This window comes from Candidatus Omnitrophota bacterium (genome assembly GCA_028693815.1).
In the GTDB taxonomy this organism is placed as follows: domain Bacteria; phylum Omnitrophota; class Gorgyraeia; order Zapsychrales; family Aceulaceae; genus Aceula.
Genome location: JAQUUP010000013.1, coordinates 1 through 50,365, shown reverse-complemented (window position 1 = coordinate 50,365; position 50,365 = coordinate 1). Strand labels below are relative to the sequence as shown.

Genomic DNA, 50,365 nt, shown 5'->3' with positions numbered 1-50,365 from the left:
ATTGTCCCCGTACAAAACAGTTGAAGCGCCTTTTAGAATTTCAATGCGCTCAATCGAATCAAGACTAATCTGCCCCCAATCAGCGCCAGAAAGATCAACCTGGTTTGTCCTTCGCCCGTCAATCAAAACCAGCACATTGGTTTTGCTTGTTTCGCCAAACCCACGAATATCCATATTGACACCCTTCGGATTACCTAAATAATTAGCAACAAAAATACCGCTCTGAGTCCCAATAATTTCAGGCACAGATGTTGCCGTTGATTGTTCAATATCCTCTCTTGTAACAACAGAAACACCTTGTGTCACGTCTAAAATGTTTAAACTATTTCGGCTCGCTAAAATATTAATTTCTCCTAAATCAAAATCATCAATTGCAAAACAAATGCTTGGAATTAAAAAAACCGTGATCAATAAAAAACCTATTCTTTGTTTCATTTTCTGTCTTTCTTTTAAATACTTCTGCTTTTACGGTGGAAGTGTTTACCCAGAAAGTATCCTTCGCGTTACCAGAGAAATCCTTTAGAAACTTCCAAAAAAACTCTACGTCGCCTGATTAAAATCAGGCTCCTTAAGAGTCTTCTTTTCGTCTTCCTTAAAAACATAAAGAGTGAAAATATCCTCGTCGCTTACAGCTCCTCAGGATGTTCTGTCCGCCTTCTCTTTAAAACAATAGCAGTCGGCAAACAACAAAAAAAAGACTCCCAACCGAAAAATTCAGCTGGGAGTGCATCCTCGAAACTCTAGTCCTCAACATTTATTCCTGCACTGTTTTCTCGCAGCACAAAAATACGTAGTCTTTAGGAAGGCATTCTGGCTCCTAGAAAAATTTCTAGTTACAGCAGCGGGACTGCATCTGGTTTTCACAGATTTTCCCTTTTAAGTCCTTTAATTTCTTTAAGGACGCCTAAAGCAAACCCCTTTAGAGAAAAAATTCTCTAACAAAAAAGGGGTAAAAAAGTTTTAAAGAACGTGCGCAAAGCGAGTCTGCTTTATTCGCTTTGCTAAAATTTCATAAACTCCAAAAAATACAATACTATATCCAATTGTGCTTAAAAGAGTCATTCTAAAAAATGGAATCGCAAGCATAAAACAAGTCGACAACCCTTTAAGCGTTAAAGGATAATATCCTGACAACCAAACACCAAAATTTGTGATCACAAAAAAAACAAATGCAGACACAAGGCTAGAAGCAATAACATTTTTCGCACTCTTTTTATTGCGAAGCCAAAGTCCAATCGCAGATATCAACAATAAACTACCCCACGTAAAAATCATCACAGAATGCGCTCCTAAAATAATGTCTGTTGCCATCATTAAAAAAACAGGAAAAATCATCGCATATTTCTTATCAAGATAAACACCGCCAAAAAGCACAAGGGCAAGAACTGGCGTAAAATTTGCCGGATGAACAAACAGCCTCATCGCAACACCAAAAATTAATAATCCAAATGCCAACATAATAAACTCCTTTTTTAAATTTAATTCATTGTAATATTGATTCAAAACAAAATCAATTTAAAATATCTGAAATTCCATTAGACTGGAATGAGCCATTCTACTTCTCGTAAAAGCTCTTCAACCTTAAAAGGCTTTGTCATATACTTTTGTGCCCCCACCACCTTGCCAATAAGACGATCCGCATCATCTTGAAGCGCCGTTAACATAATAATGGGAATCGACTCATCTTTACTTTCTCGACGAATCTTTCGACACACCTCAAATCCATTTAATTTAGGCATTTTTAAATCAAGCAAAATTAAATCTGGCGCCTCTGTTAAATACTTCTGATACCCTTGCTCTCCATCAAAGGCTTCAATAACTTCATACCCTGCCTTCTTAAAATGAACTTTTAAAAGAGTCACCAAATCTTTTTCATCATCAACAATCAAAATTTTCTTTTTTCGATCAGACAAAGCAGTCATTTGTTGATAAAAAAATTCAAAAAACTTTTTTTCATCCTCGCTATCAGTCTTAACAATTTTAACACCCACCCGATACAAATCAAAATCATCCAATTTTAATGCCCATGCCGCTGCGGCCCTCAACAAAATCTCCTGACCCTCTTTGACTTGAATAAATAAATCAATTTCTTGTCCTTTTTCTATCTTTAATTCAGAACGAAAACAAATACCCTCCGCACTTAAATTGATTGTTGTAATCTCAAAGGATTCTTCTGAATTATCCGAAAATTTAAAGCGACCAGGAAAATTAACATCTACTCTTTTATAAGCTCTTTTTTCTGTCATTTTAGATTATCTCCTTGTATTATAATCATCCATTCACAAGATGACTTGACTCCCCACAAAAAAAATCAACAATTTTCTTAAACATCTTTTCAAAAAATAACAACTATCCAACACTCGAAACAGGAATTGTAACAAAAAATTTAGACCCTTTGCCAACTTCGCTCTCAACAGTTATTTTAGCGCCATGCCTTTCAAGTATCATATAGGCTGTGCTTAATCCCAATCCAGTTCCCTTGCCCGGATCTTTTGTTGTATAAAACGGTTCGAAGATTTTGTCCTTAACCTCTTTTGGCATTCCACTACCCGTATCTGAAACCTCTACAATCACTTCCTTTTTATCTTCCTGCACATCCTCTGTAATATATGTCTTGATGCTGATCTCTCCTTTGTCTTCAATCGCATCAAACGCATTGCCAAATAAATTAAAAAAGACCTGTTCCAATAAAATCTTATCAGCCTTAACAACAATTTCTTTATCCGTAAACTCCGTGTTAAAAACAACATCCTTATTTTTAAATGTTCCCCTAGAAAGAGAAACAACATTATCCAGCGCTTGATGCAAAGAAATATCAGATAATTCCATCTGGGAGTATCTTGAAAAATTAAGAAGCTCTACGACAACCTTGTTCGCACGTTCAGCCGCATCAACGATCATTTTCAAATGCTGCTGACCTTCTTCCCCTAAATCGCGTATTGTTTCCTCTAACATCCCAACGCTTAGCAAAATAATCGATAAAGGATTTTTAACTTCATGTGCAACGCCAGCAGAAAGCTGACCAATCGCTGCCATCTTTTCTGATTGCAAAAGTTGCTGCTGCGCCTGCTTTAACTGCTTATGAACTTTCTGAAGATCTAAAAACATCGCCTCAAGCTTTTGCTCTGCTTCTTTGCGTTCTGTAATCTCTGTGCCAATACATAAAATTTCTTTTGTACCAGAATCTGTAAAAATAACCTTGTTTGTCCAAGCAACCCACATTCGATATCCATCCTTGCGCATGTTTTGGTTTTCATTAAACGCATACTTCTCAGGATAAACGCAAATTTCTTCAATCATTCGCTTTAGATCTTGCCCCGAATCATCTGTCTCGGGAACAATAGTGCCAACAACACTCTTGCCCAAAATTTCCTCTTGTTTATACCTAAAGAATTTCTGAGCAAACTCATTTAAAAAAGAAACCCTTCCTTCTTGATCCATACGCAAAATAATACTATTAGCGCTTTCAACTAGCTCCCGATATTTTTCTTCACTTTTTTTAATCGCCATCTCATCTTCTTTACGCTTTGTTATATCGCTCATCGTGCCAATCATTCGATTGGCAACACCATGTTCATCTGTCAAAAAAACGCCATGCTCCTCAAGATAAATATAATGACCATCTTTTTGACAAAATCGATACTCAACATCAAAAGGCTGCAAATTCTTCATTTTCTCATTAAACCTAGATACCACCTCAGTCCTGTCATCTGGATGAATATGCGAAACCCATTCATCTGAATCAACATGTAAATATTCTTCCGGAGTATATCCTGTGACCTTTTCAATCGCCCCTGACCAATAAACTCTTTGCGAAACAAGATCGTGGTCATAAATAAGCTGTCCGGTCTGTTCTGCCATAACACGATAACGATCTTCACTTGCCATCAAATCTTCTTCTGTTCGAATGCGCGCAATAACACCGCCTAAGCGCGCCGCAATAATCTCAATAGCATTTCGCGTTAAAAGAGAAATATCTTTATAAAAATGAGATGAAAGAAAAATAATCGCCACCACTTCTCCTCGATCTTCAACCGGAGTAATCGCAACGCCACGCAGACCTTCATTTCGGCGGACTCCATCTAGTTGAGCAGCAACTTCTGAATAAAGACCATAAACCGCACGCCCTTCTAAGACACACTGCACTTTCTCCTGACTAACATCTAAATTCTCACAAATAGCTGCAAACTCTTCAGTAAATCCTTTTTGAATAATTAACCTTGGCTTCTTTGTTTCTTTTTCGATTAAATAAATCGCTCCAGAATCAAACTCCTCAATCTGCAACATAATTTGCAAAAGATCTTCAGAGGCATTCTTTAGATTATGCCTAGCAGATAACATAATCCCTAAGTCTCTTTGCAAAGAAATGATCTTTTCACTTTTTCGTCGCTCCGTAACATCCTCTCCTGAGCTTAGGATACCGATGCATTGACCATCTTCTCCTTTAAGCGATGAATTGCTCCAAAGAATGTTTCTTTCTTCCCCCCGCTTTGTTAAAATTGAATTTTCATAATAGCGCAAAAGTTCAGTCTCACCTGCCATCAAGCGAGCATGAACTTCTTTTATGCGTTTCGCATTCTTTTGAGGCAAAAACAAATCAAACCAATTCTGTCCTAGAATTTCTTCTTTGCGATAGCCTAAAATCTCGCATCCTCGTTCATTAATTAAAATAATATTTCCTTCTATATCTAGCGCTACCATCATAACGCCAGCAATATCCAAATATTGTCTCGCAAGATCCTTCTCTCGCCTAAGGGCATCCTCAATTCTTTCTCGCCTTAAGATTTCACGATCAAGATCATTCTTGCTAGCCGTAACATCTTTAAGATTGATCGTCATCTGATTAAACGCTTCGGCCAATTCACCAAGTTCATCCTGAGTATCCGCCTGAATCACAATATCCAAATTTCCCTTTCCAACTTCAGATGTTGCATTTCTAAGTTTAATTAACCGACTCGAAATCGAATCAGAAATGATAAATCCAATTAAAATTGAAAGACCCATCGCAATCAAAGAAACAATGAGGATAATACTTTTTATTCGATTAATATCAGAAAAAACTTCGTCCCCTTTAAAAGACAAAACTAAAACCCATCCCAAGCCTTTATAATCACCAAACCCTCTTGATTGCGAATACGCAACAAGTTTTGTTTCCTGATCTTTTTCTTTTATAACAAAATAACGAGGGTAATCACTCAGAAATCTTTCAAAAGATGAAAAAGAACTCTGCCCCTGGACTGTTTTCAAAAAATGTGTTTTGAAAGGATAGATTAACTCTCCATTTCTTGTAAAAAGCTGAAAATCTGGAATAGCAATTTGTAAATCTAAAAATCCTATCGTTGGCTCAATTTCAGCTTGCTTTACAGAATCAATAATATCAAAAACTCCGTCAAGATTAAAAACAACTTTTAAAACACCTAAAAAATCTCCATTAACATCATTAATTCTTAAGCAGAAGTTAATTGCATTCATATTAGAGCTCGCATCAAAATTAACATCCTCCACAAACAGCCCTTTTTCTTTTGCCTGAATCCACCAGTTTTCGTCAGCCTGATAATAATCCGTTGTCATTGAAGTTTGTGCAATGTTAACCCCATATCGATTCGTAATAAAAGCCTCTCCAAAAACAGGATATCCGTATTCACCAGAATAAAATAACAATCGATTTCTAAGAAGCTGTGCCAAAGGATTTTCTAAAGAATCAGAAATGAACAAAGGCATTTCCCCTTGTCCAATTTTATCCCAAAGTTTTTCATGCTCCTTAACATAGGATGGGAAATCTTCAATCTTAGAAAATTCTTTATTAGAGTCTCGAAGACTTTTCTGGAAATTTGGATCAAAAAAGATTTCGCGAAAGGCTTGAATTTTATTAAAGATATCTCTATCGATCTTACCCAATGTTGTTCGAGCCAAAACAGCAGAACTTTTTCCAATATTTTTTTCAAGCGCTCGACGACTTATGTTCGTCGCCACATAACCGACAACCGCTAGAAGAAAAACAACAATTAAAAAACCTAAAATTAATTTGATACCTATTTTCATAATCAGACGCTAAAATACGCTCCCAATAAAAAAACACCAACAACAATTAAAAAAGAAAGCAAGCTTACAGCGAATGCTTTCATTCCCTGCCTAGAAAATACACTTTTAAAACTCGCGCTTAACCCAATCGCCGCCATCGCAACGCTCCAAAATAATGTCAAAATAATTTTTAACACTGGACGAAGAGGCTCAACAATAGGAAAAAATGTAAAGATCAGGCCTCCTAACAAAAACCCCCACAGATACCAAGGAACATAAAGTCTCCCTTTAGAAAAACTTGCAAATAACGGAATTAAAAATAATAATCCTGAATATCGAATCGCCTTAACCGAAATAGCTAACAATTTTATATAGTCTGGAAAATCTCGAACAGCAACTTTAACAAAGCCAGTAAATTGTAAAACACTGCCAGAAAGAACACCATAATCGACATCTGACATTTTAAGCCATAAAGAAACTAGCGGCAAAATAACAAACAAACCAATCATTCCAGAAATAAAAATCGGAACCAAACTAACAGAAACTTCATCCGGATCAGCATCGATAGCTTTCGAGGCAATGACAACCGCAGAAGCGCCACAAATAGCAGAGCCAGCCGTCAAGAGATACCCCACTTTTTCCTTAAGCCTTAAAATGGAAGATAAAAAAGTACAGAAATAATGTAAATTATAAAAACAAATAGAATCAAAAAAATAAAGTCAAACTTAATAAATGCAAATGTTTTAAAATTTAGATTAACGCACCCGTACAGAACAACTCCAATCGGAATAAATAAAGTCGGGGCACGATCAATGCCGGAAAAGCATTGCTTAGGAATGCGAAAAAAGGAATTGATAAAAATGCCAAATAAAAGAGCAACAAAAAGAGGATCCAATAGAGGGTTCAAAGTAATTTCTTGAAGAAAAAAAGCCGCAAGTCCAACAACAAGGGCAAGAAAAATACCACATTTATTTTCTGATATTTTCATTTGATTTTCCATCGACTGCCCTTCTCTTTTTCAAGTTTTGAGATCAACTCTAAGGTGCAAACACATTATACCGCAAAAAACTATAAACAAAAAAGGCTTTTAAAAATCTTATCTTTACAACTTTTCAAAGAAAACAAGCTTCGCTGAGCCACAAGATTGGGCACAATCCGCACATAATGTTGTTTTGCATTCAATGACTTTCTTTTGGATAAATCCTTTCTCAACTAAAATATCCAGCATTTTCTCCATAGCCGTTGGCTCAACTTGAAAATATGTCGAAAGCTCTTCCAAGGATAAAATCTTTTGCTTCTCAAATAATTCTTTTATTTTAATAAGCATATTCTTAATATTATAAATATTTCTTAAAGTAATCTTTTATAAAAATAAAGCACGAGAAAAGCATCATACCAATAAAAAGAATCCAACCCAATGATTCTATCGGATGCATATAAAAACGAGCTGTCTGATAAAACAAGACTGCGACAGACCAGCCCAGCAAAGAAGAATAAAGAATGCTAAAAATCATCCATTTTAAATTCAGCTCAGCATTAATTGCCGCAATTGTTGCAATACAAGGCATATAAAGAAGAACCATCAAAAGATATGCAAAAGCCCCTACTTTTCCATCAAAATTTTGAATCAAAGAAAACCGAAAACTTCCCGATATCTCATTATTATTAACACGGTCTTCTTTAGAAGAAAATGGAAGGTTTAATTTTTCTATATTTTCTGGAACAGATAAAAATGCCTGTTTTATCCTCAAGCCAAAATTAAAATTTTCATCAAGACCTTCTCTATTCTCAGTTCTTCTATACAATGAATCTAGCGTGCCAACAACGGATTCTTTAGCAAAAACTCCTGTAAAAATTCCAATAACAGCTGGCCAATTCTCCTGCCTTATTCCCATTGGTTTAAAGACCGGAAGCACAAATTGTCCTCCTTGCTTTAAAACAGACCCGCTCCCCTGCTCTCTTAAATTCGATCCTCCCGAAAAAGCATATAAAAGATTTAAAAGCACAACAACAAAAAGGATCGCTTTTCCAGCTTTAAAAATAAATCCCTTAAGCCTTTCCCATGTATGCACCAAGATGCCTTTCAGAGTGGGCTTATGATAGGGAGGAAGTTCCATAATAAAAGCGGAAGGGTCTCCCTTTAAAACAGTATTTTTAAGCAAAAAAGCTGTCATAATAGCACAAAGAATTCCAATCACATACAGAGCAAAAATAACCAACCCTCCGTTAGAAGGGAAAAAAGCAGCCGCAAAAACTGCATACACAGGCAATCTTGCACCACAAGATATAAAAGGATTAATAACAACCGCTAAAGTACGATCACGAACACTTTCCAATGTTCTCGTCGACATAATAGCAGGAACATTACATCCAAAACCCATTAGCATCGAAACAAAGGCTTTTCCTGGGAGCCCAATAGCACGCATCAGCCCATCCATAACAAAAGCAGCCCGCGCCATATATCCTGAATCTTCCAAAATTGCTAAACAAAAGAACATAAAAAATATTGTCGGAACAAATGTCGCAACCGTTTGAATTCCTCCCCCCAGCCCATCGGCTAAAAATACTTTAAGAATTTCTGGAGCATTAATAAGTGTCAAAATATTTCGAAAACCATCTACAAAAATCGCACCAAATGAAAGATCAAAAAAATCAACAAAACATCCTCCAAAACTAATCGTTATCCAAAATGTTAAATACATTGCTAAAAGAAAAATCGGAATACCCAAATATCGATTCAGCGCAAATTTATCAATCAAATCGGAAATATCTCGTCTCACCACCCTATTTTTAATAACAACTTTTTTACACAAAGAATTGATAAATCCATAGCGACTATCGGCAATAATAATATCGGCTTGTTCCCCTAAGATTTCCTTAGATCTTTGCTGAACATCATTAAGAATATCAAACAAAGGATTTTTAACGCGCGTCTCTTTAAGAAAATCTTTTTCTTCCAAGAGCTTAGTCGCTATCCACCGGGAATTCCCTTCAAAATCTTTTTTATCCTCTGGGTTATTTTTAAGAAATAACGAGATCTCTTTTATGCCTTGCTCAATCTCCTTCGGAAAATAAATGTTTGACTTAGATACTAATTTTTTATTTAAAGCATCTTCAATCAAATCCTTTGCATCGTCAATACCTTGATCTTTGCTAGCAACCGTACAAGAAATCGGCACATTTAAATTTCTTGAAAGCTCTTCAAGCTTAATGCGAATTCCCAAAGATTTCGCAATATCCATTTTATTTAAAATAACAACACAAGGAACACGCATTTCAATAAGCTGTATTGTTAAATATAAATTACGCTCAAGATTTGACGCATCAACAATATTGACCACCAAATCTGGTTTTTGATGAAGGATATATTCTCGAGCAATCTTCTCATCTAAAGAAGACGCTGACAAAGAATAAATACCTGGAAGATCAACAACCAAAACAAACCTTCCTCTGTACGTATAGCTTCCTTCTTCGCGCGAAACTGTGACACCTGGCCAATTGCCTACTTTTCGCCTAGATTTTGTTAGAATATTAAATAATGAAGTTTTGCCGCAATTTGGGTTTCCAACCACAGCAATAATTGATTTTTTCTTCATATTCTTTAAGGTTTATAAACCAAGATTTGTTTTGCTTCGCCTCGACCGATCGCAATACGCGCGTCTTTAAGCTCTAAAACAATTGGTCCAAAATGTGAATTTTTGATAATTTTAAAATCTCCATTAGGAACAAGCCCCAAATCCATCAAACGCTTACGAAGAGCCGCGCCTCCTTGCATCTTTGCCAGGCGAACAGTTTGGTTTTCAGAGACAAGAGTAATAGGAACAATTTCATTAGTTGTCTTTTGGCATTGATCACAAACACCATAAACTTCTAGCTTATGAAATAACGGTCGGCATCCTTTCTGAAAAATTAAAGAATTCTGAAGCGATTCAAGCTGATCACTTGTAAACTCCATAACTTTATTACATTTTACGCAAACAAAATGATCATGGTGATTTTCAGAATGCAACTGCTCATACCGTTTAAAATTTTCTCCTTCAAACTGAAGTTCAGAAGCAAATCCTATCTCAGAAAATAATTTTAATGATTTCTCAACATCTGATTTATCAATATCAACTCCCTTATTTTGAAGAATTTTATAAAAATCTTCAACAGACACATGATCTTCACATGAAGAAAATTCCCGAATAATATCAGGACAAATATTTTTATCAATACGCCCCTTATTATGCAAAAGATCGCAAAGATGATCCTGTACCTCTCTAGAAATAATATGAAAATCTCCGTATAACATAGCTATCCTTTTGTTTTTCTTTTAAAACTTTGATTGTCGTTACAATATTGACGAAAATCAGAGAGCCATTTGACATGATGACCCTCATCCATAAATTCTAAGAACTTTGATAATCTTTCAAACGTATCAACGCTGATCGCATGTTCAATTTTACAAGCATCTTGAGCCGCGATCTTTTTGTTGACCCCTAAAATTTCATCAATAAAACGAATAAGCGTCTTATGCCTGCGATAAATAAGCTTTGCCAACTTTTCGCCTTGTTCTGTAAGCTGCACACAGCCATAACGCTCATGAATCACATACCCGGTTTTTGAAAGAAAATTTAAAGCACTTGCTGTGCTCGATGTCTTAACATTCATCAACTGAGTTAAATCACACACGCGAACAACATTTTTTGTTTCTTTAAGAACAAAAATGCACTCAAGATAATCTTCCATACTTGAGCTTAATACGTTTTCTTGTCTTTTTTTAGTTTCTATCATAATGAATGCTGATCTTTCCTTAAATGTTAGACAAGTCTAACATTTAAGATATAAGCTGTCAAGTCTAATCAAACACCAAAGCTAAAATGACAATTTCCTAAATAAACAAATAAATCTTAGATTTTGCTATTGTGTTATAAAAAAAATATGATACAATTTCATTTAAATAAAGAATTTTAAAGAAAGGATTCTGTTATGGCTCATAAAATTACAGATAAATGTATCGCATGCGGAACCTGTGTTCCAGAGTGCCCAGTAGATGCAATCAGCCAAGGCGACCCTATTTACAAAATTGATGCTGAAAAATGCATTGATTGTGGTGCTTGTGTCGGTGTATGCCCTACTGAAGCAATTGTTGCCGAATAAGAACTTTTAAAAATCTTTTTTAAAGGTTACTGAAAAGAGCCCGTGGATAACCACGGGCTCTTTTCTTTTACTGTTCTCTTAAAATTCTACTTATAGCTCATTAACCGCCAAAGAAGCCAATTCTGATCGTTCACTTTTAGCCAAAAATGCATGGCCAAAAATTTTATGCTTCTTTAATCGTTCGACCGCATACGAAAGTCCATTTGAATTCGCATCCAAATAAGGATTATCAATCTGATCCGGGTCCCCCGTTAAAATAATTTTTGTCCCTTCGCCTGCACGCGAAACAATTGTTTTAATTTCATGCGGGGTTAAATTCTGCGCCTCATCAACAATCAAAAACTGATTTGGAATACTACGCCCACGAATATACGTAAGCGCTTCGACTTGAATTAATCCTGATTTCATCAGAGAATCTGCTGTGAGCTCACTCGTGGCCACTCCTTCAGCTTTTGCAACAACAGAGCGCTTTAAAATAAATTCTAAATTATCATAAATCGGCTGCATCCAATAAGCCAGCTTCTTTTCCATAGTTCCAGGCAAATATCCAATGTCTTTTCCCAAAGGCATAATCGGTCTCGCCACCAAAAGCCTTTCATATGTAGCGGTTTTTTCAGTAATCATAGAAAGTCCACACGCAATCGCCATCAAAGTCTTTCCTGTTCCAGCTTGTCCAACTAATGTAACCAGCTTAACTTTATCATTTAGAAGAAGATCAAAAGCAAAACGCTGCTCCATATTAAGCGGACGAATTCCCATCGCAGAAAATTCTTTTTTAATGGGAGTAAGCATATTTTCAGAACTATCATACCGACAAATAGCTGAAGAAGCGGGATCATCTTTAGCCTTTGCAAAAACATGCTCATTTTCAAACAAAGTATACCCCTTGACCTCAAGTTTATCTTGCGCATAAAGCTGATTAAGCTCATCTTTTGAGATTTCAATCTCGCGCCAACCTTTATATAGATGAGAATATTCAACTTTTTGTTTTTCATAATCCGAAGATTTAATCCCCAAAGCCTCTGCCTTAATACGCGCATTAATATCTTTAGATATAAAAAAAACATCTTGCTTCTTATTTTGCAAATCCCATGCAACGGCTAAAATTTTATTATCACTAAGTCGCGCATCAATATCTGGAAGCTCGACATCTTTTGGGCCAAATGAAAGAATCAGCGTCCCTCCGTTTGACATTTTAGCCCCTTTTTTAAGAGCTCCTTTCTTAATCAAGCCGTCAATTTCTCTTAAAACCTCACGAGCATGCATCCCGTTTTTATCTGGACTCGTCTTGAACTCATCAAGCTCTTCGATCACAACAACAGGAATAATAACATTATTATCAGCAAAAGAATAAATCGAATGCGGATTGTGAATCAAGACATTGGTGTCTAAAACAAAATTCTTTTTCATTTAGCCTCTTGCTCCTTTTGGTTTTTATTGTGGATTCTTTAAAACAGCTCCTGTGTCAGCGCTTGTAACAAACGCCGCATATCTTTTAAGCCAGCCACCTTGCACCTTGGTCTTAAAAGGCTTCAGCTTGGCTAAACGTCTTTTAATTTCAGCGCCAGACAACTTAACATGCAATTTACTTTTATGCGCATCAATTTCTATAATATCCCCATCTTTAAGAATCGCAATTTCTCCGCCAGCCGCTGCTTCCGGGGAAATATGGCCAATGCAAAGTCCTCGTGTCCCACCAGAAAACCGTCCATCTGTAATCAATGCCGCGCGAATGCCTGCACCCTTAAGAGCCGATGTTGGTGAAAGCATCTCTTGCATGCCAGGACCGCCCTTTGGCCCCTCATACCGAATCACAACCACTTCTCCATTTTTTACCTGCCCTTTTAAAATACCTTCCAAAGCATCTTCTTGAGACTCATAAATGCGTGCTGGACCGGAAAACTCAAACATGTCTTCATCAACACCACTTATTTTTACAACAGATCCTTTGCGTGCGATATTGCCAAATAAAATAGTCAATCCCCCCTCTTTTGAGAAAGCATTCTTAACAGATCGCAATATCTTTCCATCTGGTGCAGGAGATTTTTTAACATAACTACGAAGCGTACCATAGACAGTCTTAGCGTCTAAATTTAACGGTGTTTTGTTGCCCTGATCTATTGATTTTAAAATCGCGCCCATACCTCCGATGTTGTGCACATCTTGGATGTGTACATCCATTCTTGATGGAGAAATCTTAATAACATTTGCCGTTACCTTTGAAAGCTGATTAATACGTTTTAAATCATATTTAATACCAGCCTCATGAGCTAAAGCCAAAACATGTAACACAGTATTCGTCGATCCCCCCATAGCCATATCAAGAATAAAAGCATTATCAATAGAATGTTTTTTTAAGATGTCCAGAGGACGTATTTTATTTTTTAATAAAACCAAAAGCTGACGCGAGGCTTTTTTTACAAGATCGATTCTTTTTGGATTTAATTTGTATTGATGCTTTTTGCCCTTCACAGGAACCGTTGCCGTAATAGTTCCGTTTCCGGGAAGTGCAAATCCTAAAACTTCGCCCAAGCAATTCATAGAATTTGCCGTAAACATACCCGAACAACTTCCGAAACTCGGGCAAGCACAAGACGTCAATTTTTCCAATGCCTTTGCGCTCATATTTCCTGCGCTATGTTTGCCAACACCCTCAAAAATCGAAACAAGATCTGTGCAACGCGAACCTGCGAGCATAGGGCCTCCACTGACATAAATGGCGGGAATATTGATCCGAACCATGGCGTTATACATCGCTGGAACAATTTTGTCACAATTACCAATGCCAATCCAAGCATCGCATGGATGAGCCCCAATAATAGTTTCGATTTGATCTGTGATAAGCTCACGAGAAGCCAGAGAATATTTCATGCCAAAATGTCCCATTGCAATTCCGTCACAGATGGCGCCCCCGACATTAGCATACCAAACATTGACACCTTGTTTTTCTAATTCCTTTTTAACAATTGCACCCAACTGATCCAAATGAGCATGACCTGGAATCTGCGTTGTGTAAGAATTAATAATCGTAACAAATGGCTTCTTTAAATCCTTAATAGATTTCAAAACACCTTCTGCCATCATCAAAGATACACTTGGAAGCATGTGAGCGCCTTCACGAAAAACACCACTTCCTTTTTTTCGAACATTTTCAATTCCTTGATTAACCGCGCTATTTGACATAATGCACCTCTAAGTAGTTGATTTATAAGTTAGATTTTATTTTACCTTAATTCTATCTTCAAACAAGACAAAACACTTTGTTTTACCAAGATAAGAATTTTAAGAAAACTTTTTATCGATTAGAACTTTATATATAACAACAGAAAATCCAAGAAAAGTAAGATTATAAATAAAATCCTCTATCGGAATAGAAAAAATTCGCATACCCCATATTGCTTTAGGATTGTACATCACAACCGGGATACTTGTTAAAATCCCATTAAATATCAAAAACGGAATATAACATATAGCTAAATAAAGAAAGAAATTTTTTCTAAAAACAATCTTCCTGAACGAACTAACAGATAAAAACAAAAATCCAGCTAAAAATACTAAACTAATCGATGTGTAATCTTGATTCTCATAAAATAAGGATAATCCCATCAGAATAAAAACAAAGGCATAAATAATATTTTTATTAAAATAAATTTCTCGATCTTTTGAGAAATATTGCACCACTTCATAAATAAAAATACAACTAAATGGCACAACAACAAAGAACAAGACCTCAGGAATCGGCAAATTAAAAATTCGAGCAGTCCCAACATACTGAGGATTAAAAGACCAATGCGCAAGATCTGTCGCTAAAATATCCCAAGCAATATAAACAGGCCCTACGATCAAAACAGACCCTAATACATATGGCCATTTCTTAAAATAAAAAATTTTTTTCTCAAAAGATAATAACAGCGGGATACTAACAATAATAATATCAATCCACAAATAAAAACTCATCTCATCTCCCTTTTATGAATGATCGTTGTTTTATGTTTAAAATAAGTTCCCTGCAAGAGCAATTTTTCATTTGGAAACATTTCATTTTTCAGATAGAATAAAACAATGGTTAATAAAAATAACAAATTAATTTCTCAAGGCTTTAAGCAAGCAGAAAAAATCACCAAAAAGAATTCAAAAACATTTTATCTCTGTTCCTTTTTTCTACCAAAACAAAAACGCCTTGCCGCTTATAGCGTTTATTCGATCTGCCGATTAAGCGATGACGCGGCTGACATATCGACAAACCGAAAAAAAGATCTTGCCAAGATTCAAGACAATATCCAAAAATGCTACAACAATCAAGAACTATTCGATCCTATTCTTTGCGCTTTTAGAAAAACAATCCAAAATTATGATATCCCAAAGAAATATTTTGACGAACTCCTTGAAGGAATGTCGATGGACTTAGAAAAAACAAGATATACTAATTTCGACGAACTTTATACTTATTGCTATAGAGTTGCCGGGGTCATCGGGCTTATTATGCTCAAAATTTTCAACTACACAAATCCTCTAGCAGAGCTTCATGCCGTTGAACTCGGAATTGCTTTTCAGCTAACAAATATTGCACGAGACATCAAAGAAGATTTTGAGCTTGGTCGTATTTATATCCCCAAGCAAAATCTAATGAAACACAAAATAACAGAATCTGATATTAAAACACATAATACAAAAGAAAATTTTAAAAACTTAATGATTGATCATATTAAATTAACTCGTCTGTATTATTCAAAAGCTAGCCGAGGCATCCAATTCATTGCAGACACTCGCTGTCGTTTCGTAACATTCTTAATGATGACTTTATACTCAGAAATATTAAATGAAATTGAAAGAAATAACTATAATATCTTTTCTAAAAAAGTATTTATCTCATTAAAAACAAAAATAATAAAAACTCTCTACTGTATTGTTCAATTCTTCAAAAATGACTTTCTTGTTTCTCCTCCGAGATAATATCAGAAACAATCTTTGAACTGGCCATCACAACTGGCAAGCCCCCTCCAGGCTGAGTGCTTGCTCCAACATAAAAAATATTCTTATTTTTACTGTCGATATTAGGAGGCCTAAAGAATGCACTCTGAAACAAATTATGGGCAAGACCAAATGTCGCCCCATTTTTAATATTATAACGAGCAATAAAATCATTCGGGTAAAACTTATGTTCAACTTCAATTAAACTCTCAATGTTCTGACCAGTCACTTGATTTATTTTCTCAAAAACAATTTCCTTCATTCTTGATTCAAACTCACCCATATCATCTTTTTTCATTTCTAAATTCGGAACAGGAATGAGGATATAAGCAATCTCTTTACCTTTGGGCGCAAGCGTCAAGTCAGTAACAGTTGGAACGTGGACATAAAAAGATGGATCCAGCGAAACAGAGCTTGTCTTAAAAATATCATTTAGATTTTTTCGCAAATCATCTGCAAAAAACAAATTATGATGATCAAGATTCTTTAATTTCTCTTTTAAGCCCAAGTAGAGCAAAAATACAGAGCAAGAATATTGATAATCTGGAATCTTCCTCTTTAAAAGTTTTTCTTGCACATATGCATAATCTGCATTAATAATGACCTTATCAAACATCTGCGATTCACCTTTGACTTGCATGCAAATCTGACCACTTCGAGGATAAATCATTTTAACTTCAGAATTATAATGAAATTTCGCCCCATTTTTAATGGCAATCTTTTCTAGCGCCTTTGGAATCTCATACATACCGCCCATCGGATGAGCTATTTTTTGAATATGGTCAGCATAAGAAATAATACTATAAAATGCGGGCGCCTCAAAAGGCGAAACCCCCATGAACATCGCTTCAAACGTAAACGCATAGCAAAGCTTCTCATTTTTAAAAAATTTTCTAGCCAAATTCCAATAAGTTGAGAAAGGTTCCAATTGAAAAAGCAGCTTCCAATACCGAGGATTAAGCAAAGCTTTCTTTGTAAAGCATTTAAAAAGAAGCGGACGAACCGCTTTATAAAAATTCTCTGTCTTTTTGATAAATTCATCAAAACCAATCGAGCCACCTTGCTCAAATCGCTCAATCTCTGCTTTTGTCTTTTCTAAATCTTTAAAAACACTAAAGACATCTCCATCCGAATAAAAAATTTTATAATTTGTTTCCAAAACTTTCAAATCTAAATAATCACTCATTTTTTCTGAGCAATCTAAAAAAACTTCTTCGAAAAAATCAGGCATCAAAACAAACGATGGTCCCGTGTCAAACTTAAAACCCTTATCTTCAATCAAATTATTTCTTCCTCCGCATCGATCGAGCTTCTCAAAAACATCAACATCAAAACCTCGAAAAGACAATCGCGCAGCGGCTGAAAGCCCACCAACGCCAGCTCCAATAATAGCAATTCTCTGATTTTCTTTCATATATTCCTCTATTGTGTTAAACAAATAAAATAACAGTTTCTTGTTTTTACATCTATCGCAATTTCATTCTTTGAATCCAACAATAATGCTTTATTAATATATTGATCATATTTCTCTTGATCCCCATTTTTTAAATAAATTTGAGCTAAACGTACGTATGGATCCGGAAAAAGGGGATCCGCTTCAATCGCTTTCTCTAGATATTCCTTTGCCTTCTCTAAGTCTTGACCAAAAGCAACCGGAATAAGCATATAATAACTTCCAAGCCCAAAATTAACAACAGGATCATTTGGACTCATTTCTTTTATAATGGACAAATGCTTTAAAACACCAGCTCCATTAATCGCTTTAGAGACTGGACCTCCATAATGAGCAATCATCCCCTTAGCCGCCGCATACAATCCATGAGCACGTAAATAATTCTTATCATCAGCCTGACCTCTTTTTCCCTGATTAATTACTTTTCCAGTTAATCGTATTGACCCATCGAAATCTTTTTGGATATATTTAATATATGCAAGAGAAATATAGGCTGGCGAAAACTCTGGATCAGCTTTAATAACCTCTTCTAAAATAGGGATTGCCTTTTCATAATCATGCTCTCGGCGCAAACATTCAGCTTTACCCCATTTTGCTGCAATATTGTTAGGATCTAATTTTAGAATATTTCGAAACAATTCGGCAGCTTGATCTACTTGATAATTGTTAAGCGCTACTAATCCCGATAAATACATCGCAGAAATCTGATCTAAATTCGAAAAAGGATCATCAACCAAATTTTGGTCTAACAGCTGATCTGCCCTGTTGTGCAGCGAAATCCAATCAACAGAACCTGCAAAACAAGCAGACAAAAAAAGAAAAATAATTAAATACTTTAGAAATCGCATAATATTTTGTAAATCAATGAAATATCCACCTTCCAAGCACCTTTATCTTTTTACCAGAAGTAGGTAATTTAAGCAAATAAACAATATGCCATAAAATCCAAGCTAAAATTCCCGTAACATCGAAACCCAAAACTGTTGCTATTCCTCTTCTTCCGCCAATATTAGCAATTTGCCCTAAAGTATCAAAATAAAATATTTTTTTTGGCTTTTCTTTAATGGTTGCTATCAAATTTTGAGCCATTGCCTTCGCCTCTCGAACGGCATGCTGTGCCGTTGGAGGATGTGATCCACCACGTTTTTTATCAGGAACAAATGCGCAATCCCCAATCGCCCAAACACTCGGAAATCCCTTAACTTGAAAATATTCATCCACAATGATTCGGCCCTTTTCTTTTGGTAAATCCAAAGATTCAACAACAGGACTTGCCTTATTGCCTGCTGCCCAAACCATTGTCTCGGCAAAAATTATTTCTCCGTCATTTAAACAAACTCCTTGTTCTGAGAAATCAACAACACTCGCCTGAAGCTTTATTTTAATATTTCGTTTTTCAAAATTTTTCTTAGCATACAAACCCATTTTAGAGCTCATCTCTGGCACAATCTCGCTACCAGGATGAATCAAGCAAATTTTTATTAAATCGGAAGAAATGCTAGAATACACTTTTAGCATTCTTTGAGCAAAATCACTAATCGCTCCAATGGTTTCTACCCCAGTAAATCCTCCACCCGCAACAACAAAAGTAAGCAGCTTCTTCTGAGTGTCTTCGTCAGACTCAACGCTTGCTTTCTTAAAACATGCCTCAATCTGAGCACGAATCTTAACAGCATCCCCTGCTTTCTTCATAGGCAATGCTTTTTGAGCAACATGATCCATCTCAAAAAAATTAGGAACAGCTCCCAAAGCTAAAATCACATAATCATAAAACAATTCGCCATTGTTTATTTTTAGAAATTGTTTCACCAAATCAACAGATAAAACATCTGCATGAACAAAGCGAATATTCTTTAAGATTTTTCTAATAGGAATTGTGATGTTGTCATCCCTTAAATCCCCAGAGACAACTTCATGTAACATCGGAGTAAAAAGAAAATGATCTTGGCTTGATACTAATATTACTTCTGCATCAAAACCATGAGCAAGCACTTTTTCAAATTCAAGAGCGGTGTAGATTCCGGCGAATCCACCACCAAGAATTAAAATACGCGGAGTTTTGTTTTGCACAAAATTTCCTTTTAAAATTATTTATTTCTTGTCAAAAGCCAATCTAAAGAAAATTTTCCCGCCCCAAGATGAAGAATAACCAACGAACTCATCAAAACAGTCGCAGGATAAAAATAATCATTTGGATGAACTTTAACAATAGCAACCACCATAACAATTATAAAACTAACAGCTGTCACGCGCGTCAAAAGCCCAAAAGCAAAAAGAATGCCGCCAATAAATTCAGTCCATCCGACAAAATAAGCCATCGGCGATAAAAATCCTAAACTACCCATAAATGTAATAAAATTCTCAATTCCAGGTCCATCAAACCATCCGAAAAGCTTTCCTGCTCCAGACTTAATAAAAATCCAAGCAATAAAAAGACGCAGCAAATTAACACTCCATCCAGCGCTTGTTTTACCTATTTTTTTACAGATTTCGCAGCACATCATCTCTCCTTAGTTATTGTGTTAACAACTACACTTTACTCGCTCATCATCTTTAACAAACAAAAGCGGAAAAACAATATCGCTCACACAACAAGGAACCCAAACAGCTAAAAATAAGAACAAAAATATGCCAATGTAAGCACCAACACCTAAAGGATTTCCCATAGCCATAATAACATGAAACAACGAAGCCCACGTGCTAATTAAAACATGCGCCCCGTGAGGAAATTTTGTCGTTGGCTTAAAATAAGCAATAGCAATACCCGCAATCGCAAGAGGATTAATAAGCCACCACTTTTCAATAAAACCAACATGCATTTCCCGATGCGGCATGTTTAAAAGTGTCTCACCTAAATACGGGATCACAGAATCACTCAACGTTGCGATACCAACAGATCCAATATATCCAATCAGAAGCAACATCCAAATATTGCATTTTTTCTTTAACTTCTCACATTTATGGCGGTGATACATCGAAGCGGTAGTAAGTGCACTTAAAAAAACATGCAAAGGATGCAAAACATAAAATGTGTTATACGCAATATTCTCTGGAATCCTTTGAAAAGCTGCCATCAAAACAACGCCAAACAAGGCTCCAAAAATAGTAAACGAAGAATGACTTTTAAGTTCATGAATAATAATTTTTAACATATCTTATTTTATCCAAAGTCCATGTTTATTGCAAAACTCGATAGCCTTAACATCCTGTGCCTCTGTCATAAAAATAGCTTCCGGCGCAACGCCAGGCTTTAGATATTTACGATGAACTTCATCACATGTTTTAAGCTCAATAAATTCAATATAATGATCTTCTTCCATTGGATGAGGAACTTCGCCGACTTTAACCCTGTACCCACCTTCTATTTTCTCAACCACTGGAACATGTTTTTCTTTTCCTTGATCAGCCGTCTTTGGCTCAGCTTTCTTAAGCGGATTTCCGCAACAAGAAATCTCACAATTTTCCGCACACCCCCTAACCGCTTCTACCAAACAATCACAATTATCATCATTGGAACATGTATAAATTTCAGATCGATTACAAGACATTTTTCCTCCTTGAATAATGTATGTTAATAAATTTTATTCTTAAACATATTAACACAAACAAAGTTTTAAGAAAAGGACCTCTTTAAAAAATAGAAATTCATCTATCGACAAGCTAATGCCCCTAAAATGCCGGCTCCAAAAATAATTAAAGCAGGATGAATCTTTGTAAACATAAAAAGGCTGAATGCAACAATGACCAAAAGAACATTTTTCCAGCTCATCAAATTCATAACACCAACCGTCTGAAAGCCAACCGCTATAATCATCGCAAAAATAACAATCTGAATTGTACTAAAAGCACCTTTGACTGATGGAATATCTTTATATTGATTATAAAAATACGTCGCAACCAAAACAAGAATAACAGGTGATAAGAGATTGGCAATGTTGGCAACAATAGCTCCAGGAATCCCAGCAACCTTATTCCCTGTATAGGTTGCAAACTTAACTGAAATCGCACCCGGGAAAATTTTAACAATACCCAAAACCTCTAGGAATTCTTCTTTTGCCAACCAATGGTATCGCTCAACAACATCTTTTTCAATTAAAGGCAAAAAAGAATATGCACCACCAACGGCAAACAAACCAATCCGAAAAAAAACCAAAAAAAGATCAAGCAAAGCCACCGCCGCTCTCCTTAATGTAATATTACTTCAATTTATGCTTTTTATGTCTCATACCAAAAGAAAATATCAAGAATCACACTTGAACTTCCACCAATCATGCCGGGAGGAAGATTTCTAGATAAATCAGGAGCCTGGTAAATCGATGGAACATTAGTTCCCATATCAAAATAATTTGAAACAATCGTACCAATCACATCAGTTTGCTTCGTAATCGTAATTGTGTCTTCTGCATAAAACGCGCCCATAACAGCTGTCTGCGCTTCATAAAATCCAATTGTATGCGGAGTCATGATCCCAAACGAATTCGCTGGAAAAGAATTGTTGCCTGACGTTATCAAATTTGTGTTAACTTCCGCGCTGCCGGTGACAAAGACTGTTCCTTTTCCACTATAAGTTATTGTTGTGCCGGTATTATTTTTATTAAAATTTAGATTATTATCACCATCAATATAAATTTTTCCTGTAATGGATAAATTTCCACTGCCATCCATGCTGATACTATTAATACCGTCTGTGTAAGAAAAAGAACTATTAGGCTTAAGATTACTAAGCTCATTCGTCAAAATAAGTGCTTCTGATCGAAATTTTTGCTGAACAGTCAAGCTTGGATTATCTGGATCAGGGTCAGATAAGCTTGGAAACACAACAGAATCCCCTAAGTCATAAGCCCTTGTTGTCCCATTGTCTGAAAAAACATTATTAGCTCCTTTGTTACCTCCCCATCCATCCGTCACATAAACAGCGTCAACAGTTTCCTTAACAGAATTACCAGCCACATCAGGGCTACCAATGCCCGCGCTTCCACTTAATGCAACAACACCATTTTTGACTCTAAGCTCAGCGTTCAGAGTCGAAACAGTTTCTCCATTAAAAATCGTTGTTGGAAGAGGCGAGATCTTTGCTTGCAAAGCCGCATCCAAGCCTGAATAATTATTTTGAACAAAATCTGCTGTTCCACCTAAATTGACAGCTAAATCTGTTGGATCAAGCCCGGTTCCTAAAATAAGGACAGATCCCGCAATATCAACTGTCCCATTGATCATTGCCCCGGCTTGTCCTGCCCCAGCAAAAATAACGTAATCCCAAGGAGATGTATTTTTTGCCGAAACATAAGCCACAATAGTTGAAGTTGCGCCTTGAATAGTCCCTGTCGAAATGATTTTTATCTCGCTAGAAGAAGCTACGTTCCTTAAACTAACCAAATATTGTCCTCCATTTAAAGAAGTATCGACATAAGGAACAACATACGGACTACTTGTATCTGGCCCAATATTAAAAGGTCCAATGTCTCCATCATTCCAGCTTCCTGTTGAAGCATAATCTAATTTTAAATCATATACCATTCTCTGCAATCCAGACTCTGCAATATAAAAAGCTACAGTTTCAAGTCTCTGCCTTTCTGAAATACGCGCTTCATTCGTTGCATACAACATAAAAGCAGCGCTCAAGCCAATCAAAACAACAATCGCAAGATAAGAAATCAATAACAAGCTTCCTCTTCTGTTTTTTAATTTTCTAAACATAGTTCTTATTTGCTCGTTATCCATATCAATTCCTCAATTCTATTTTAAAATTTAGCTGATATGTCAAAGGATCACCTTTTAATGTTGCATCCTCTCCAACAAGCGCAACTTCTACAACATCCGGAGTTTCTGACTGCCTTCTAAACTGCACAGATTGAATGTTATGCGCCACAATGTCTACCGTTGGTCCCACAGAATTAATCTGATGAAGTTCTGTTAAATCAGCTCCTCCTAAAATATACTGAATCATATTTGCTTGCCAAACAATAGATGAGTTCGCTGAAAGCCCAGCAGGCCTACGAATTCTAATCGACGGATACCAATTGCCATTTGCGGGAACATCATTAATAGCAATTGATCCGGTCTCAAATATCTCTTTTTTCATTTGCTCCATGGCTTTGCGCAATTCTCTCTGAAGACCAATCTGAGCGCTATTAACAGCCCATGCAGTTTGACTCACATTCATAGACATATACAAAGCACCCATCAAAATGGAAAAAATTAACATCGTCACCATAACTTCAACTAGCGTTGAACCTTTTAATGACTGTTTTTTTCTTTTAACTTTTTGCATTTCCATTTTTCCCTACTTTTTAGCAAATAACATAACTAAACTCACGATCGAATCAAGCTCATTGTTTCCATTCAAATCTTCATCGACTTCTAAATTTCCATTCAAATTAATATCCTCACCAATAATTCGATTATATTTATCTTCCCAACAAACAACTATTTTAATTTCAAGTAAATCAGGATTAGTTGAATCAATATAAATAGTGCCTATGCCATTTGGCTGATTTAATAAAAACGTATTTCCTGGTACTCCTCCGGACGCATAGTCAACTGCAATCAAATCATAATCATAGTTACGTATTTCTTCCATTTTTGATTGTGCCGCAGCAACAGCAACCGTCTTATTCCCCGCTAAAGCGGCGGCCACAGATGTATAAATAAACAAATTAATCATCCCAACAATAACAACGGCCAAAATCCCAACAACAATCAAAAGTTCGGCTATTGTAAAAGCTTGTAATTTCTTCTTGGATAAGAAATGGAAAAACGAGAATTGGTTTGCAAAAATACCCTTAGCCTTCTGGGGACAGCAGCGGCAATTTATTTCTTTTGAGGATTTGCGGCCTCCTACTTTGCAACACATCGGCTACACCTCCCTCTTACTATAAGTATAAACCATTTTTTTCTAATATTCTAAGATATCTCAAATCTAGCTTTATTGAGAATTTAAGAAATTTTCTTCTATCAAATCACCGTCTTGATCAAAATAACTAACAGCAACCAATCGACCGTTGCGATCATAAGATTTCGTATACCCACCCTGACTCTGATTTGTCAAGTGCCATTCATACATCAGGCTACCATCACGAAAATAGACTTTGCCTGAACCTGTTTCTTGATTTTTATTCTCAGGAATCCATAAAGCATCCTCAAAGTCCTCTTGTTTACTCATAATTCCATCAGAAAAATACTCCTTATTTTTCTTCATGGTTCCTAAAAAATACTCAGATTCTTTTCTCAGCTGTCCGCTTGAATAATACTCTTGATACAATTGATCTTTTTTGCCATCTCGATAATATTCTTTTCCAGAAGTCTTTTTTGTTTCATCAATAAATTCAACAAACCCATCTGGAATTTTATCCGTGCAATCATACACCTTGTGATCTATGCTTTTGCATTCCGCAAAAGGCTCTCCATCTTCAAAAAAAGTTGTATCATAATAAGTTCTATTTGGATTAAGCCGAGAAACTCTTGTGATCTTTCCGAGAATTTTCTTTTTAGCCTTTTTAGGAACAACCTCTGCTAGGATTGGCACATCTTTAGGAATATTGACAACTGCTTTTTCAGTTGAATCAATCGAATTATTTATAACCGCTGATAAAATAAAAAATAACGCAACAATCACACCAAAAAATAAAATATTTTTATTCTGCTTTATAAAGCTTTTCATTTAGAGCTACCCTTTAAGAGATTTTTGTTTTATTTTAACACCTCTTATTTAAAATATCTATCGGATATACTCTTATTTTTAATATGAGAGTGCTAGGCAATCCTGCGCCTTTGATACCTGATAAAAAAGGGAGAGCTTCTAAAGAAGCTCTCCCATTCAAATTGCTATAAATAAAAATAAAATCTTTTATTTTACGTCAACAACTTTAACATCAAACAAAAGATTCTGCCCTGCCAAAGGATGATTAAAATTAAACACAACAGATTCTTCTTTAACTTCTTCAACAATAGCAGGAATTGGTTGTCCATCATTATTCTGCAATGGAACCATCATGCCTTTTTTCAATTCAAGATCTGGTGGAAAAACTGACTTTGAAACTTCTTGAAGCAATTCCGGATTAATCTCGCCATATGCCTCTTTGGCGTCAACAGTCAACTTTCTAGAATCCCCTGCCTTTAATCCAACCATTTGTTTCTCAAGCCCAGGAATAATATTGCCAGAACCTTGAACGTACTCTAGAGGCTCTTTTCCTTCAGATGTATCCACAACCTGTCCTTCAACCGTTAGCGTATAATCAAATTTTACAGTTTTTCCGTTTTCAATCATCATATCCTTCCCTTCTGCAATTGTTCCGTTAACCATCACCAGCAAGGATAATGACAACAGGATTGTTAAAAATTTCATACTTTCTCCTTTCAGATTATTAAATAAAAAACCGCAAAACGAGACACCCTCACCTTGCGGTAAAAATTCCAAATCGTTTTTGCGCTCCTTTTGACTAAAACGCAAAAAACATTATGCTTTATCAACGAAATATAGTCAACAATTTTTTATTAGACCGTCGCTTGAAAACCTAGGGACGGTTTTGTGCCCATCTCTTGTTAAGCCATCCACCCCACTGCAAAGGATACTTCTTAACAAAAAATTCAATCGTCTGGCTTAACGAAGAAATATTTCTTATCGTATTTTCTTCTGAACTAAAATTATTTTCTACAGCTAATTCTTTCTCAATAAAAATATCAAAATGCCCATTGTGATCTTTAACAACAAACATAGGAACAATCGCCGACCCTAATCGTTCGTAAAACAAAACTGGGCCAACCGATCGCGTTACTTTACAATTTAGAAAATCAACATCAACACCTGATTCCTTGGGAACAACTTCATCAAGCAAAATAAACAAAAGCTCATTTCTCTGCAAGCAGGCTAATGTTTTTTTGATAAACTGTTTTTTAGGCGCTGTCTGAATCATATTGATCCCCCACTGAGAACAAAGCCCAAACATAAATTCGCTAAAATCCTTATCCCGCATCGGGCGAATAATCACATTAACTTTATATCCTTTTTGCACAAGACCCATGAACATGAGCGGAAAATTTCCAAGATGCGCAGTGACGCAAACAACACCTTTAGCCTTCTTCTGCGCTTTCTTTAAACACTCCTCACCATGGATACTAAAAACCTCTGAAAATTCTTGCGGCCGATTAACATAATAGAGCATGTCAATCATAGAGTCTCCAAGAGTTCTAAAACACTCTTTCATCATTATTTCATACTGCTCTGGTGTTTTATCTTGACCATAAACAACCAACAAATTCTTTTTACAAATCTTTTTCAAACCCTTGATCCACAAATACGCTAAAGAAAAAACGACGCCAACAAGGCCCTGAACGCACCATCGTGGCAAAATCCGCATTAAGCCTAAAAATAGCTTAAGGCTCATAATCGAAAGTTGATTTAAGAATTTCTTTAAATAATAAGGCGGAATAATTCGCATAGCATTAATTATAGCGTTGTTGTTTAAAAAATAACACTTTATTTTAAATTGATTTTACTCAAAGAAGAAGGCACAAGAATAGCTTGGTTTATTTATTTAACAAAATTAGTTTATTTGATATACTTAAATCAACAAGGAGAAATACAATGGCTTATGTCTTGATAGGCATCTTCGTCATTTTAGTAATTGCGGCATTCAATACTCAAGTTCTTACTAATAATTCCAAAGCAACAAAACAAAGTATCTCTAACAGTCAAAAGATCATTCAGAATGTTAACAAAGATTTGGAAAAAGTGAATAATCGTATTAAAGAAGCAAACAACAATCCCTGAAATAGCTCCAAAAGCTCTTCAAGATGTTAAGGAGAAGTTAATTTAGGAGAAAAATGGAACATATGGCTCTGATAATAGCAGGAATTATTTTTCTAACTGTATCAATTTTTCATCTACTAAGGCTAATCTTTAAAACGGAAGTTATCATCAGCAAGAAAATTCTTCCAATGTGGATTAGCGTAATCGGACTTATCGCTACATTAGTCCTATCGACATGGATGCTTCGCCTAAGTAAAATAGCTGCGAACTAAAACTAAGCTGAAGAATTTTGATTTAAATCAATTCTTTCTTCTTTCAAGAATGTTGTTAAAAGAACTCCTGAAAATAAAACGCCTAATACAAAACTAATTATAACTAGCAATGAAACGGTTTTTTTTAGAAAACCCGTAATTAAATAGATAGACTCTCTTTCACTTTTCCGTTTCGCTTCTTTCAAGCTAACAATAAGGTTTTGAATTTCTTGCTTAGTAACTATTTCTTTTTTTTCTAATTTCTCAACAGATTCTATTAAAACATCCCCTGTTTTCAAATATCTATATCCTTCAAGAATCTTTCCTGCTGCATCCACCGGCATATAGCACCAAAGAAGAGCAAAAAAACAAGGAATTATTAGAAGTCCCGACACAATTTGCAAAATTTCAATAATTTTACCTTTACTCATAATGCCCTCCGTTTTTTGATATTTTGACACACCAATGAAGCAAATTCTAAAAGTTATTATAATTTAATAAATAGGCTGATTTTAGACACCAACGCCAAGAATTTTTACCTGCTTCGGCGGACTGCCTTCGCATCTTCATGGCTTGCCAGCCGTAGCTTTAGCGAAGGCTGGTGGAGGTGCGGGGAATCGATTAGCCCCGACGACATAACTCCTTTATTTTCAATAACTTTACTCAAATAGCGTCGAGGAACGCTCTTAAAAAGTTGTGCGAACAGTTACATTTAGATACGCTAAAGTGCGAGCGTTTTGATGTAAGATGGGCACCATTTAGGCACCAATTAATCAACCTGATGAGCTGTTAAAAATATAGCCTTCTCTAGGGCAGTAAAAAAATCCTGATATGTTTCTGGATCCTCAACTGTTTTTAACCCGTATTGTGCGTTTAAACGAACGAGAAGCTGAGTTTCTCCTCTAGGTCTAACAGTTACAGTAGATTTTAAAACACTATTATAAACATATTTTGTAGCAGTTATTGTTCCAAGCATTTCATCTGCGCTATCAATAACAAAATTTAAATCTTGAAGCGTTCCGATAATCGTTCTCAACATCATGTTTCTATCGGTAGTATCGAAAACTCTAGTCTGCATCGACCTTAACATTACCTGGCTCTCTTGGGTCGTCATAACCTGTTGAGTTGTTGTGGCACATCCCGACATAATTAACACTAAGAATAAAATAATGAAGATTCTAATCTTTTTCATATTTGTTGCTCCTCTAAGAAAATCGATTTAGACAATTTATCAAAAAAAGTTTGATACATCTCTTCATCCCTTATTGTTTCAAAACGAGAAACTAATCCTGCTTGATTCCAAACAATTCTTTGAAATGTAATCCTAACAACCATTTTGCTTTTATCATTGCTAGGTTTAACTATAATCGAAGCTCGAACCTTTTGTTCTTTATCACAATTCTTAGTAGCCGAAGCGCTTGCATTTCCTCCTAAAGCGGCAAGCATATCAATAAAAAAAGCACCTGCAATTTGTCCTGCGTTAGTAGCATCAGCACTTTTTGAAGTAGCAATAAACCCGAGTTCCGTCTCGGTGTCATCAATAATGAATCCCAAATCTTGCAAAACAGTAGCTGAGGAGACGAGGATTTTCTCTTCATCCGTAGTTTCATACTGACGCATTTGCTGCTCTCTGTTTTTTAAGCTCTCGTCTGACAACTTAAGCATGTCTTTCGGTAAAGTAGCTGCACAACCACAAAAGAATAATAAGACTACAGCACCATAAAAAAATTTTTTCATATTTAAAACCTCGATGTATGATAAGCAAAATCTCTAACTTTACCTTCTGAATCAAATTTAATAACAACTGTTAATGTTCTCTGGGTCTTCGTTGCCCCTCCAGAGCTTCCCGATGTCATAAACTTTAGTCCTGCTCCGCTTTCAGAATAATAAACTTCAGTAGAAATCTTATCGTAAACCCAAACCTCACGCCTTTGTTCATCAGTTGTAACTACATTCGGAGACCCTAAGATTTCTGCTACCTGTGCCGATGACATTCCAACCTTTATTTCTTTCTGAACCGTTCCGACCGTTAAACGATCTCCAGAATCATCCCTTAGCTGATCACGATGATACGGCGCAGAGGCACATCCTGAAAAACATACAGTCATGCACACTAAAAATAACAGAACTCTCATATGCTCTCCTCTTTTTTAAAAAATGATTAAAACAATTAACTTATTTTATACCTATTCTTAAGAATAGACAAGCTCAAAAACCAATTACACCAGTTTAGCGCCGATTAAAAACTACCTCTTCAGCTGAACGCTGTGAAAACTAACCAAAGCCTTGCCTTCATGATTCTCAATAATTTTTATAGCAGAAGTACTAGAAAAAGTATGCATAAATGCATGATGAACGGTTAATAATAAATCTTGCAACTTTGAATCAGCTTCTAAATCTACGATATTTAAACCAACACTCTTGCAGTCAACAGATGGTATTTGACGATTGTGAGCCTTTGTCTCTTTATGGCTAGAAAAACGCTCCACTACTTTCTTTGCATCCTCTGTGCAAGTTGGTTTGTCGCTAAACATATTTGTCTCAAGCCATTTTTGAACTATCTCTTTAGACCACTCGATAGCTTTCTCACAATCACCAATAAAAGTAGGATGATATTTCTTAATTATTTCTTTCCAAATAAGTATTCGGCTTGGGTCTTCCTTGGTTTCCTTCATCGCCCTCTCAAACTCTTCTTTAACTGCCTCAGCTGAAATCCTATTAAACTGCGGATCTATCGGACCTAAAAAAGAATGCTTACCCATAATTATTTCACGACACGACAAAGCCCACATAGTACCAGCAGAATATGCTATCTGAGGAACAAACGCACGAATATCTCTTCCAAATATTTTTCTCAAGTAATCAACGATCGATTCAATAGTAGCTAGATTTCCTCCTGGCGTATGCAAAATTAAATCCAAACCCTTTTTTTTATCTAACTGATGAACTGCAGCCATCAATCCATTCATATCATTATCATTTATTCCTGCACTATCCACGCCTGGTTTTTGTATCCATCCAGAATAATAAGCAATTACATTTCTTTTTAAGTAAATAGATAGTGAGGATAGATATTTACGCCTAACTCTATCAAGAGGACTAGTGCTTGCTTCACGATTTAATTCTTCAAGAACTTGATTCCAGTTAGGCATTGTATGAAGTGTACTGTGGCAATATTGTAGAGTTTGAATAGCAGATATTATATTCGTCTTTGGGTAAATCTTCCCTAAGCTTTAAAGCAAAGCTATAAGGATCAGAATAATCTGCATCTTTTTCTATTAAGATATCCAGCTTTTTAAATTGTTCTTTAATTTCTTCTTCAGTCATGTTTTGATTTAATCCCTTTAAATAATTATACATTAATATTAAAAAATAAAAAGTTAAAAATATACTTCGACTACCATTATTCCAATGTCTCTCTATATTCATTTCTACCTCTTTTTTTCTTCTTTTTTACCCAACTATCTATTTCCAATTCTTTAAACCTCACGTTATTTCGGAACTTATAATGTGGAATATACTCCGCATGCGTCCAATCATAAATTGTTCGCTTACTCACCTGCAACAACTCCGCGACTTGTTCAACTTTTAGCAACTTTTCCATGGGGTTCGATTACTTTAATCTCCACCAGTTAAGGTTAACTTGTTTAATCATAATTACTTATGCAATTCCTTCTATATTTGGTGCCCATACGATGCCCAAATACCCTGTATTTACACACTTTTAACCCTCTTATATCCATTTTCACGCAATACTTTATTAAACTCATCCGAGCCCTCATGTAACATATCCATTAATTTGCCGCCCCTTCTTCTAAAAACAAAGAGGTCAAAGAATCTTTTTCCTTCATGCTCCCATTCACCTTTTTTGCCTTTGACTACACTAAAAGTAATAAAAACAAAATCTTCCTTTTCGTTCGTACAAAACTTATCTTCTAATCGCTTTATTCTTGAATTAATTCTCATTCTTTTTCCCAGCCTCTTGCTCTAAAGACTCTAATCTTTGAATAATATCTTCATCCTCTTTAACCCTTATGGCTTGATGCAACATTTCTTTCGCTGCCCATAAACGAATTGACGGCTTATCCGAGTCCATCAAATCAAATAAAACATCGACTGCCTTTGTCATTCCTACTTGAAGCCTGTTTATAGAAGCAAAAACAATCTCGTCTCTTTGACGCTTAAGTTCATCCTTAAAATCTTTATTCTTTAGCCATTCATAAAAGGTTCCTCTACTAATACCAGCCTCCTTACAAGCCGACTCGATAGAAGATGCTGCTAAAGAATATCCTATAACTAAAAATTGTTTATCGGTTAACTCGACTTTATTTTCCATCATAATCCCCATAATTTTGTTCAATATCGTTCAATTCTGCTCATTACTGTGACACTGTGACGATTGTGACAACATACATAAGAGACCCTTACTCCTTTAATCATTATGTGACAAACTCCTACTCTTCCCATGAGTTCGTCACAGCCGTCACATCGTCACAATCAATATAGCCCACGCTCTCATTATCAATACAATCTGCAGTAATAATGCCATACTTTATATACAACTTATTCATCTGCTCGGAATTGCAAATAATACTTCTTCCGTCACGATCTTTAGGTTGCAATTCTATAGCTAGCTCAGGCTTTCGAATATAATAACTAATCCTTTGCGGACTCATTTTCTCTTTCTCGTTATAAGCCTCTTTATTATAGGAATCAGCTATCTCTTTGATGTAGATCTTTTCACCCTTAGCAATTCTTTCCTCCTCAATATTCTTTATTACTTGAAGTATCTTGGCTTCATACCTAGAAGATCTATCCTCTATGCGCTCCTTATTCATTTGTTTAGCTATATTATTAATTTCTTCCAATACCTGCTCATCACTAGTTAAATTAGCAAGTGGCAAAAGTATTTGAGATATTCTAGGCTCTACAGGATATTTTAACTTTTTCACATCTATTTCTTTCTCTCCATAATTCCTAAACCTATATAGCAATAACTTATTTCTTAACTGTAAAGCTTGTCTATCAAACTCATGTCCAAGATAAATTGGAATATCATCTTCTTCTGGATCTGCCCCAACCGCCTGTATTCTTTCAGAGGTATTAGACATATGCGTTAAACACCGACTTTCAAGAGCTAAATCCTTCCACTTCTCACGACTAGAGATAATCTTAGGTCCAAAAACTTGACATTGAATAATTTTCTCATAATCTTTAGAATCGCATCGTACAACAGGAGTTCTTTTCTCATATCCAGCATTTAATATTTGCATAATTGCGGCATTAACATCATTATGCTTAAAATTGGCCTCATCAAGAACGAGAGTCCCTTTGTATCTTTGTATCATGCGGAAAATTGGGGCTTCTCCCACAGCAGCAACAATAGTCATTGGCTTGTAACAAATAGAGCCTATTGTTGATAAAAACCTAGACTTTCCAGTTCCGAAATCTCCAAGAACCCTTATGTATGGCAACACAGTAAAACAATCATATAACCATGAAAACATCACATATATGGTGGCTAATTTCTCAAAACACTCATTTAATCCAACATGCTTATGAATAAAACACTTTATCTCGTCAAACAATTCTTTATCTAAATTATATTCTTCTGTTTTGCTTGGCAACAATACTACTGGCGTCTCAGTAGGGTTCACGGGATTAATTAAGAAATCATTCTGGTATGGAATAACTGTTTTGCCATTATAAAGCACCGAATCGGTCAAGCGCGACTCTCCCGTTTCCTTATCGTAAACAGCAAACTGCACTTTTTGATCAGCCCTATCACACACCATCTCAGCAATCTGTCCATCCTCTAAAACAATAAAACTCGTCTCCAAAAATTTATTTTTCTTAATTTTTTTCTTATCCTTTTTCTCATCGTCATACTTAAAAGCCTGCTTAATCCATCGCTCAATATCTTTACAAGTGAATGGATCATCCTTGTCTTGCTCACATCTTTCCTCTATTGATATTTTTAACGCACCTCTTACCATATCAGGATCATATCCTTGAGCTTTCAAGCTACAAGCAAATCTAAAAAAAGTATCATCTTGTTGACCCTTTGGAACATTATCAGGAAGACTGAATTTCTCTTTCTCGGATTCCTTCTTTTCTTTAAATAATTCATATACCCAATCTGGCATTCTTATTGGCTTCATATCAAAGGGAGATTGATCTTCCACCCATTCATATATTTGCTGCTTATCTTTCCCTAGTATTTGCGAGTGTGCATATTCAGGAGTCATAAGCGATGGCTCAACAATAATATAACCACCTTGATTTCTTATGTCTATCCCAACATGACCATAAATGTCTGAATCTTGATGTATTTTTCTTTTTTCATCAAGCTCAAAAAGCAAATGTCTTCCAGCTGTCGGAGTAATAGACTCTACCGTTATAATATCCTCATGCTTTATAGCCTCCCACGTTCTTGAGCCAAAACGTCCATCTTTATCATCAATGTCAATCACAACAAATCCCGACTTACCACAAGCAACTCCAATCATGGCATCTGGATTGCGAGTCCACCATCGTCGTATAACCTGCTCATCTATCGTGGCGTCTTTAAAACCATTCTTAGTCATTGGATGCTTATTATTTCGTCTGCACGGAAAAACATACCATCCAATTTTGCTATACTTTAATGCGTATTCTAATAATTTGTTTTCCATTTCTCTCCTCATCCTCCTATTTATTTAATTTAAATCTTCTGCCCTCATTGAAAATAATTTTAAACGGCAACATTTCCCTTATTTGCTTCAAAAATAAAATTCTTAATATTCTTGAACGCTTCGCTAAATGCTCTTGCGTCAACCCTCCCTCCGTTGTAAAACTTTAAACTCTCATCTATTAACTTCTGGCTTGCCTTAAACTCAAGAACAATTTTTGCTCCATTTCTTTGTTTTCCTGCAAGCTGAAAGCCTACTGTTAATAAATATGCAGCTTCATAAATATTCGCAGTACAATAATTTGTTTTATTCATCGCATCCTACCTCTCTCCTCTTTATGATTGACACTTCTAACGTCTACGGATATAATTCTAAAAAGCGACATTAAGAGGATGAGATGAAGATAATTAGTGAAAAAAAATTTGGAAGAGGGAGTTTACGCAGGAGGTTGAATCAAATTGCGAGAAATATGATTCAGCTATCAAAGCCAAATGCCACTCTAAGAGGACACATCTTTACCTCTAAAAATGGTGATATTGAAGGCTTTGCCCTTATAGACCTATCAGGAAAGGAGTCTGTTAAGTTAAAGCCTGCGTTTTCTGATAATGGAAAAAGATTGGACTTTCAGATACAGCATGAAATATTTCATAGCTGGAAAGACTGGGTTGATTACATTCGGATGCGTAATTACGCTACGAAAAAAGATTTAAAGGGTATTCAATTAGGAGACAAATTCTCTCGCCTACCAAGAGGCTTCATTCCTTCTATCTTTTTAGATAATACTAATATTAATGATTCCAACTGGGTGGAAGAATTAGCAGATTCTATTACGCTAGAATTGGGAATATATCTCGCTCAAAGAGAAATAGTATCAGCATGCGAATTCAACCAACTATTCATCCAGTTTGCTAATAAATACTTTAATAAAACATACACAAAAATAAAGTACTCTGAAATATTATTAAATAATTTGCCCAAAGTCATTGGATATTGGTGCCAATCTAAACATTCCCTTGGCTTGAAATATCACGTTGGCATTTACCTGCAAAATATTCTAAGAAAAGAAAAAAAGAAAAAGTATTTCTCTGATGAAGATTTTATAAATGAACCCATCAAGAAATACCTGTATTACAGCAATCGTAGAGGCACCATAAGATTATCTAAAAAAGAAGGTCGCTATGTGTTTACTGCTAAGCAAATGGCTTTAGCAAGGCATAGAAAAAGTGAGAAGGATGTTAAAAAAGCATTGGCGGAAAGATATGCAGAAAGAAAAAGTATTAGCTATAAAACTGCTCAAAGATGGATGCAAAGACAAACAAAGAACGGTAAAAGTCTAAAAGACATCTATACTTCATCGAGCTCTACTCTTTAGCATCTATATAATCTTTCTTGGAATAAACATTTTAATACTTCTCTAATATCTCTTTCTTTTCTTTGTTAAATTCTTCTTCAGTTATAGCACCGTCGTCTTTGAGTTCTTTTAATTTCTTTAACTTATCATACCCATCTTCTTCTATTTCAACTTCAAGCTTTTGCTTTGGGACTTCTGATTCATCCACATATTTAATAACAAGACCTCTGATTATCTTTTTGACTATCGGAGTTGAATAAGTGGGGTAAGTAGTTGTCGTTCCGCTATATGTTGCCGTGTTGCCATAGCCATAAACAGTTCCGCTTGTATAAGAGGAGCCGCCAGAATTGTAGAAACCTGCGACATCTTTGCTATGGTTTACAATAATCGCATCCCCACCCATTTTAGAAGCTTCCTCCTTCAATCTTTTGTAAAGACTTTCTCTTTGAGCTGCTGGTGCTGCTTGAGACCCAACTTCACCAATAGCTACAAATGGTTCTTGCGGAGGAAATTCAAATATAGCAATATCTTCAGGATTAGTTGCTGGATATTTCTTTGCATTAGGATACATCTGCGAAGAAAATGTTGCACAGCCAGCCAAGAAGCAAAAGACAAAAACGAATACTATTTTTTTCATAGCCACATCCTTAACTGTTAAACAGCGTTTCATTTATTCTTTATTCAATTACCATAAATAAAAGACTCGGAACCATCAGGATGTTCTATCCTATCGCCTTGAATAAAAGATTCTGAGCCATCAGGATTCTCTATTCTATTACCATAAATAAAAGATTCTGAGCCATCAGGGTATTCTATCCTATCGCCATAAATACGAGCTTCCCCGTATTGTGGCGCAGAATAAGAAGACTGATTTGCTGCTCTTGTTGAATTCTCTGCCCCTGCCGAAAGAATGGCAACCCAAGAATCCATAGCATTTCTTCTGTCAGTTTCAAACTGGGAGCATCTTTTATGTGCATAAGCAACAACTTTTGACACAATATCCTTGAAATAACCTTTTTTCCTTCTATGTTCATTCTCAATAAAATTAGCAAGAGAATAATAAGTGCGCACCTTATTAAAATCTTTTTCAAGATCTTTGCAGCTGTCAACCTCATCTCGATATTGTTTCCAGGTTATTATTTCACTGTCCAATCCTTTTTTAAGAATTTCATAAGTATTAATTACTAATTCTGGATTTTCTTTTTGCATTTCTAGCATTAATTTATAGCTTTGAACTACTATATTCTTTTCTTCAGCAGACCTAGTCTCAAATTCCAGACTAGACAAAAAACCATCCATCTCCTCAATAATCATATTTATATTTTTCTTAACAGAGCACGGTTCATTCATAAGATTCAAAAGGAAGAAATCTGAATTAGATAAATATTCTTGCTTATGCATATCTAAAACCAATTTTTTATAGGATGTCCCATAAGAAACGCATCCAGCCAATCCTAGGCACATTAGAATGATTAGTATTTTTTTCATAGCCCCATCCTTTAAATAATTTTTTTCATTCTAATTCAAAATAATAGGGGTCTTCTGATTCATCTCTTGCCTTTGATTCCTCATAGGTTTCACCAGATAATAGTTTCTTTAAATGAAGAGCACAATAAGTAACGATTGTAGGATTAAATTCTTCCTCAGAAATTGCCCCATATTTATATTTCTGAGCTAGTTCATTATATTCTTTAAATTTATCTTTAAAAAGTTTATTAAGATAACCTATAAGCTTATAACGTTCTTCATCAGAAATAAGATGCGGTATTTTTCCTATAGGGATTTCAGAGTCATCTTTTCGAAGTTGAGTTATAACCATAATAAGATTCGCTGAGTCCCTATAGAATTGCACCCACGCAACTTCCATATCAGAACTATTCTTGACAATGTCCGAGGTTGTTCCATCTGCTGAGCCATCCAAAATTTTAAGATTCTTCTCCTGCAAAGTTTGAATATAATTAATACCCGCATACAAAGGACCTGCTATCATGTTAATCCTGTTTGAATCTGCAAAGATTCTATCAAAATCCATAGCCACTTTTCTCATATTTACAAATTCCCCTGCCCAGGGATAAAGAACTTCTTTTGCCTCATTTAAATATGAAATATAAGTATTTATATTCTTCATCTGATCTAAAATATTTGATGTTTCCATTTCCGCATACATATTTGCAACCTCTAGCCTGTGCAGGCAATCAATATAATCGTGTAAAAATTGATATGTCTTTAAAGGTTTTTCTATTATATAATCCTCTATTACATTTTCCGTTAAAGAGTCTAGTCGAGAAACACTCAATTCTTCAGCTTCCAACTTTTCTAACATAGCCCTTAGTTCTTCGTCTGTCAGAGAGCTTAAGCTTGATATTTCTTCGTTCTCTTTAATATGAGAATCGTAATACTCGCTTTTTTCTAACATAGCATTTGATTCTTCGGATTCTTCTGCAAAAATATTAAAAACAAATAAATTGAAACATACCAAAACAATTAATAATTTCTTCATAGTCCTCTCCTAATTTTATCACTTAATATTCCACCAAAGATTTCTTAAATGTCTAATAGCTATATTTTCTGGCTTTTTATATTCATCAATTTCTGATTCTAAAACAAAAAATATCCTTTTATCTCCATGCCTTATATAAACCTCTTTAACTTTTTCAAGCTCTTCTTTTCTAGAAAAAGGTGATGTTGCATATACCGCTATCACTTGTTTTGGATTAAGTATATAGCTGCCTGCAATACCATCATTGCCTACAACTCGAGGATTTTCTAAGACATAAATAGATCCGTCTTCCATCTCAACCCTGTAGGAGAGTATTTTAAAATTAATCGCAGTTTTTGTATTATTTGTAACTCGAAAAACAAAATCAAAAGGCTCTATAGATTCGTCTACGCAAATATGACCTGAAAGAATGCTTTCGTCATAAGACCATAAACACCTTCCTTCAGCTCTGCTACCTATGAAGCTCGTAAACAATAAACAACAAAAAACAATTAATAATTTCTTCATAGCCCTCTCCTTTTCCGAACCCTTCGCAACAATCTTTTCTATTAATATTTACTTGTCTTTACATATTCATTCGTAACAATCTCAGAATCGCTCATATTAATATAATGATCACATATTTTTTCACCTTTTACAAAATCAAATGCATCAACAAAGATTGCATCATCCTCGGGGTGAATCGTTATCTGAGAAACTTTCTCCTTTCCTCCAGGGAAAAACCCTATATTACAATCTATCTTCTTCTTTTCATCAATCATCACTTGCAAGTAAGTTGTTGGGTATGCTCCGCCCATGCCATTGCCTGCGGGAGGATAAAGCGTCAAAACTGTATCAATCTTATGTTTCCCAATTACAGCACTTCTTTTAAAAGTTCTCGCCTCTCCTGCATGAAGTTCCCCATGAACAAAAATATCTTCCTTAGCTAATTTTTCCCAGTTATCAGATACATAATCAACATATTCCACGCTACGCACAAAACTATCTGAAATTGTTATTTTTCCTAATTTAGGCTGGTATCGATACTCAATATAATTATGATACATATCAGCAACGGATTCTGAACAAAAAACTAAAAAACAAAATATTAGCCCTATTATTATTTTCTTCATTACACTCAATCTCCCTTTACCAAAACTTTATTCTCCAAAAATCCTTTTATATTTTTTTGGATAAGTTTGTTTAAAAACCTCTATTACCTCTACTGGCATCCAGCTCTCAAGGAGAACCTTAGGATCTTCTCCGTTATCAAAATCTCCATCCATCACAGCTATAGTCTTAAAAACAATTCCAATTCCGCCCATCTCTCTAAAAGTTCCCTTTCTTAACCCGATATAAAGAGTCTTATCTATCTCTTTAGCGTAATAAACAGGATGTCTCTCAACGATAGTTCCTTCTTGTCTATGAATCTCGATCAAGGCTCCCAAAATCTTAATTTTATCTTCCTGAGAAAGACCAACCCACGCAAGCAACGTATCTTTCTCTTTTATTTTTTCTCTAAAATACTCTTCACCATGATCAGCTGGAACAAAGTCTTTTTCAATCGCAAGACCCAAAAGCTCTTCTTGTGTAGGCTGAAATTCAGGATTAATATCTACAGCTTGAAAAGCATGCACATAAGAAGTAAAGAATAAAAGTATTGCGATAAAAAAGTATTTCTTCATTTCATCACCTTAAATCTTTTATAAGACAAGTTCGTATAATATAAGTATTACAATAACAGCCCATAAAAGTTTTTTAATCGATTCTACAAGCTTTCTGTTCTCTTGATAAAAAACCTTCAGGTATTCAAGAATTTTCTGAGATTCTGTTTTGTCTTCCAGCTGCCTATAATTACGCAAGAAATAAAAAACATTCTGCTTGCTATCGGAAGTTTTCTGATAATAAAGCTCTCTGAACTCATCTTCCTGCTCTCTCCTTGCCCCAAACGGTAAGAATTCTGGCATATTAAAATCACCAGAATCAATCTCATTTAAAATAATTTTCATTAGGGTGTGATGTAAATTCTTATTTCTCAATAAATATCCATTAGTGTACCCATCGTTAACTTTTAAAATCTTACCTAATTCTTTTTCAGTTAATGCCTTTAGCTCAACACATCTAATGCTTATTATTTCATACGGGTCATTTATTCCTTTTTCAAACAATTCATTGTAGTTCTGAAATAACGTTTTTTCTTCAGCTAAATTCCAAAACAATTTAGCTCTAAATAAATCATACTTTCTATCAATTAACTTCTCGTACATATACAATTTTAGATCCTGATCGCCATAAAAAGAATCTAAATAATTACTGACAATATCAGGATCAGATTCAAGCCACTTAAAAACCAGCTCACAAATCTTTTTATTTCCTGATACTGTAAAACAAGCATCTAACCCATCTGTATACGAATCGTCAAGAAAACCCTTTTTTGAGTCTTCTATATATTCTTTATTAGTAAAAAAAGAAAGAATTAGTTCTCTTCTTCCATCTTCATCCTTTAACTCATCGCAATCTGGGTCTATTAATTTCTCAACAAAATCACTACTATATTTAAATGACCTACAATAAGCAAGTTTCTCCATAAAGCTTAAACTCTTAAAATCTTTGCCTTCCAAAAATAATCCTTGGCTCTCAATCATTTTAGCTCTCATCAACTCATCACCATCATTATAAAGCCTTATCAAGCTCTTATCGTCAATGGAATTGCTATTCTCAACTAAAATAATCTTATCTATTTTATTCTCTCCAGAAACAATAAAATTCTCAAGATGTTCATATACTCGAGATGTCAAAGAATTATTCACTAAGTCTGAAATTAGTTTTTTCTTCTCCTCTAAGGGCAAAATATTAAATAAATATTCAATTTCTTTTTTTGTATACTCGTTACAAACTACAAACTTTTCTATTTCATAGATCATCAATTCCTCCTTTTAGAAGTCTAATTTCCCTAACGCCTCATCTACATGCTTCTTTGTAAGGTGGCTATATATCATGGTTGTATCAATATCAGAGTGACCCATTAATTTCTTCATAAAGCTCCTCTATTTTTTGTTTCTTCACAATAATCTTTCGCTTTCTTTCTTGCAGCTGTAAAACCAATTAAACTAAAAGTTTCATTGTTCATATCAAAATATTTTATAAATTCTTTCGGTTCAACAATTTTTAAATTTAGCTCATTTCCCTTAATAAGAAAATTAGTAAAATCCTCTTTCGCTACAAAATTAGTGAATGTCATTATGGTAATCGATCCCGTATTTTTAGAAAATACATTAACACTAATCTGAAATTCTACACCATCAACTTCAATGCTAAAAGTAACTGGTTCTCCATCAAAATCTTTTACTTTTTTATCAAAAGATCCGAGAGATATCAAAAGAATATCTGTGTCACAATCCTTAGTATTCTTTAAGAATCCAAATTGATGCCCGTGAACAACCGTTCCATGGGCATAAAATAAAACCCTTCCTCCGCTAAACGGCTGAACATTCCAATCTTTAATCGTCCATTCTTGAGCGAAAGACAGTACTGGAAGAAGCAATAAAGCTAATATGATTAATAATTTATTCATCAGAATTTTCTTTTTTCTTATTTTGAGATTTCGATAGCGATTTCAATATCTTCCTACCTGAAAAATACCAACTTATTCGCCCCCATATATCAAAATAGGCGCTTGCGATCTCAATCTCGCTATATCTCTCTGCCAGCATACTTTTAATCCATCGTCCCCTGGAAACAGTATCATTTTCTTTATATGCCATTTCATATCTATTCAATTCACTAATTCCGAGCTTTTCTTTAATTTGCTTAATATCACACCTTATTTCTAAGAAAAATCTTTTTATGCCAACATAAACAATAATTAAAAAAGCTAAACAAAGCATCTTATCCATATTGTTCCTCCACTTATTCTCTAAAATAATTTATTTCATTCTACTCCTCACCCAAAAAACAAGCAAGGTTCAGAAATTTAACTTCTCAACCGCATCATCTACATGTTTCTCCGTAAGATGACTATAAATCATAGTTGTATCAATATCGGAATGACCCATTAATTTCTTCACTGTAGCTAAATCTACACCCTTCATAACTAAGTGTGAAGCAAAAGTGTGCCTAAGAGCATGGATCTTAGTAATCTCTGGAAATCCACATTTTTTAGTAAGACTCATTAATTTCTTACGAAGGCGATTCTGAAATATTTTCTTCCCTTTTTCATCAGGAAAAACATATTTACTATTCTTAATTTTATTCCTCTGTTTTTGAAGCACATCACACAAAACATCATTAATAGGAATTTCTCTCTCATTCGTTTTCGGAGACCATCCATCTTTTTCAATAATACGGATCTTTCTTCTTTTAAAATCAACATTGTCCCAGCAAAGATTCTCAAGCTCACTCTTACGCATTCCTGTATTTAAGAATGTAAAAAGTATTGCCCTAAACCAATCATCTGCCTTGTCGAGCAAAACCCTACACTGATCATCTGTTAAGAACTCAGGAGAAACTTTCTTAGTTATTTTTAGCTTAGATACGCCGTCTGTTGGATTTTCTTTTGAATAACCCCATTGTATGGCTAAGCGAAGCATCATCCTTAAAACAACCATTTCTGCATTAATAGTGCGGTTCTCTGCACCATCTCCTTTTCTAAACCCTTTGTAATCTTCAAAAATCTTCGGGGTGAAATGAGAAATCTTTTCTAAATGTGAATAATCAGTCTTTAAAAATCTTTTAAAATTATTAAGTATCGCTCTATACCTTTTCTGCGTAGAAAGAGCAACATTAGTTTTGCAATATGCTTGAAAATCAAATAGTAACTTGTGAAGGGTTGAATCTTTTTGATCAAAACCTAATTCTTTACGAGCTAGCTTAACTTCAAAATCTTTCAATGCAAGCTCTGCCATCTTTTTAGACTTGCCGACAGCCTTACGCCTCCTGCGACCATCAACACGATAGTCTATAAAATATGCGTTTCCTTTTTTGCGAAGTGTTGCCATTGTTCTTTGTTTCAACTTTCTACATGAAAGCCTATTTCTTTTTTCTGTTTTTCAGGCTCTGAATGCAATTTTCTAATCAAATCAATTATTGCCCTAATATCTCCATCATGCTTCCCTATCCTATTCTCAATCTTTTTCAATTGACTAGCTAATTCTTTATGAATAAAAGTTAATTGTCTCAACTGCGTAAATGTCCTCATAATTGTAATATTAACCCGTATCGCCCGATCGCTATTTAAAACACTCGAGAGCATAGCAACACCTTGTTCGGTAAAGGCAAAAGGTAGTTTCCTTCGACCACCCCAACTTGATGTCGCAAATTGCGATTTCAAGACCTGAAATTCATCCTTTGATAATTGAAACATAAAATCATCTGGAAATCTCTTAACATTCCTTTTGACTTGTTCATTCAAACGACTAGTCGTTACTCCATACAATTGAGCCAAATCTTCATCAAGCATTATTTTCTGCCCTCTGACAATATAAATCATGCTTTGAATAATTTCTTGAGAAGTTGAAATAACTTTTATTTTCTTTTTTACCATTTTCTAACCTCCAGATTGGTTATTCTGAGATCACATTGTGACTTCAAACAAAAAAGGCAACCCTCCGCTAAGAGAATTGCCTTAAAATTAACTAATAAATTTGTCTCACTATTTCCTCACATTTTCATGGGCACCATCTGGGCACCAAGCCTATGTGAAAATATTACCACTCTTGTAAACTACTGTCAATCAATATGTTTATGACACTAATAAATAGAATGGTGGAGGTGCGGGGAATCGAACCCCGGTCCTTGGGATACCTAATAAAGGCCTCTACATGCATAGTTTGTTTTTTAAAATTTCACTTTGATCACTTTAAACAAACAAACATTATCAAAGCTAGCCTTTAAATCTCACTTTGCCAACAAAGGCGATCAACAAAGCCAGCCTATTAAATAACCTTTCTCAAAACCCATAGACAAAATCTTGAAAAAGGGCCCTATTTATTTAAACAGGGACTGTTTCGCCAGCGAAGATTGGTTCAACAATCTCGTTAGCTTTCGCAATTAGATTATCTGCGTTTATTATTTGCCTAGATGATTAACGAGGCCAACTAGACATCCTCGGCATGCCACCAATATCGGGTGAAGCTCAAGTCGAAGCCTTGTCACCCCCCTTTTAAAGAACGATAAATCAATGCCGAATTTCATATATTATTCAAAAACGGAATACAGCATTAAACACTGTAATCACTAATGTTATACAAAAAAGTCAACATTAGTGATTACAGTGTTTTAATTATAGCTTATTTCTGATGTTTTTCAAGAAATGGTTACGAACGAGGCTTATAGCTACGCACTGCGCGATCAACTTGCTTGTCAAGATCACGTTTCTTTATTGTTTCACGCTTATCAAAAAGTTTTTTACCCTTCACAAGCCCGATTTCAACTTTGACAAAATTGCGCGCATTAAAATAGATTTTTGTCGGTATGAGCGCAAGACCTCTCTGGGTCATGCGACCTAAAATCTTTTTGATTTCATTCTTATGCAAAAGGAGCTTGCGCTTTCTATCTGCTTCCAAATTAAGATAGCTAGCCTGAACATATGGATTAATATGAAGATTATAAAGAAAAATTTCATTGCCCTCAATGCGGGCAAAGCTATCTTTAAAATTTATCCCATCATCTCGAATTGATTTAACTTCGCTGCCAGATAACGCAATCCCGCACTCCCATTGATCAACAATAAAATAATCACGAAACGCTTTTTTATTTGTCGCTACTTTTCTGGCTTTCATGTTTAAAATCCTTTAGAAATTTCAATGTATACTGTTAAGAAAATTGGCGTTGCCAAAAGCCCCAAAAGATGCCCGTACAAAATAGCCTTGCTGATAATTTTCTCCTCAGTATGAAAATACTTCGAAATAACGACGAGTGTCGTCGCACTAGGAACAACCGATTCTAAAATAATCAAAAACCCAACCAGGCCTTTTATCTTTAAAAGAAAAACAACCAAGAGTGCTAGCAAAGGAAGAAAAATAACTTTTGTTAAAACAGCGAAAACAATCTCTTTTTTATATTCTTTAATTTTAAGACTCATACCTGCAAGATTTGCACCAACAACTAAAATCGCAATCGGAAGCGCGCAGGCTCCAAACATTTCAACCGATGACATCATAACGCCAGGCACAAACCCTTGTATATTAAAGAAAATAGCAATCAATGAAAAAACTGTTGCCAGCATCGGTGGATTAAACACATCTTTTAATTTTAAAGTTTTTGCATCTTTTCCTGTCACAAGACAGACGCCGAGTGACCAAATCGCCAAATTAAATCCAGCTAAAAAAAGAAAAATATACACATACATTTGCCCTGCTTCACTAGGACTCAACACTTGCGTAGCAACAATCAAAGGAATATAGCCTGCGTTCTGAAATGATGTCAGAGCCAAAATTTCATTCTTCACGCGCGTATTCTTAGAAAAGCTCGAAACAATCTTACCAAGCAAAAACCCACCAAGAGTAATCGCAAAGCTTAAAAGAGGAAAAAACCACCAATTTTCATACTCAGAAAATGAAAAACTATCTACAAACTCTGAAAAAATCAAACAAGGCAAAAATATATAAACCAAAAGCTTGCTTAATGTTTTTAAATTTTCCTCTTTAATAACACCTTTTTTCCCAAGAATGTAACCAACCGATCCTGTAATGAAAATCTGTAGCGTCGCTAACCCAATGCTTTGAAACGATATATTTAACATTTATCTTTTTCCCGTCAAAATTTTAATAAAACACGCTAACTTAATAAAATTCATCTATTTCCTAAATTAGAAAATTTAATTAAGAAGCAGTATAACAACGACATTATACCACAATGATATTCTCACGCAATTCCTTGACTAAAAAACCGATAATGCAAACAATTGACACATCAAAGTTTTATCGATATACTTTTAAAAAAGACGCAACAACAAATTCAACATAAACAAAAGAATTCCAGAATGCAACAAGCACAACTCTTTATTATTGGCGCAGGCCCAGCTGGATACACCGCAGCTTTTTTAGCTGCCGATAAAGGCCTAAAAGTCACCCTAATTGACTCAAGCGGAAAACTAGGTGGCACCTGCCTTCATCATGGATGCATCCCATCTAAAGCTCTTTTGCATGTTGCTAAAATTATTTCAACGGGCAAAGAAGCCTCGAATCTAGGCGTTACCTTTAACGCGCCTTCTTTAGATCTTGAAAAAATCGCATCTTTTAAAAACAAAGTTATTACACAGCTAAACGGTGGGCTCAATCTACTGCTTAAAAAACGCGGCATCACTCTGATTGAAGGTATTGCTTCATTTTTAAACGAAACATCACTTGAAATAAAAACACCGGACAAAACAATCACGCTTAGCTTTGAAAAATGTATTATTGCAACAGGTTCTTTACCAGCTAATCCATTTGCTGATGCTCAAAAAGATGATCGTGTTATTTTCTCCAAACAAGCACTAGAATTAAAAACTATTCCTAAAAAACTTCTAATTATCGGCGGTGGATATGTTGGGCTGGAAATGGCAACAATCTATTCAAGCTTCGGCTCAGAAGTAACTGTTTGCGAAATTGCACCAACCCTTTTACCTGGCGGAGATCAAGACGCTATCGCTGTGCTATCTAAAAAGCTTTCAAAAACGTTATCCAATATTCATGCTTCAACCGCTGTTGAAAGCTATCAAAAAACAGACCAAGGTATCTTGGTTGTTTTTAATGGACCGCAAGAAAACATTTTTGAGGATACATTTGATCAAGTTCTCATTGCCGCAGGACGCATCCCAAATACAAAAAATTTAAATCTTTCAAATGCAAACATCTCCCTAAATGAAAACGGTTTCATTGAAATTGATAAAAAAAATCAAACTCCAACTAAAAATATTTACGCCATCGGAGATGTTTCAGGCGGACTTCTTTTAGCGCACAAAGCTTCCGATGAAGCGCATCGCATCATTGAACTCATTTCAAATCCATCTTATGAGCAAGCACCAAGAACAATCCCCTGTGTTATTTTTACAGATCCAGAAATTGCATGGTGTGGCGTAACTGAAGTCGAAGCTAAAGAAAAAAATATGGAAATAAAAATATCTAAGATTCCAATGCTGACCAACGGCCGCGCACTTGGCATTAATCAGAGAGATGGATTTATAAAATTAATCTTTGATTCTAAGCTTGGAAATATCATAGGAGCTGTTGTGGTTGGCCCTGAGGCAGGAGAACTTATTGGCTCAATCAATCTAGCCATTCAAAATCAATTAACAACAAGGCAATTTGCCGAGACTGTCTTTCCTCATCCATCACTATCAGAAACATTAAAAGAATGCGCCCAAAGCTTTCTAGGCACCAGCGCTCATTTTGTTACGAACTAGAAACAGGAAAACGCAAATAAAAACGCACACCTTTTTGTTTTCCTTCCATATTCTCAACACTAATAATACCGCCGTGATCTGCAATTAAATCTCGACATAGCGCAAGACCGATCCCTGTTCCTTTTTCTCGATTAGATACAAATGGCTCAAAAACATATTTCATCTGGTCATCCGTTAAGGTCGACCCTGTATTCTCAAAAATAACAAAAACCTCATTGGCTGAAGAGTCAAATCCAGAAATCATCTTGATATATCGCTTTTCTCCTCTAGGCAAATCTCCCATGGCTTCTAGCGCGTTAATAATAATGTTCATAAATGTTTCCTGGAGATGCACTGCATCAGCATGCACTTTAGGAAGGTTCTCTTCACGCTCAAAATCCCAATTCACACGTTTAATACGAAGCTCGTCTCTTACAAGCCGCAAAGCGCGATCCATGCAATCATTAACATTAACATTTTCTTTCTTCACTTCCTTATGACGCATCAAATCCATCAAATCATTAAGCATCTCCTTGATATATGTCGATTGTTCAAGAATAAGATCAATGGTCTTATAGCGTGGATCTTTTTCATCCGTGTTGCTCCGCATAAACTTTACAAGTCCATGCATAGCTGTAATCGGCTGACAAATCTGATGCAAAATACCTGCAGAAAGAGAAGAAAAAATAGCAGCCTTACCAACATCCGCCAATTTAAGCTTTATATTTTCAGCTTCTTCTTTAGCGGCCTCGGCCTCTGCCCCTTTCAAGCGCACTTTTGTACCCAAAGCCCGAAGCTCAAGCAAAAACGCAGCATTATGATATTTTACAAGAGCATACGACATAACAACAATCGCAAGAAACAAGCATATCGGGCCTAAAGGATAAATGCTAATACCATAATTATTGAGTATGGTAATATTGCTTAGCGTTGTCAAAACAAAGGCTACCATCACAAGTTCTAATTTTCGTTGATACGGAAGATCCGATTGTCGTCTCCGAGGAAGCTTGAGAAACTCAAGATAATGATGCAAAATATTAAAAAGCGCATAAGTAAAACAAGAAAAGCTAAAAACAAGAAACAACCACTGCGGCTCTTGGGCTTTTGGAGAAAAACCCCAGGAATATTCAACAATACCATTAAAGAATGGATCCCTCAAAGACTTAATCAAAAGCAAAATAACACCAAAATATGCCATCCAAAGAAAATATCTCTTTCTCCTGTAGTGATTGGTCACCACAATAGAAAGATGCAACAACGTCGTTGGAACCAAAATCATGCTCAAAAAGATAACGCGTCCCCAGAAAAAAGTTACTGTATCGACCCAAGCACTTAAACCAAGAGCAAAACCCAAAAACCAAAGGGCAGAGCTCACATAAAAATAAAAAATAGAACGATGAAAACTAAGGCGTGCGCCCAACCCCAAAATAAAAAGAGAAAAGAAGAATGCAATGCTGAAGAAAACAAATGGAATCAACGAAGAAATATTAAAATAATAATACGGTGATTGGATAATATTTATAAGATTTGTCATTTTTTAAATTATAACACAAAAGACTAAAAAACGTATTTTTGCTTAAGTTTTATTTTGTCTCTATTTTTATTTGAGCGCCATCGCCTACGCCAATATTATAGGCATCAGTAAATCCAGCATTAACTTCCAAAACATATTTTGTCAATTCATCAGACCCATAAGTCGGGCACAACCCAGATAAACATGGCGGCGCATTCTTTTTGATATAAACAACTTCGCCAGCACTATTAAACCAAATCATATCCAAAGGAATCAATGTATTCTTCATCCAAAAATTTGCTTTAGACGGTTCAGGAAAAATAAAAATCATTCCCTTATCTTTATCTAAATGCTCACGATACTGCAACCCCTGAGATAGCTGTTCTGGAGTCTGAGCAACTTCCACCACCACGCATGTCGAGTCAAAACATACTTTCGATATCTGTTGCTTGCAGCCAGCAGTCAAGCTTGATATTAAAAACAATCCAACAATAAACATATGCTTCATCATAATGTTCCTTCCTCTTCTGTTAAGCGAACGTAATCTTGAAACGTCGTCTCACCTGTAATTTCTTGATTAACCGTTGAAATGCGTTGTGTTGTATACGGATGCGTTCTCCAATAACTAAATCTACGAATTGGCTTTTTCGCATTAATTTCATGTAATTTTTCTAAGAATTTCTTCATTTCTTCAGGATCATAACCAGCCTTTTTCATATATTTAACAGATAAGCGATCTGCCAAGAATTCATCCTCTCTTGAATACCCCGTAAGAATTGATCCAAATGCTAAATTTATTCCTGGCGCCATTTTTGAGTTCCCTGACGTAATCGCCATAATTTGTAACAAATTATATCCATATTGGGCTTGCAACCTCTTCATGGCATGTTTAGCTGTAATATGACCAAATTCATGAGCAATAACACCGGCAAGTTGATCATCATTATCCACAACATCAATCAAGCCCTTATACACATAAATAAATCCGCCTGGAAGCGCAAAAGCATTCACTTCGTCTTTGTTAATCACTTGAACAGTATAAAAAATCTCTGAACGATCACAAACTTCTTTAATCCGTTTTTCAATTCTCGACACCCGCTCATTGATATCAACATCTGTATTGATTTCGAATTCTTTATTGATGCTTCGCGCAATAGCATCTCCAATAGCAACCTCTTTTTCTGTGCTAAAAAGGAGCGTCTCTTGTTTTTGTGTTGCCAAATTGTACTCGGTGGATACGCATCCTGCTAAATATAAACACATTAAAAGTGTTAAGATTTTTACTCCAAACTTTTTTAGCATCTGTGTTAGACGTGCCATTGGAAGACCGACCACATTAAAATAACACCCTTCAATTCTTTTGATAAAGAATGCACCTCTTCCTTCAATATCAAAACCCCC

Annotated in this window: 55 protein-coding genes, 1 other RNA gene, 1 pseudogene and 1 riboswitch; of the genes and pseudogenes, 4 read left to right on the top strand and 53 right to left on the bottom strand. The window is 35.4% G+C overall.

From position 1 onward, the window contains the following. The 9 genes and pseudogenes from PHY73_05680 to PHY73_05640 all read right to left on the bottom strand — a co-directional run. A partial coding sequence (locus PHY73_05680; protein ID MDD3375194.1) for a TonB-dependent receptor plug domain-containing protein occupies positions 1–435 on the bottom strand: 435 nt, incomplete at its 3' end. Between the two features lie 347 nt (positions 436–782). Then, positions 783–923: riboswitch (cobalamin riboswitch) on the bottom strand. A 37-nt stretch (positions 924–960) separates the two neighbouring features. Then, complete coding sequence (locus PHY73_05675; protein MDD3375193.1) at positions 961–1,458, bottom strand: hypothetical protein; 498 nt, start codon at positions 1,456–1,458, stop codon at positions 961–963. Between the two features lie 77 nt (positions 1,459–1,535). Further along, complete coding sequence (locus PHY73_05670; GenBank protein ID MDD3375192.1) at positions 1,536–2,246, bottom strand: response regulator; 711 nt, start codon at positions 2,244–2,246, stop codon at positions 1,536–1,538. Positions 2,247–2,349: 103 nt separating this feature from the next. Next, a complete protein-coding gene (locus PHY73_05665; GenBank protein ID MDD3375191.1) occupies positions 2,350–6,042 on the bottom strand; it encodes a PAS domain S-box protein in 3,693 nt (1,230 codons plus the stop codon). Between the two features lie 2 nt (positions 6,043–6,044). Beyond that, positions 6,045–7,009: pseudogene (locus PHY73_05660) on the bottom strand (putative sulfate exporter family transporter). A 114-nt stretch (positions 7,010–7,123) separates the two neighbouring features. Then, positions 7,124–7,348 (bottom strand): FeoC-like transcriptional regulator, encoded by a 225-nt coding sequence (locus tag PHY73_05655; protein MDD3375190.1) that lies wholly within the window; start codon positions 7,346–7,348, stop codon positions 7,124–7,126. 10 nt (positions 7,349–7,358) lie between these two features. Next, positions 7,359–9,617, bottom strand: coding sequence for a Fe(2+) transporter permease subunit FeoB (feoB, locus tag PHY73_05650; protein ID MDD3375189.1), 2,259 nt, complete (start codon positions 9,615–9,617; stop codon positions 7,359–7,361). 5 nt (positions 9,618–9,622) lie between these two features. Further along, on the bottom strand, positions 9,623–10,315 hold the full coding sequence (locus tag PHY73_05645) for a transcriptional repressor (protein MDD3375188.1): 693 nt from the start codon (positions 10,313–10,315) through the stop codon (positions 9,623–9,625). 2 nt (positions 10,316–10,317) lie between these two features. Further along, on the bottom strand, positions 10,318–10,797 hold the full coding sequence (locus PHY73_05640; protein MDD3375187.1) for a metal-dependent transcriptional regulator: 480 nt from the start codon (positions 10,795–10,797) through the stop codon (positions 10,318–10,320). 195 nt (positions 10,798–10,992) lie between these two features. Here PHY73_05640 and PHY73_05635 point away from each other — a divergent pair, with 195 nt between their 5' ends. Continuing rightward, positions 10,993–11,163 carry a 4Fe-4S binding protein gene (locus PHY73_05635; GenBank protein ID MDD3375186.1) on the top strand — a complete coding sequence of 57 codons (171 nt, stop codon included), beginning with the start codon at positions 10,993–10,995 and terminating at the stop codon, positions 11,161–11,163. 90 nt (positions 11,164–11,253) lie between these two features. Here PHY73_05635 and PHY73_05630 read toward each other — a convergent pair whose 3' ends face one another. From PHY73_05630 to PHY73_05620, 3 genes are all read right to left on the bottom strand, one after another. After that, a complete protein-coding gene (locus PHY73_05630; protein MDD3375185.1) occupies positions 11,254–12,573 on the bottom strand; it encodes a PhoH family protein in 1,320 nt (439 codons plus the stop codon). 24 nt (positions 12,574–12,597) lie between these two features. Beyond that, positions 12,598–14,346, bottom strand: a complete 1,749-nt coding sequence (gene ilvD / locus PHY73_05625) for a dihydroxy-acid dehydratase (protein ID MDD3375184.1) — start codon at positions 14,344–14,346, stop codon at positions 12,598–12,600. Between the two features lie 99 nt (positions 14,347–14,445). Beyond that, positions 14,446–15,120, bottom strand: a complete 675-nt coding sequence (locus PHY73_05620) for a lycopene cyclase domain-containing protein (GenBank protein MDD3375183.1) — start codon at positions 15,118–15,120, stop codon at positions 14,446–14,448. A gap of 105 nt (positions 15,121–15,225) precedes the next feature. Between PHY73_05620 and PHY73_05615 the strand changes: the two genes are divergently transcribed. Continuing rightward, complete coding sequence (locus PHY73_05615; protein ID MDD3375182.1) at positions 15,226–16,116, top strand: phytoene/squalene synthase family protein; 891 nt, start codon at positions 15,226–15,228, stop codon at positions 16,114–16,116. Here the strand turns inward: PHY73_05615 and crtI are convergent. The 24 genes from crtI to PHY73_05495 all read right to left on the bottom strand — a co-directional run bounded on the left by crtI (position 16,082) and on the right by PHY73_05495 (position 34,571). Next, entirely contained in the window at positions 16,082–17,548 is a 1,467-nt protein-coding gene (gene crtI, locus PHY73_05610) for a phytoene desaturase family protein (protein ID MDD3375181.1), read from the bottom strand. The genes PHY73_05615 and crtI overlap by 35 nt on opposite strands. Before the next feature lie 8 nt (positions 17,549–17,556). Continuing rightward, the gene (locus PHY73_05605) at positions 17,557–18,435 is read right to left on the bottom strand and encodes a tetratricopeptide repeat protein (protein MDD3375180.1); all 879 of its coding nucleotides are present in this window, start codon (positions 18,433–18,435) and stop codon (positions 17,557–17,559) included. A 13-nt stretch (positions 18,436–18,448) separates the two neighbouring features. Then, positions 18,449–19,657 carry an NAD(P)/FAD-dependent oxidoreductase gene (locus PHY73_05600; GenBank protein ID MDD3375179.1) on the bottom strand — a complete coding sequence of 403 codons (1,209 nt, stop codon included), beginning with the start codon at positions 19,655–19,657 and terminating at the stop codon, positions 18,449–18,451. A gap of 17 nt (positions 19,658–19,674) precedes the next feature. After that, the gene (locus PHY73_05595) at positions 19,675–20,091 is read right to left on the bottom strand and encodes a DoxX family protein (protein MDD3375178.1); all 417 of its coding nucleotides are present in this window, start codon (positions 20,089–20,091) and stop codon (positions 19,675–19,677) included. Positions 20,092–20,109: 18 nt separating this feature from the next. Further along, on the bottom strand, positions 20,110–20,739 hold the full coding sequence (locus tag PHY73_05590; GenBank protein MDD3375177.1) for a hypothetical protein: 630 nt from the start codon (positions 20,737–20,739) through the stop codon (positions 20,110–20,112). Between the two features lie 3 nt (positions 20,740–20,742). After that, positions 20,743–21,135, bottom strand: a complete 393-nt coding sequence (locus tag PHY73_05585; protein ID MDD3375176.1) for a desulfoferrodoxin family protein — start codon at positions 21,133–21,135, stop codon at positions 20,743–20,745. A gap of 101 nt (positions 21,136–21,236) precedes the next feature. Then, complete coding sequence (locus PHY73_05580) at positions 21,237–21,761, bottom strand: chromate transporter (GenBank protein ID MDD3375175.1); 525 nt, start codon at positions 21,759–21,761, stop codon at positions 21,237–21,239. 41 nt (positions 21,762–21,802) lie between these two features. Beyond that, positions 21,803–23,308, bottom strand: a complete 1,506-nt coding sequence (locus tag PHY73_05575; protein ID MDD3375174.1) for a pilus assembly PilX N-terminal domain-containing protein — start codon at positions 23,306–23,308, stop codon at positions 21,803–21,805. 1 nt (position 23,309) lies between these two features. Continuing rightward, positions 23,310–23,858 (bottom strand): prepilin-type N-terminal cleavage/methylation domain-containing protein, encoded by a 549-nt coding sequence (locus PHY73_05570; protein ID MDD3375173.1) that lies wholly within the window; start codon positions 23,856–23,858, stop codon positions 23,310–23,312. 12 nt (positions 23,859–23,870) lie between these two features. Further along, positions 23,871–24,440: a type II secretion system protein gene (locus tag PHY73_05565; GenBank protein MDD3375172.1), complete on the bottom strand. Its 570-nt coding sequence runs from the start codon at positions 24,438–24,440 to the stop codon at positions 23,871–23,873. A gap of 72 nt (positions 24,441–24,512) precedes the next feature. Then, positions 24,513–25,247, bottom strand: coding sequence for a hypothetical protein (locus PHY73_05560; protein MDD3375171.1), 735 nt, complete (start codon positions 25,245–25,247; stop codon positions 24,513–24,515). Between the two features lie 186 nt (positions 25,248–25,433). After that, positions 25,434–25,931 (bottom strand): peptidylprolyl isomerase, encoded by a 498-nt coding sequence (locus PHY73_05555; GenBank protein MDD3375170.1) that lies wholly within the window; start codon positions 25,929–25,931, stop codon positions 25,434–25,436. A gap of 169 nt (positions 25,932–26,100) precedes the next feature. Further along, the gene (locus PHY73_05550) at positions 26,101–27,024 is read right to left on the bottom strand and encodes a lysophospholipid acyltransferase family protein (protein ID MDD3375169.1); all 924 of its coding nucleotides are present in this window, start codon (positions 27,022–27,024) and stop codon (positions 26,101–26,103) included. Between the two features lie 585 nt (positions 27,025–27,609). Next, positions 27,610–28,017: a hypothetical protein gene (locus PHY73_05545; protein MDD3375168.1), complete on the bottom strand. Its 408-nt coding sequence runs from the start codon at positions 28,015–28,017 to the stop codon at positions 27,610–27,612. Between the two features lie 338 nt (positions 28,018–28,355). Beyond that, positions 28,356–28,778, bottom strand: coding sequence for a hypothetical protein (locus PHY73_05540; protein ID MDD3375167.1), 423 nt, complete (start codon positions 28,776–28,778; stop codon positions 28,356–28,358). Further along, complete coding sequence (locus PHY73_05535; protein MDD3375166.1) at positions 28,775–29,323, bottom strand: hypothetical protein; 549 nt, start codon at positions 29,321–29,323, stop codon at positions 28,775–28,777. The genes PHY73_05540 and PHY73_05535 overlap by 4 nt, the downstream gene beginning before the upstream one ends. 2 nt (positions 29,324–29,325) lie before the next feature. Beyond that, on the bottom strand, positions 29,326–29,721 hold the full coding sequence (bamE, locus tag PHY73_05530; protein MDD3375165.1) for an outer membrane protein assembly factor BamE: 396 nt from the start codon (positions 29,719–29,721) through the stop codon (positions 29,326–29,328). Positions 29,722–29,832: 111 nt separating this feature from the next. Then, complete coding sequence (locus tag PHY73_05525; protein ID MDD3375164.1) at positions 29,833–30,738, bottom strand: S49 family peptidase; 906 nt, start codon at positions 30,736–30,738, stop codon at positions 29,833–29,835. Next, positions 30,731–31,015, bottom strand: a complete 285-nt coding sequence (locus PHY73_05520) for a hypothetical protein (GenBank protein ID MDD3375163.1) — start codon at positions 31,013–31,015, stop codon at positions 30,731–30,733. The genes PHY73_05525 and PHY73_05520 overlap by 8 nt, the downstream gene beginning before the upstream one ends. After that, complete coding sequence (locus tag PHY73_05515; GenBank protein ID MDD3375162.1) at positions 30,990–31,190, bottom strand: helix-turn-helix domain-containing protein; 201 nt, start codon at positions 31,188–31,190, stop codon at positions 30,990–30,992. Before PHY73_05515 ends, PHY73_05520 begins: the two co-directional genes overlap by 26 nt. A gap of 110 nt (positions 31,191–31,300) precedes the next feature. Then, positions 31,301–31,552: a hypothetical protein gene (locus PHY73_05510; GenBank protein ID MDD3375161.1), complete on the bottom strand. Its 252-nt coding sequence runs from the start codon at positions 31,550–31,552 to the stop codon at positions 31,301–31,303. Further along, the gene (locus PHY73_05505; protein ID MDD3375160.1) at positions 31,542–31,922 is read right to left on the bottom strand and encodes a phBC6A51 family helix-turn-helix protein; all 381 of its coding nucleotides are present in this window, start codon (positions 31,920–31,922) and stop codon (positions 31,542–31,544) included. Before PHY73_05505 ends, PHY73_05510 begins: the two co-directional genes overlap by 11 nt. Before the next feature lie 118 nt (positions 31,923–32,040). Further along, a complete protein-coding gene (locus PHY73_05500; GenBank protein MDD3375159.1) occupies positions 32,041–34,260 on the bottom strand; it encodes a bifunctional DNA primase/polymerase in 2,220 nt (739 codons plus the stop codon). Between the two features lie 59 nt (positions 34,261–34,319). After that, complete coding sequence (locus PHY73_05495; protein ID MDD3375158.1) at positions 34,320–34,571, bottom strand: DUF5659 domain-containing protein; 252 nt, start codon at positions 34,569–34,571, stop codon at positions 34,320–34,322. An 83-nt stretch (positions 34,572–34,654) separates the two neighbouring features. Between PHY73_05495 and PHY73_05490 the strand changes: the two genes are divergently transcribed. After that, positions 34,655–35,629, top strand: a complete 975-nt coding sequence (locus PHY73_05490; protein ID MDD3375157.1) for a hypothetical protein — start codon at positions 34,655–34,657, stop codon at positions 35,627–35,629. A gap of 31 nt (positions 35,630–35,660) precedes the next feature. Here PHY73_05490 and PHY73_05485 read toward each other — a convergent pair whose 3' ends face one another. The 14 genes from PHY73_05485 to PHY73_05420 form a co-directional block, all read right to left on the bottom strand. Next, positions 35,661–36,245: an SHOCT domain-containing protein gene (locus tag PHY73_05485; protein MDD3375156.1), complete on the bottom strand. Its 585-nt coding sequence runs from the start codon at positions 36,243–36,245 to the stop codon at positions 35,661–35,663. Positions 36,246–36,289: 44 nt separating this feature from the next. After that, positions 36,290–37,096, bottom strand: coding sequence for a hypothetical protein (locus PHY73_05480; protein ID MDD3375155.1), 807 nt, complete (start codon positions 37,094–37,096; stop codon positions 36,290–36,292). Between the two features lie 25 nt (positions 37,097–37,121). After that, positions 37,122–38,108, bottom strand: coding sequence for a hypothetical protein (locus PHY73_05475; GenBank protein MDD3375154.1), 987 nt, complete (start codon positions 38,106–38,108; stop codon positions 37,122–37,124). An 18-nt stretch (positions 38,109–38,126) separates the two neighbouring features. Continuing rightward, positions 38,127–38,615: a hypothetical protein gene (locus PHY73_05470; protein ID MDD3375153.1), complete on the bottom strand. Its 489-nt coding sequence runs from the start codon at positions 38,613–38,615 to the stop codon at positions 38,127–38,129. Positions 38,616–38,656: 41 nt separating this feature from the next. After that, positions 38,657–39,220 carry a hypothetical protein gene (locus tag PHY73_05465; GenBank protein MDD3375152.1) on the bottom strand — a complete coding sequence of 188 codons (564 nt, stop codon included), beginning with the start codon at positions 39,218–39,220 and terminating at the stop codon, positions 38,657–38,659. A gap of 27 nt (positions 39,221–39,247) precedes the next feature. After that, positions 39,248–39,772, bottom strand: coding sequence for a hypothetical protein (locus PHY73_05460; protein MDD3375151.1), 525 nt, complete (start codon positions 39,770–39,772; stop codon positions 39,248–39,250). Between the two features lie 18 nt (positions 39,773–39,790). Continuing rightward, positions 39,791–41,011, bottom strand: a complete 1,221-nt coding sequence (locus PHY73_05455; GenBank protein ID MDD3375150.1) for a hypothetical protein — start codon at positions 41,009–41,011, stop codon at positions 39,791–39,793. 110 nt (positions 41,012–41,121) lie between these two features. After that, positions 41,122–41,661, bottom strand: coding sequence for a hypothetical protein (locus PHY73_05450; protein MDD3375149.1), 540 nt, complete (start codon positions 41,659–41,661; stop codon positions 41,122–41,124). Beyond that, entirely contained in the window at positions 41,654–41,983 is a 330-nt protein-coding gene (locus PHY73_05445; GenBank protein MDD3375148.1) for a hypothetical protein, read from the bottom strand. Before PHY73_05445 ends, PHY73_05450 begins: the two co-directional genes overlap by 8 nt. 69 nt (positions 41,984–42,052) lie before the next feature. After that, entirely contained in the window at positions 42,053–43,084 is a 1,032-nt protein-coding gene (locus tag PHY73_05440) for a tyrosine-type recombinase/integrase (protein ID MDD3375147.1), read from the bottom strand. An 11-nt stretch (positions 43,085–43,095) separates the two neighbouring features. Further along, positions 43,096–43,629, bottom strand: a complete 534-nt coding sequence (locus PHY73_05435) for an ORF6N domain-containing protein (protein MDD3375146.1) — start codon at positions 43,627–43,629, stop codon at positions 43,096–43,098. A gap of 219 nt (positions 43,630–43,848) precedes the next feature. Next, positions 43,849–44,244, bottom strand: a transfer-messenger RNA (tmRNA) gene (ssrA, locus tag PHY73_05430). Between the two features lie 157 nt (positions 44,245–44,401). Continuing rightward, positions 44,402–44,866 (bottom strand): SsrA-binding protein SmpB, encoded by a 465-nt coding sequence (gene smpB / locus PHY73_05425; GenBank protein ID MDD3375145.1) that lies wholly within the window; start codon positions 44,864–44,866, stop codon positions 44,402–44,404. A 2-nt stretch (positions 44,867–44,868) separates the two neighbouring features. Continuing rightward, positions 44,869–45,828 carry an AEC family transporter gene (locus tag PHY73_05420; GenBank protein ID MDD3375144.1) on the bottom strand — a complete coding sequence of 320 codons (960 nt, stop codon included), beginning with the start codon at positions 45,826–45,828 and terminating at the stop codon, positions 44,869–44,871. Positions 45,829–46,068: 240 nt separating this feature from the next. Here PHY73_05420 and lpdA point away from each other — a divergent pair, with 240 nt between their 5' ends. After that, positions 46,069–47,472 (top strand): dihydrolipoyl dehydrogenase, encoded by a 1,404-nt coding sequence (lpdA, locus tag PHY73_05415; protein MDD3375143.1) that lies wholly within the window; start codon positions 46,069–46,071, stop codon positions 47,470–47,472. Here the strand turns inward: lpdA and PHY73_05410 are convergent. The 3 genes from PHY73_05410 to PHY73_05400 form a co-directional block, all read right to left on the bottom strand. Next, complete coding sequence (locus tag PHY73_05410) at positions 47,462–48,985, bottom strand: ATP-binding protein (protein ID MDD3375142.1); 1,524 nt, start codon at positions 48,983–48,985, stop codon at positions 47,462–47,464. The two genes, lpdA and PHY73_05410, sit on opposite strands and share 11 nt — an antisense overlap. A 49-nt stretch (positions 48,986–49,034) precedes the next feature. Then, positions 49,035–49,475 carry a DUF192 domain-containing protein gene (locus tag PHY73_05405; protein MDD3375141.1) on the bottom strand — a complete coding sequence of 147 codons (441 nt, stop codon included), beginning with the start codon at positions 49,473–49,475 and terminating at the stop codon, positions 49,035–49,037. Beyond that, on the bottom strand, positions 49,472–50,365 hold an 894-nt coding region (locus PHY73_05400), incomplete at its 5' end, for a M48 family metalloprotease (GenBank protein MDD3375140.1). The genes PHY73_05400 and PHY73_05405, both read right to left, overlap by 4 nt.

Coding starts and splice junctions, on each gene's coding strand:
- PHY73_05675 (MDD3375193.1), bottom strand. CDS start 1,458: ATGTTGGCATTTGGATTATTAATTTTTGGTGTTGCGATGAGGCTGTTT.
- PHY73_05670 (MDD3375192.1), bottom strand. CDS start 2,246: ATGACAGAAAAAAGAGCTTATAAAAGAGTAGATGTTAATTTTCCTGGT.
- PHY73_05665 (MDD3375191.1), bottom strand. CDS start 6,042: ATGAAAATAGGTATCAAATTAATTTTAGGTTTTTTAATTGTTGTTTTT.
- PHY73_05655 (MDD3375190.1), bottom strand. CDS start 7,348: ATGCTTATTAAAATAAAAGAATTATTTGAGAAGCAAAAGATTTTATCC.
- feoB (MDD3375189.1), bottom strand. CDS start 9,617: ATGAAGAAAAAATCAATTATTGCTGTGGTTGGAAACCCAAATTGCGGC.
- PHY73_05645 (MDD3375188.1), bottom strand. CDS start 10,315: ATGTTATACGGAGATTTTCATATTATTTCTAGAGAGGTACAGGATCAT.
- PHY73_05640 (MDD3375187.1), bottom strand. CDS start 10,797: ATGATAGAAACTAAAAAAAGACAAGAAAACGTATTAAGCTCAAGTATG.
- PHY73_05635 (MDD3375186.1), top strand. CDS start 10,993: ATGGCTCATAAAATTACAGATAAATGTATCGCATGCGGAACCTGTGTT.
- PHY73_05630 (MDD3375185.1), bottom strand. CDS start 12,573: ATGAAAAAGAATTTTGTTTTAGACACCAATGTCTTGATTCACAATCCG.
- ilvD (MDD3375184.1), bottom strand. CDS start 14,346: ATGTCAAATAGCGCGGTTAATCAAGGAATTGAAAATGTTCGAAAAAAA.
- PHY73_05620 (MDD3375183.1), bottom strand. CDS start 15,120: ATGAGTTTTTATTTGTGGATTGATATTATTATTGTTAGTATCCCGCTG.
- PHY73_05615 (MDD3375182.1), top strand. CDS start 15,226: ATGGTTAATAAAAATAACAAATTAATTTCTCAAGGCTTTAAGCAAGCA.
- crtI (MDD3375181.1), bottom strand. CDS start 17,548: ATGAAAGAAAATCAGAGAATTGCTATTATTGGAGCTGGCGTTGGTGGG.
- PHY73_05605 (MDD3375180.1), bottom strand. CDS start 18,435: ATGCGATTTCTAAAGTATTTAATTATTTTTCTTTTTTTGTCTGCTTGT.
- PHY73_05595 (MDD3375178.1), bottom strand. CDS start 20,091: ATGATGTGCTGCGAAATCTGTAAAAAAATAGGTAAAACAAGCGCTGGA.
- PHY73_05590 (MDD3375177.1), bottom strand. CDS start 20,739: ATGTTAAAAATTATTATTCATGAACTTAAAAGTCATTCTTCGTTTACT.
- PHY73_05585 (MDD3375176.1), bottom strand. CDS start 21,135: ATGTCTTGTAATCGATCTGAAATTTATACATGTTCCAATGATGATAAT.
- PHY73_05575 (MDD3375174.1), bottom strand. CDS start 23,308: ATGGATAACGAGCAAATAAGAACTATGTTTAGAAAATTAAAAAACAGA.
- PHY73_05570 (MDD3375173.1), bottom strand. CDS start 23,858: ATGCAAAAAGTTAAAAGAAAAAAACAGTCATTAAAAGGTTCAACGCTA.
- PHY73_05565 (MDD3375172.1), bottom strand. CDS start 24,440: ATGTGTTGCAAAGTAGGAGGCCGCAAATCCTCAAAAGAAATAAATTGC.
- PHY73_05560 (MDD3375171.1), bottom strand. CDS start 25,247: ATGAAAAGCTTTATAAAGCAGAATAAAAATATTTTATTTTTTGGTGTG.
- PHY73_05555 (MDD3375170.1), bottom strand. CDS start 25,931: ATGAAATTTTTAACAATCCTGTTGTCATTATCCTTGCTGGTGATGGTT.
- PHY73_05550 (MDD3375169.1), bottom strand. CDS start 27,024: ATGCGAATTATTCCGCCTTATTATTTAAAGAAATTCTTAAATCAACTT.
- PHY73_05545 (MDD3375168.1), bottom strand. CDS start 28,017: ATGAGTAAAGGTAAAATTATTGAAATTTTGCAAATTGTGTCGGGACTT.
- PHY73_05540 (MDD3375167.1), bottom strand. CDS start 28,778: ATGAAAAAGATTAGAATCTTCATTATTTTATTCTTAGTGTTAATTATG.
- PHY73_05535 (MDD3375166.1), bottom strand. CDS start 29,323: ATGAAAAAATTTTTTTATGGTGCTGTAGTCTTATTATTCTTTTGTGGT.
- bamE (MDD3375165.1), bottom strand. CDS start 29,721: ATGAGAGTTCTGTTATTTTTAGTGTGCATGACTGTATGTTTTTCAGGA.
- PHY73_05525 (MDD3375164.1), bottom strand. CDS start 30,738: ATGCCTAACTGGAATCAAGTTCTTGAAGAATTAAATCGTGAAGCAAGC.
- PHY73_05520 (MDD3375163.1), bottom strand. CDS start 31,015: ATGAATATAGAGAGACATTGGAATAATGGTAGTCGAAGTATATTTTTA.
- PHY73_05515 (MDD3375162.1), bottom strand. CDS start 31,190: ATGGAAAAGTTGCTAAAAGTTGAACAAGTCGCGGAGTTGTTGCAGGTG.
- PHY73_05510 (MDD3375161.1), bottom strand. CDS start 31,552: ATGAGAATTAATTCAAGAATAAAGCGATTAGAAGATAAGTTTTGTACG.
- PHY73_05505 (MDD3375160.1), bottom strand. CDS start 31,922: ATGGAAAATAAAGTCGAGTTAACCGATAAACAATTTTTAGTTATAGGA.
- PHY73_05500 (MDD3375159.1), bottom strand. CDS start 34,260: ATGGAAAACAAATTATTAGAATACGCATTAAAGTATAGCAAAATTGGA.
- PHY73_05495 (MDD3375158.1), bottom strand. CDS start 34,571: ATGAATAAAACAAATTATTGTACTGCGAATATTTATGAAGCTGCATAT.
- PHY73_05490 (MDD3375157.1), top strand. CDS start 34,655: ATGAAGATAATTAGTGAAAAAAAATTTGGAAGAGGGAGTTTACGCAGG.
- PHY73_05485 (MDD3375156.1), bottom strand. CDS start 36,245: ATGAAAAAAATAGTATTCGTTTTTGTCTTTTGCTTCTTGGCTGGCTGT.
- PHY73_05480 (MDD3375155.1), bottom strand. CDS start 37,096: ATGAAAAAAATACTAATCATTCTAATGTGCCTAGGATTGGCTGGATGC.
- PHY73_05475 (MDD3375154.1), bottom strand. CDS start 38,108: ATGAAGAAATTATTAATTGTTTTGGTATGTTTCAATTTATTTGTTTTT.
- PHY73_05470 (MDD3375153.1), bottom strand. CDS start 38,615: ATGAAGAAATTATTAATTGTTTTTTGTTGTTTATTGTTTACGAGCTTC.
- PHY73_05465 (MDD3375152.1), bottom strand. CDS start 39,220: ATGAAGAAAATAATAATAGGGCTAATATTTTGTTTTTTAGTTTTTTGT.
- PHY73_05460 (MDD3375151.1), bottom strand. CDS start 39,772: ATGAAGAAATACTTTTTTATCGCAATACTTTTATTCTTTACTTCTTAT.
- PHY73_05455 (MDD3375150.1), bottom strand. CDS start 41,011: ATGATCTATGAAATAGAAAAGTTTGTAGTTTGTAACGAGTATACAAAA.
- PHY73_05450 (MDD3375149.1), bottom strand. CDS start 41,661: ATGAATAAATTATTAATCATATTAGCTTTATTGCTTCTTCCAGTACTG.
- PHY73_05445 (MDD3375148.1), bottom strand. CDS start 41,983: ATGGATAAGATGCTTTGTTTAGCTTTTTTAATTATTGTTTATGTTGGC.
- PHY73_05440 (MDD3375147.1), bottom strand. CDS start 43,084: ATGGCAACACTTCGCAAAAAAGGAAACGCATATTTTATAGACTATCGT.
- PHY73_05435 (MDD3375146.1), bottom strand. CDS start 43,629: ATGGTAAAAAAGAAAATAAAAGTTATTTCAACTTCTCAAGAAATTATT.
- smpB (MDD3375145.1), bottom strand. CDS start 44,866: ATGAAAGCCAGAAAAGTAGCGACAAATAAAAAAGCGTTTCGTGATTAT.
- PHY73_05420 (MDD3375144.1), bottom strand. CDS start 45,828: ATGTTAAATATATCGTTTCAAAGCATTGGGTTAGCGACGCTACAGATT.
- lpdA (MDD3375143.1), top strand. CDS start 46,069: ATGCAACAAGCACAACTCTTTATTATTGGCGCAGGCCCAGCTGGATAC.
- PHY73_05410 (MDD3375142.1), bottom strand. CDS start 48,985: ATGACAAATCTTATAAATATTATCCAATCACCGTATTATTATTTTAAT.
- PHY73_05405 (MDD3375141.1), bottom strand. CDS start 49,475: ATGATGAAGCATATGTTTATTGTTGGATTGTTTTTAATATCAAGCTTG.